This is a genomic window from Rhizobium sp. AN6A (genome assembly GCF_900215635.1).
Taxonomy (GTDB): domain Bacteria; phylum Pseudomonadota; class Alphaproteobacteria; order Rhizobiales; family Rhizobiaceae; genus Agrobacterium; species Agrobacterium tumefaciens.
On sequence record NZ_OCNC01000004.1, the window covers coordinates 56,263 to 111,562 of the forward strand.

The following is a 55,300-nucleotide window of genomic DNA, read 5'->3' on the forward strand; positions in this document are numbered from 1 at the left end:
CATAAATTTCTCCGAATGACCCTTGCCGGCCAGCGAAACCGGCCAATGCGGAAAGGTCTAAAAATACCGGTTCAAAAACGGGCTTCGGACGAACACGGCTTTGCGCCGCCATCATGCCTCACCCTGTTTTTTTATGTCCTATCCCCTCCCTCAAGGAAGTTCAAGAACTGTGAGGCTCTCCCTGCGGCACTTTATGCCGCATGTGGCGCGCATAACAGCTGCACCGCGAAGAGTTTGCCATAATGCCACAATAAATCGATTTAAATCGAGAGCATCATAAGCCAGGGAGCGCAAACGCCCGGAGCGACTATGCCCCGGGCGTCTGAAGTCTATATATTACTCGGAAGCTTCAGCTGCAACTGCGAGAAGCTTGATAGAGCTGCCAGCCTTCTCAATCTTTTCGAGTGCAGGCTTGGAAGCGCCGGCAACTTCAAAAGCAACCTTGCTCGTCAGTTCGCCGTCAGCGAGAATGCGAACGCCGTCCTTGGTGCGACGGATAACGCCAGCAGCCTTGAGAGCAGCAGCATCGATCGTTGCGGAAGCGTCGAGCTTCTTGGCATCGATGGCGGTCTGAATGCGGCCGAGCGATACAACAGCAAATTCGGAAGCGAAAATGTTATTAAAACCGCGCTTCGGAAGACGACGGTAGATTGGCATCTGACCGCCTTCAAAACCGTTGATGGCGACGCCCGAACGAGCCTTCTGACCCTTCACACCGCGACCACCGGTCTTGCCCTTGCCGGAACCGATACCGCGACCTACGCGGATACGGTCCTTGGTGGAGCCTTCGTTGTCTCTGATTTCATTGAGTTTCATGATAGGTTACTCCGTCTCACTTCTCGTCAACGACGCGAACGAGATGCTGGACCGCACGGATCATGCCGCGAACCGCAGGAGTATCTTCCAGGGTGCGCTGACGGTGCATCTTGTTGAGACCCAGACCGACCAGCGTCTGACGCTGGATTGCCGGGCGGCGGATAGGGCTGCCGATCTGTTCGACCGTAACAGTCTTTTTGGCTTCAGTAGTCTTCTTGGCCATGATCCAGCTCCTTATTCTTCAGAAGCGTTGCCGGAAGCGGCACGGCGAGACTGAAGGGTCGCATACTTGAGACCACGCTGTGCAGCGATGTCCTTAGGATGAACCTGATGCTTCAGAGCGTCGAACGTTGCGCGAACCATGTTGTACGGGTTCGAAGAACCGGTCGACTTGGCAACAACGTCATGAACGCCCAGCGTTTCGAAAACAGCGCGCATCGGACCACCGGCGATGATACCGGTACCGGCCTTGGCCGAACGCAGCAGAACCTTGCCTGCGCCGTGACGGCCATTGACGTCATGATGCAGCGTGCGGCCATCGCGCAGCGGAACGAAGATCAGATCGCGCTTTGCGCTCTCGGTTGCCTTACGGATGGCTTCCGGAACTTCGCGAGCCTTGCCGTGACCGAAGCCAACGCGGCCCTTCTGGTCGCCGACGACGACGAGAGCGGCGAAGCCAAAGCGACGGCCACCCTTAACAACCTTTGCAACGCGGTTAATCGCGACCAGCTTGTCGACGAATTCGCTATCGCGTTCTTCACGGTTCTGGCGGTCGTCGCGAGAACCTCTTTTTTCCTGTGCCATTGTCCTTGTCCTTTTTCTTTTACGGGTGGAACGGCAAACGAAAAGACCACCGGCCTCGATGAAGAGACCCGCATGGCCCGGTGAAATTCCGCCCGGATCGTTGTCAGGGCGGAAACTGCAGCGCCGCGTGTCGAAACCGACACGCAAAGGACGCTGCAGAATCTTAAGTGGTGCATGATCCTTTCTTTCGATTGCAAACAATCGAAAGGGTCAAGCACTCAGAAGTTCAGACCGCCTTCGCGGGCAGCTTCTGCCACAGCCTTGATACGGCCGTGATAGATGAATGCGCCACGGTCGAATACGACATCCTTGACGCCAGCCTTGACGCCACGCTCTGCAACCAGCTTGCCTACGACAGCTGCTGCTGCAACGTCGGCGCCGGTCTTGAGCGAGCCGCGCAGATCGGCTTCGAGCGTGGAGGCAGACGCAAGCGTCTTGCCAGCAACGTCATCGATGATCTGAGCGTAGATGTTCTTCGACGAGCGATGAACCGACAGGCGCGGGCGGCCATTGGCAACCGCCTTGATCTGGCGGCGCACACGGCTCGCGCGACGTGCAAGTGCTTCTTTCCTGCTAGCCATTTCGCGTGATCCTTACTTCTTCTTGCCTTCTTTGCGGACGATACGCTCTTCAGCGTACTTCACGCCCTTGCCCTTGTAGGGCTCGGGACCACGGTATTCGCGGATTTCCGCGGCAACCTGGCCAACCTGCTGCTTGTTGATGCCGGAAACGATGATTTCCGTCGGCTTCGGAACGGCAATGGTGATGCCGACCGGAGGCTCGTAAACAACATCGTGGCTGAAACCGAGAGCCAGCTGCAGGTTCTTGCCCTGCAGGGCGGCACGGTAACCGACGCCGTTGATTTCGAGCTTGCGTTCGTAGCCGTCCTTAACACCCTTGAAGATGTTCTCGATCATCGTGCGGGACATGCCCCACTTGGAACGAGCTTCCTTGGTGTTGTTGGCCGGCGTTACGGAAACGCCATTATCTTCGAGTTTCAGCTGGATGTCGTCATTAGCGACGAAAAACAGTTCACCCTTCGGGCCCTTAGCAGTGACCTTCTGGCCGTCGACATTGGCCGTAACACCTGCTGGAACCTGAACGGGCTTTTTACCGATACGAGACATTGTTCAATCCTGTCTGTTCGTTATGGAGATCCGTGCTCGGGTCTTAGAAGACCGAGCAAAGAACCTCGCCACCAACGTTCTGTTCGCGAGCTTGGTGATCGGCCATCACGCCCTTCGGGGTCGAAAGGATGGTGATGCCGAGGCCGTTCGCGACCTGCGGAATGGACTTAACCGAGACATAAACTCGGCGGCCCGGCTTGGAAACGCGGCCGATCTCACGGATCACGGACGCGCCTTCGTAGTACTTCAGTTCGATCGTGAATTCGGCCTTGCCGTTTTCGAAATCGACCTTGGAATAACCGCGAATGTAGCCTTCAGCCTGCAGCACGTCGAGAACGCGTGCGCGGAGGCTGGAAGCAGGCGTGCTTACCGAAGACTTACGGCGAGCAGCACCATTGCGGATGCGGGTGAGCATATCACCCAAAGGATCAGTCATGGTCATGTGCCCGTCTCCTTACCAGCTCGACTTGACAATGCCCGGCACCTTGCCGGAATTGCCCAGCTCACGAAGCGCGATACGCGACATCTTGAGTTTGCGATAGAACGCGCGCGGACGGCCCGTTACTTCGCAGCGGTTGCGGATACGCGTCTTCGAGCCGTCACGCGGCAGCGAAGCGAGCTTCAGAGTGGCCTTGAACCGGTCTTCGATCGGAAGGGACTGGTTCATCACGATCGCCTTCAGTGCAGCCCGCTTGGTGGCCTGCTGGGCGACCGACTTGCGGCGGCGCTTGTTCTTTTCAACTGCGCTTGTTTTCGCCATATCGGAGTTCCTTTTCTACGCTCGTCGTTACGGTTAGTGACGGAACGGGAAGTTGAACTCTGTAAGCAGAGCCCGTGCTTCGTCGTCCGACGTCGCCGTCGTGCAAACGATGATGTCCATGCCCCACATCTGATCAACCTTATCGTAGTTGATCTCAGGGAACACAATGTGTTCCTTGATGCCCATGGCGAAGTTGCCACGGCCGTCAAAGCTCTTCGGGTTCAGACCCCGGAAGTCGCGAACGCGCGGCAGCGCGATGTTGACCAGGCGATCAAGGAATTCATACATGCGGGCGCCACGAAGGGTAACCTTCGCACCGATCGGCATGCCTTCGCGAACCTTGAAACCAGCGATCGAGTTGCGAGCGCGGGTAACAACCGGCTTCTGGCCGGCAATCGCAGCCAGGTCACCGGCAGCAATGGTTGGCTTCTTGGAGTCGGCAGTTGCCTCGCCAACACCCATGTTGATCACGATCTTTTCAAGCTTCGGGATCATCATCACGTTGGCGTAGGAGAACTTCTCCTGCATGGCGCCACGGATACGGGAAACGTACTCCGTCTTGAGACGCGGCTCGTACTTATCAGCCATCGATCACTTCTCCCGAACGCTTGGCCACGCGGACCTTCTTGCCGTCTACAACAGTAAAGCCAACGCGGGTCGGCTTGCCATCCTTATCGACGATGGCAATGTTGGAGATGTGCAAGGACGCTTCCTTGTTGATGATGCCAGCTTCCTGAGCCTGGGTCTGGCGCTGGTGACGCTTCACCATGTTAACGCCACGCACAACGGCCCGATCTTCCTTCGGCAAAACCTGGATTACTTCGCCGGTACGGCCCTTGTCCTTACCGGTCAATACGACAACGTTGTCGCCTTTACGAATTTTCTGCATCGCATACGCTCCTTACAGTACTTCCGGAGCCAGCGAGATGATCTTCATGTGGTTCTTGGCGCGAAGTTCGCGCGGAACCGGTCCGAAGATACGGGTGCCGATGGGCTCTTTCTTGTTGTCGATAAGAACGGCTGCGTTGTTATCGAAACGGATGACGCTGCCGTCAGCGCGACGGATGTCCTTGGCGGTGCGAACGACAACCGCCTTCATCACATCGCCCTTCTTGACGCGGCCGCGCGGAATAGCTTCCTTGATGGAAACGACAATAATGTCGCCAACAGAAGCATATTTGCGCTTCGAGCCGCCCAGCACCTTGATGCACATGACACGACGTGCGCCGGAATTATCCGCCACGTCGAGGTTTGTTTGCATCTGAATCATGTCAGGTCGCCTTCTTGTTGTTACCGGAACGGTTGGGCAAACTCTCCCGAGTGAGCCCCCTGCCCCAGCTTATGAATGTCTCTTTTTTTGCGCGGAAATGTCGTGACAGGGTGGTTTCCCGAAGGACCTTCCGTGCGCATCAAAGCAAAAGACGCTCGATTCACGAGCGTCCTTGCGGTGCTTCATACAGTATTTCGCGCCAAGTACAAGAGACCTGGCGCGATTCTGATGAAATTAAGCCTGGGCGGAAACGACCGTCCAGCGCTTGTCCTTGGAGATCGGTGCGCATTCCTCGATGGAAACGACATCGCCGACCTTATACTGATTGTTTTCGTCGTGTGCCTTGTACTTCTTCGAACGGCGAACGGTCTTCTGGAGCAGCGGGTGAGCGAATCGGCGCTCAACCCGGACTACAACAGTCTTCTCGTTCTTGTCGGACACTACGACGCCCTGCAGAATGCGTTTCGGCATATTATTTTTCCTTAGGCCTTGGCTTCTGCCGCCTTCTGGCGGGCAATGGTTTTAACGCGGGCGATGTCCTTGCGGACTTCGTTGATGCGCGAGGACTTCTCCAGCTGGCCAGTCGCCTTCTGGAAGCGCAGGTTGAACTGCTCCTTCTTCAGATCGGCGAGCTTGTCCTTGAGCTGGTCGGCGCTGAGGCCGCGAACTTCATCGGCTTTCATGTGCCTTGCTCCTTACTCTGCGATGCGCTGTACGAAGCGCGTCTTGACCGAGAGCTTGGCAGCGCCGAGACGAAGCGCCTCGCGGGCGATCTCCTCGGACACACCGTCGATCTCGAACATCATACGACCGGGCTTGACCTTGCATGCCCAGTATTCGACCGAACCCTTGCCCTTACCCATACGAACTTCGGTCGGCTTTGCCGTTACCGGAACGTCTGGGAATACGCGGATCCACACACGACCTGCGCGCTTCATGTAACGCGTGATCGCGCGGCGGGCCGCTTCGATCTCGCGTGCGTTCACGCGGTTCGGTTCCTGCGACTTCAAGCCGAATTCACCGAATGCCAGGTCAAAGCCGCCCTTGGCGACGCCCTTGATGCGTCCCTTGAACTGCTTGCGGTACTTAGTACGCTTTGGCTGCAACATTTTCTTACTTCTCCGAGCTTATCTTTCGCCAGCGTCAATCAAGCGTTTTCGCGACGACGATCGGGACGATCGCCACGCTCACGGCTTGCAGGGCCCTGAGCATCGCCTTCGAGACCACGACGCTCAGAAGCCATCGGATCGTGCTCAAGGATTTCGCCCTTGAAGATCCAGACCTTGATGCCGCAGATGCCGAACGCGGTTTCCGCTTCAGCTGTGCCGTAGTCGATGTCCGCACGCAGCGTGTGCAGCGGAACGCGTCCTTCGCGGTACCATTCGGTACGAGCGATTTCGGCGCCACCGAGACGGCCACCGCAGGTGATCTTGATGCCTTCGGCGCCAAGACGCATTGCGGACTGAACCGAACGCTTCATCGCACGGCGGAAAGCCACGCGGCGCTCGAGCTGCTGGGCGATCGACTGAGCGACGAGAGTCGCGTCGATTTCCGGCTTGCGCACTTCAACGATGTTGAGGTGCGTTTCGGAGTTGGTCATCTCGGAAAGCTTCTTGCGAAGCTTCTCGATGTCCGCGCCCTTCTTGCCGATGATGAGACCCGGACGAGCCGAATGGATCGTAACGCGGCACTTCTTGTGCGGACGCTCGATGACCACCTTGGCGATACCGGCCTGCTTGAGTTCCTTGATCAGGTAAGCCCGGATCTTCAGGTCTTCGTGCAGCAGCTTGCCGTATTCAGCGGTGTCAGCGTACCAGCGGCTATCCCAGGTACGGTTGATGCCGAGGCGGAAGCCGATCGGATTGATTTTCTGACCCATTATGCGGCCTCCCCTTTTTCCTCAACTTCACGAACAACGATCGTGAGGTGAGAGAACGGCTTTTCAATGCGGGATGCACGACCACGGCCACGAGCGTGGAAACGCTTCATGGTGATGGACTTGCCAACATAGGCCTCGGCGACGACGAGAGCGTCGACGTCGAGGTCATGGTTGTTTTCCGCATTGGCAATCGCAGATTCGAGCGTCTTCTTGACGGTCCCTGCGATGCGCTTGCGGGAGAATTCGAGCTCGGCGAGAGCGCGATCAACCTTCTTGCCACGGATAAGAGCGGCAACCAGGTTCAGTTTCTGGGGGCTGACGCGGAGCGTACGGGCAATGGCCTGAGCCTCATTGTCCTTCAGCCGGCGTTCGGTCTTAGCCTTCGCCATGATTACTTCCTCTTTGCCTTCTTGTCCGCGCCGTGACCGTAATAGGTACGGGTCGGAGAGAATTCACCGAACTTGTGTCCGACCATGTCTTCATTGACAGAGACGGGCACATGCTTGCTGCCGTTGTAGACGCCAAACGTCAATCCGACGAACTGCGGCAGGATCGTGGAGCGACGGCTCCAGATCTTGATTACTTCATTGCGTCCGCTTTCGCGCACCTTCTCAGCCTTAGTGAGAAGATAGCCGTCAACAAACGGACCTTTCCAAACTGAACGAGCCACTTGAGACTTCTCCTCTTACTTCTTGCGCTGATGGCGCGAACGCATGATGAACTTGTCGGTCGACTTGTTCGAACGGGTGCGCTTGCCCTTCGTGGGTTTACCCCACGGAGTAACCGGGTGACGACCACCCGACGTGCGACCTTCACCACCACCGTGCGGGTGGTCGACCGGGTTCATGACGACGCCGCGAACGTGCGGACGCTTGCCACGCCAACGCGAACGACCGGCCTTGCCGTCGTTGGTGTTGCCGTGATCGGAGTTCGAAACTGCGCCGATCGATGCGAGGCAGGAGCCGTGCACCAGACGCTGTTCGCCCGAGTTGAGACGCAGGATAGCCATACCGGCATCGCGGCCGACGAGCTGGACGTACGTACCGGCGGAGCGGGCAATCTGACCGCCTTTACCTGGCTTCATCTCGACGTTGTGGATGATCGAACCGACCGGAATGTACTGAAGCGGCATGGTGTTGCCGGGCTTCACGTCCACTGCCTTGTCGGAGGCGATCACCTTGTCACCGGCAGCGAGACGCTGTGGCGCGAGAATGTAAGCCTGTTCGCCGTCGGTATACGTAACCAGCGCGATGAACGCGGTGCGGTTGGGGTCGTATTCCAAACGTTCAACGGTGCCTTCAACGTCGAACTTGCGACGCTTGAAGTCCACCAGACGATAGGTCCGCTTGTGACCACCACCCTGGAACCGGACGGTGATCCGGCCCTGGTTGTTGCGGCCACCCTTGGAGCTGAGGCCCTGGGTGAGAGCCTTTACCGGCTTGCCCTTGTAGAGCGAAGCGCGGTCCACGATAACCAGCTGACGCTGGCTTGGCGTGGTCGGATTGAAACTTTTCAATGCCATATTCTTGTTCCCTTTTGGGTCTTTGCCCGCTTGGGCCTAACCTTTAGAGTCCGGTGGACACGTCGATGGATTGACCTTCGGCGAGCGTAACGACGGCTTTCTTGACGTCTTTCAGCTTACCGGCGAACCCACGGAAACGACGGGTCTTACCCTTGCGGATAAGCGTGTTCACAGCCGTGACTTTGACGCCGAAGAGAGCTTCCACGGCAGCCTTGATTTCAGGCTTGGAAGCGCTTTTGGCGACGTTGAATACGACCTGGTTCTGTTCGGATACCAGCGTCGACTTTTCCGTGATCGAAGGAGATACGATCACATCGTAGTGGCGAAGATCCGTCATTTGAACCGCTCCTCCAGAGCCTCTACAGCAGCCTTGGAAAGCACGAGCTTGCCACGACGCAGGATGTCGTAAACATTGATGCCCTGAACCGGCAGAACGTCCACATTCGGGATGTTCTGAGCTGCGAGCTTGAAGTTGCCATCAAGTTCTGCGCCACCGATAACGAGAGCGTTGGTCAGGCCAAGCGAAGCGAAGCTGCCCAGCAGAGCCTTGGTCTTTGCTTCGGACGCGACGAGCTGATCGACGATGATCAGATCTTCAGCCTTCAGCTTTGCAGACAGGGCGTGACGCAGAGCAAGCGCGCGAACCTTCTTGGGAAGGTCGTGTGCGTGGCTGCGAACGACCGGGCCGTGGGCCTTGCCGCCGCCGCGGAACTGCGGTGCGCGAGCCGAATGGTGACGAGCGCGGCCCGTACCCTTCTGCTTGTACATCTTCGCACCAGTACGGGAAACTTCCGCACGGGTCTTGGTCTTGTGAGTTCCCTGCTGCTTCTTTGCAAGCTGCCAGCGAACCATACGGGCCAGGATATCCTGACGGGGATCGAGGCCGAAAATCTCGTCCGACAGAGAAACCTTGCCGGCGTCTTTTCCCTCGAGGGTCTTGACGTTCAATTCCATGATAAGGCTCCCTTACTTCGCGGCCGACTTGACGGCGTCGCGGACGATGATCCAGGCGCCCTTGGAACCGGGAACTGCACCCTTAACGAGGATCAGGCCACGGTCTTCATCGGTCGAAACGACTTCGAGGTTCTGGGTCGTAACGCGCGTCTGGCCCATATGACCAGCCATGCGCTTGCCCTTCCACACGCGGCCCGGATCCTGGTTGTTACCAGTCGAACCGTGCGCACGGTGCGATACGGAGTTACCGTGCGAAGCGCGACCACCACCGAAGTTGTGACGCTTCATAGCACCGGCAAAACCCTTACCGATCGTGGTTCCCGTTACGTCGACCAGCTGGCCGGCCTGAAAATGAGTTGCGGTCAGTGTTGCACCGATATCGATCAGGTTCTCGGGGGAAACCCGGAACTCGACGAGCTTTGCTTTCGGTTCGACATTGGCAGCGGCAAAATGACCGCGAAGCGCCTTCGTCGTGTTTTTGACCTTGGACTGGCCGGCACCGAGCTGAACTGCGGTGTAGCCATTCTTGTCTTCCGTGCGCTGGGAAACGACTTGTACGTTATCCATCCGCAATACTGTTACTGGAATATGTTCACCAGCGTCGTTGTAGACGCGGGTCATACCCACTTTCTGTGCAATCACACCTGAACGCATTGGTTCATCCTCTTGCGAGCCTTGAAGGGAAAACCCTTTTTGGCCTTTGTTAAGGAGTGCCCTTCGACATCTCACGATGTTTCCGGTCTCCGGATTGGAAGCCGTTGGATTTCTCCACGTACCTTCCTTGTTATATGGCCCTCACTTGGATGAGGTCAGGCCAGTCTTAGAGCTTGATTTCCACGTCAACGCCGGCAGCCAGATCGAGCTTCATCAGAGCATCGACGGTCTGCGGGGTGGGGTCAACGATATCGAGAAGACGCTTGTGCGTCCGCATTTCGAACTGTTCACGGCTCTTCTTATCAACGTGAGGAGAGCGGTTGACGGTAAACTTTTCGATGCGGGTGGGGAGCGGAACCGGGCCGCGAACGCTGGCGCCGGTGCGCTTTGCGGTCGACACGATTTCACGGGTAGAGGCATCGAGGATCCGGTGATCGAACGCCTTGAGGCGGATACGGATATTCTGGCCGTTCATTCGTCTTGTCCTTGTTCTTTGTTATTCGTTTCCGCACGCGGAAACACATGAACTTCTATTGATCGTGGCGCCGCAGATTTTCAAAAATCGAGAGGGATGCGCGTCGCACCCCAATCATTTCAGTAGTCTGTATTGCTAAAACACCGCGCTCCGCAATTGCTTGCGAATCCAGCGGGTGAGTGTGAATGCGCGTTTACGCGCTTTCACCGAATTTTTCAAGCACTAAAAATGCAACGCCGCCAGGCTTTTTTACTAAAAGCCCGGCGGCGGTGTGGGTAACACCGCCGCCGGTCTGAATTTCAACGTCGTGAAATTACTCGACGATAGAAGCGACGATGCCGGCGCCGACGGTACGGCCGCCTTCGCGGATAGCGAAGCGCAGCTTTTCTTCCATCGCGATCGGAACGATCAGCTCGACTTCAACAGTCACGTTGTCGCCAGGCATAACCATTTCCGTGCCTTCAGGAAGCGAAACGATACCGGTAACGTCAGTCGTACGGAAGTAGAACTGCGGACGGTAGTTCGTGAAGAACGGCGTATGACGGCCGCCTTCTTCCTTCGTCAGGATGTAGGCTTCTGCCATGAACTTCTTGTGCGGCTTGACCGAACCCGGCTTGCACAGGATCTGGCCACGCTCAACGCCGTCACGGGTAACGCCGCGAACGAGAGCACCGATGTTGTCGCCAGCCTGGCCCTGGTCGAGCAGCTTGCGGAACATTTCAACGCCGGTAACCGTCGTCTTCGACGTCGGACGAATGCCGACGATTTCGACTTCTTCACCAACCTTGACGATACCGCGCTCAACGCGACCCGTCACAACCGTGCCACGGCCAGAGATCGAGAACACGTCTTCGATCGGCATCAGGAACGGCTGGTCGATCGGACGCTCAGGCGTCGGGATGTAGGCGTCAACAGCGGCCATCAGCTCGCGGATTGCGTCTTCACCGATCTTCTTGTCGGAATCTTCAAGAGCAGCAAGTGCCGAACCCTTGACGATCGGAATATCGTCGCCCGGGAAGTCGTAGGACGACAGAAGTTCGCGAACTTCCAGTTCGACGAGCTCGAGAAGCTCGGCGTCGTCAACCTGGTCGACCTTGTTGAGGAACACGACGATCGCCGGAACGCCAACCTGGCGAGCAAGCAGGATGTGCTCGCGCGTCTGCGGCATCGGGCCGTCAGCTGCAGAGCAAACCAGGATCGCGCCGTCCATCTGGGCAGCACCGGTGATCATGTTCTTCACGTAGTCGGCGTGGCCGGGGCAGTCGACGTGCGCGTAGTGACGGTTCGGCGTTTCGTATTCGACGTGCGCCGTCGAGATCGTGATGCCGCGAGCCTTTTCTTCAGGAGCAGCGTCGATCTGGTCGTACGCCTTGAACTCGCCGAAATACTTCGTGATCGCAGCAGTCAACGACGTCTTGCCGTGGTCGACGTGACCGATCGTGCCAATGTTGACGTGCGGCTTATTGCGCTCAAACTTGCTCTTTGCCATTAGTGGCTCTCCATTCTTGTCCCTTGAGGGGAGTAATCTTCAAATCTCTGATGGGGCGTACCCCGATCACTTCTGACCGGAGTACTTTGCCTGGATTTCCTGCGCCACGTTCGACGGAACCGGCGAATAGTGATCGAACGTCATCGAGTACTGCGCGCGGCCCTGCGACATGGAGCGCAGGTTGTCGACGTACTTGAACATGTTCGCGAGCGGAACGTGTGCGCTGATCACGATGGTGATGCCACGCGATTCCTGACCCTGGATCTGACCGCGACGCGAGTTCAGATCGCCGATCACGTCACCGACGTAATCTTCAGGGGTGACGACTTCGACCTTCATCATCGGCTCGAGAAGCTGTGCACCAGCCTTCTTTGCTGCTTCACGGAAGCAGGCACGCGATGCGATTTCGAACGCCAGAACCGAGGAGTCGACATCGTGGTATGCGCCGTCGATCAGAGTAGCCTTGACGCCCAGCATCGGGAAGCCAGCGAGCGGACCGGAAGACAGAACGCTTTCGATACCCTTCTGAACGCCCGGGATGTATTCCTTCGGAACAGCACCGCCGACGATCTTGGATTCGAACTTGAATTCTTCGCCTTCAGGGTTCGGTTCGAAGATGATCTTCACGCGAGCAAACTGACCGGTACCACCGGACTGCTTCTTGTGCGTGTAGTCTTCTTCGTGCTGACGCGTAATGGTTTCGCGGTAGGCAACCTGCGGAGCACCGACGGTTGCTTCAACCTTGAACTCGCGACGCATACGGTCAACGAGGATGTCGAGGTGAAGTTCGCCCATGCCTGCGATGATCGTCTGACCGGATTCTTCATCCGTCTTGACGCGGAACGAAGGATCTTCAGCAGCCAGGCGGTTGAGCGCGAGGCCCATCTTTTCCTGGTCGCCCTTGGTCTTCGGCTCGATCGCGATCTGGATGACCGGCTCAGGGAATTCCATGCGCTCGAGGATAACCGGCTTCAGCGGATCGCAGAGCGTATCGCCAGTGGTGGTTTCCTTGAGGCCAGCCAGAGCAACGATGTCGCCGGCAAAGGCTTCTTCGATGTCTTCACGGCTGTTGGAATGCATCTGCAGCATACGGCCGACGCGCTCGCGCTTGTCCTTCACCGTGTTGATGACCGACGTGCCCTTTTCGAGCTTGCCGGAGTAGATGCGGGCGAAGGTCAGCGAACCGACGAAGGGGTCGTTCATGATCTTGAACGCGAGCATGGAAAGCGGCTCGCTGTCATCGGCATGACGCTCGATTTCGGCTTCGGTCTTGAAGTCGATGCCCTTGATCGCGGGAATGTCCAGCGGCGAAGGCAGGTAGTCGACGACGGCGTCGAGAAGCGGCTGAACGCCCTTGTTCTTGAACGCGGTACCGCAGAACATCGGGTGGAACTTCACGTCGATGGTGCCGCGGCGAACGAGCGAACGGATCTTCTCATTGTCGGGCATGATGCCGTTCAGGTAGTCTTCCATCGCTTCTTCGTCGATCTCGACAACGGTCTCGATCAGCTTTTCGCGATATTCTTCTGCCTTGGCCTTCATGTCTTCAGGAATTTCGACGACGTCCCACTGAGCGCCGAGCGATTCGTCGCGCCAGATGAGTGCGTTCATCTCGATCAGGTCGATAACGCCCTTGAACTCGGTCTCAGCGCCGATCGGCAGCTGCATGACAACGGCGGTAGCGCCGAGACGGGTCTTGATCATTTCTACCGAGCGGTAGAAGTCAGCACCGGTCTTGTCCATCTTGTTGCAGAAGATCATACGCGGAACGTTGTACTTCTCAGCCTGACGCCAGACGGTTTCCGTCTGCGGCTCTACACCGGCGTTGGCGTCGAGAAGAGCGATGGCACCGTCGAGAACGCGCAGCGAACGCTCGACTTCAATGGTGAAGTCAACGTGGCCGGGGGTGTCGATGATGTTGAAACGGCGCATCTTGCCATCGCGACCCTTCCAGAAGGTCGTGGTCGCAGCGGACGTGATGGTGATACCACGTTCCTGCTCCTGCTCCATCCAGTCCATCGTGGCAGCGCCATCATGAACTTCGCCGATCTTGTGCGACTTACCGGTGTAATAAAGAATACGCTCGGTGGTCGTCGTCTTACCGGCGTCGATATGCGCCATGATACCGAAATTGCGGTAGTCTTCGATTTTATATTCGCGAGCCATAATGGACTGCCTTTCGATATGCGACCGTTTAAGATTACCAGCGGTAATGCGAGAATGCGCGGTTTGCGTCGGCCATCTTGTGCGTGTCTTCACGCTTCTTGACGGCGGAACCGCGGTTGTTCGCAGCGTCCATGAGTTCGCCGGAAAGGCGATCGACCATGGTCGTTTCGTTACGCTTGCGAGCAGCAGTGATCAGCCAGCGGATGGCGAGAGCCTGACGGCGCTCCGGACGAACGTCGACCGGGACCTGATACGTAGCACCGCCAACGCGACGCGAACGCACTTCAACATGCGGAGCAACGTTGTCGAGGGCGGAGTGGAACACGCCGAGCGGCTCCTGCTTCGTCTTGCCCTGAACGACGTCGAACGCGCCGTAAACGATGCTTTCTGCGACGGACTTCTTGCCGTGAAGCATGATGGCATTCATGAACTTGGTGACGACGAGATCGCCGAACTTCGGGTCCGGGTTGATCTCACGCTTTTCTGCACTATGGCGACGGGACATATTCTTTGTCTCTCAATGTTATTGACGCTAAACCACGCGGAGAACCTCGCGCAGCGCCTGATTGTTGTTGCCGAAAATTACTTCGGACGCTTCGCACCGTACTTCGAACGGCGCTGCTTGCGGTTCTTGACGCCCTGGGTATCGAGAACACCGCGGATGATGTGGTAACGCACACCCGGCAAGTCCTTTACGCGGCCGCCGCGGATCATGACCACGGAGTGTTCCTGAAGGTTGTGACCTTCGCCGGGAATGTAGCCGATGACTTCGAAGCCGTTGGTGAGACGGATCTTGGCAACCTTACGCAGAGCCGAGTTCGGCTTCTTCGGGGTCGTCGTGTAAACGCGGGTGCAAACACCACGCTTCTGCGGGTTTTCCTGAAGTGCAGGAACCTTGTTGCGCTTTACCTGTGCCTGGCGGGGCTTACGGATCAGCTGGTTTACGGTAGGCATATAACCATCCCTTGCAAAAACTACTTTAGCCACCCTCACGGGTGGCGGCTATGCCGTTTCCGGCGACGAAGCACGCATATATCCTCATGCGCAAAACGTGGCCCGATCCGTTTTCACGGATGGACCACCAAGAGCAGAGGACGCCGGATGAGGCGTCTTGCGTGCAACATTCGTGTCTTCTACGTGCAATGAAGCTTCATTTGAGATGATGTTCGGGAAAAACGTTTCCGAACGGCCAGCACAGATAGAGGCTCCGATGGCGGGCGTACTACTGTTTTAGCCAGCTTTCGTCAAGGGCGAATCCGCATTTTGCGCTGGCACCCGAGGCCACAAAGCCTGCGCACAGGCCCTTTGCCCCCTCGTTTTAACATAACTCACAGCCGGCAACAGCGATTTTGACCTCCGGCCTTTGGCTTTTCACAAAATCCGTCTATTGATTCCCTCAAGCGGGCCGGAGCTGGCACCGCCGCGCGCAAGACCGATTCCGTCCGGCCCGCATACTCCACAACGACATATCAAGGAACCGCGTCATGACCAACCTCCCCGACAACGACAACGGACGCGACGAGCCGATGGTCTTCATCGTCATCGGCAAGGCTTACGAGCACGACAATTCCGAAGGCATCGACATCCACGTCATTCTGCGGGCGCCGGACGACGACACCGCCGTACGCGAAACGCTGAACGCGCTTTCGGAGGAAGGTTTCATCGAAGCCGACCTCGACCAGATCGGCATGCTGACCGAAGTTCCGGACGAAGAGCCGCACGCTTCCGCCTATCAGGGCGCCCTCGAGGGCGAAGTCGCCATCATCCGTTTCGCCTGAGGGACCGCCCTCACCGCGACAAATGCATCACCACCGATAAAGCGGCACCCGCCCACACCAGGGCGGTTGCCTTCCAGGACCTGATGCCAAAGCCGAAATCTTGCGTGCCAGCCACCTTTTCCTGCAAAATACCTTGGTAAATTTCAATATATTAAGTCACTGATAGATTATATACTTTACGTATAATAGTATTATTTGTATTTCCGTTGAACTATACGAAGATATAAGATTAAAGTAATCCCGACGCATGATTTCGGTGGCGGGTTGGATAATATATCTTCGGCAGACATTATAGATGACATTTACGAGGCAGCACTTTTTCCCGATCGCTGGGCGAACGTGATAGCCGCAATCGGCCACCGGCTCGATTTCTGGGGCGGCGCCCTCACCTGGGGCAAAGGCGAGGATGAAGCGTGGCTCTATCCGCCCAATTTCCAGGAGCTCATGCAAGCCTTCATGAAGGGCGGCTGGAACCACCGCAACGATCGCCTCACACGCGCTGTCCGCGAGGGCCAATTTTCCTTCGTGCATGATTTCGATATCTTTACCCCTGACGAATGGGCGGGGCTGCCAATCGTGCGCGATTTCCTGATGCCGCGTGGACTGGGATATGGGGTGGCAACACAGGTTGCGCCGCCGGATCATCCCGAAATGACACTGCTGTTCGAACGCAAGCTCGACAGAGGAACCATTGGTCCGGAAACCATGGCGGCACTTGGCCGGTTGAGGCCGCATATCGCCCGCAGCCTCACCCTGGCAACAGGGCTGCAACGCCAGAAAGCAGATGCCATCACGCTCGGCCTCAACGCAATCGGTGCGCCGGCGGCGGTGCTTCAGGCAAGCGGACGTGTTCTTTCCACCAATACTCTGTTCGAGGCGACCAAAAAGTGTATTTCCACCCGCGCCCGCGACAGGATCTTGATCTTGGACGAGAGAATAAACCGGCTGCTCTACAAGGCGCTCGCCGGCGGCAGTGTCAGTTCCCTACCCCTGCCGACAAGCGAAGACAGGGTATGCATCCTTCACGTCATACCGCTGCGCAAGGACGCGCTGGATTTATCCCCTAACGGCAGCGCCATCGTGCTGATATCGCAACCATCGGACACCGTTGCCGACGTCACGCCCCTTCTGAAAGGGTTATACGATCTCACCAAGGGCGAGGCCCGTGTCGCGCTGGAAATCCTGAAAGGCCTTTCGCTTCCCTCCGTGGCAAAGCAACTTCAAATCTCGCACGAAACGGTTCGCAGCAACGCCAAGTCTATCTATGCAAAGACCGGCAGTACGGGCCAGACCGATCTCGTTCGCCGGCTTTCCGTTTTGACGCGCTACACCATCGGTGAGCAGGAAAGAACCCAAGACGGGACTGGCCATGTGAAGGACCAGATCTGACCTTCGAACCCGACCAAAACAAAAAACGCCCGGATTGCTCCGGGCGTTTTTTTACTGAACTTTGGCGGGGCTTCGTAAAGCCCCTGCCCTTGAGCAGACCTTATTCGGCCGGAGCCGGATCCGTCATGTCCTGCAGCATCTGTGTTGCAGAGCCTGCACCCGTACCCTTGCGGCGTTCCTCGAGAATGAGGTCGTCGCGCGAGGTGGCGATGCGGCGGATCTGCGTCATGGTGCCGCCGGTACCGGCCGGGATGAGGCGGCCGACAATGACGTTTTCCTTGAGGCCCTGCAGCGTGTCCGTCTTGCCGGCGATCGCAGCTTCCGTGAGAACCTTGGTGGTTTCCTGGAACGATGCGGCCGAGATGAAGGACGGCGTCTGCAGCGACGCCTTGGTGATGCCGAGAAGAACCGGATCGCCATAAGCGGGCTTCTTGCCTTCTTCGATCAGGCGGTCGTTGTTGTCGTCAAGCTCGATACGATCGACATTGTCGCCAACGATGTAGTGGCTGTCGCCCGCATCGGTGATCTCGACCTTCTGCAGCATCTGGCGAACGATCACCTCGATGTGCTTGTCGTTGATCACAACGCCCTGCAGTCGGTAGACTTCCTGGATTTCGTTCACGAGGTAGGAAGCCAAAGCCTCTACGCCCTTGATCGCCAGAATGTCGTGCGGTGCCGGATTGCCGTCGAGAATGTATTCGCCCTTCTCGATGTAGTCGCCTTCCTGAAGATGGAAGGGCTTGCCCTTCGGAATCAGGTATTCGACCGGCTCGACGCCGTCTTCCGCAGGCTCGATCATCACGCGACGCTTGTTCTTGTAGTCGCGACCGAGGCGGATCGTACCATCGATTTCGGCGATGACAGCGTGATCCTTCGGACGACGTGCTTCGAACAGTTCGGCAACGCGCGGCAGACCACCGGTGATGTCCTTGGTCTTGGCGCTTTCCAGCGGCGAACGTGCAAGCACGTCACCCTGGAAGACCTTCGAACCAGGCTCAACCGACAGGATCGCGTCCACGGAGAGGTGGAAGCGGGCTTCGCCACCGCGGCTAAGCTTTGCGACAGCGCCGGAAGCATCCTTGATGATGATCGCGGGCTTGAGGTCCGAACCGCGCGGCGTCGAACGCCAGTCAATAACCTGACGCTTGGTGATGCCGGTGGATTCGTCGGTGGCTTCCAGAACGGAAAGACCGTCGACGAGGTCCTCGAAGTGAACGGTACCTTCCACTTCCGTCATCATCGGACGGGTGTAGGGGTCCCACTCTGCAAGACGCTGGCCGCGTTTTACCTTGTCGCCGTCATCAACGAAGATCTTCGAACCGTAAGCGACACGCTGCGAGGAACGTTCCACGCCGCGCTCATCGAGAATGGTGACCGACATGTTACGGCCCATTGCGATGAGAACGCCATCGGAGTTCCGCAGGATGTTGCGGTTCTTGATCTGGATCGTGCCTTCGTACGAAGCTTCCAGGAACGACTGGTCGACCACGTTTGCCGTACCGCCAAGGTGGAAGGTACGCATGGTGAGCTGCGTGCCGGGTTCACCGATCGACTGTGCGGCGATGACGCCAACGGCTTCGCCCATGTTGACCGGAGTACCGCGAGCAAGGTCACGACCGTAGCAGACGCCGCAAACGCCGACCTGCACTTCGCAGGTCAGTGCCGAGCGGATACGGACGGACTGGATGCCAGCCTTCTCGATGATGGCAACGTCGGCTTCGTCGATCAACGTTCTGGCCTTGACGATGTTCTCGCCAGTCACCGGATTGTCGATGTCATCAAGAGCCGTACGGCCGAGGATACGTGCGCCGAGCGAGGCAACGACCTGACCGGCATCGACGATGGCGGTCATGGTGAGGCCCTTGTCGGTGCCGCAATCCACGGAGTTGACGATGCAATCCTGTGCCACGTCGACGAGACGGCGGGTAAGGTAACCCGAGTTCGCCGTCTTCAAGGCGGTGTCTGCAAGACCCTTACGGGCACCGTGGGTCGAGTTGAAGTACTCGTTAACGGTCAGGCCTTCCTTGAAGTTCGAGATGATAGGCGTCTCGATGATTTCGCCCGAGGGCTTGGCCATCAGGCCGCGCATGCCGCCCAGCTGACGCATCTGGTTCGGTGAACCGCGGGCGCCCGAGTGGCTCATCATGTAGATGGAGTTCATCGGCTTCTGGCGGCCCGTTTCCGGGTCGAATTCCACAGCCTTGATGCGCGCCATCATTTCTTCGGCGACCTTTTCGGTTGCCTTACCCCAGGCGTCGACAACCTTGTTGTACTTTTCGCCCTGGGTGATGAGACCGTCGTTATACTGCTGTTCGTATTCCTTCACCAAGGCTTCGGTGTCACCGACGATCTTAACCTTGCTGTCCGGAATGACCATGTCGTCCTTGCCGAACGAAATACCGGCGCGGCAAGCGTGAGCAAAGCCGAGCTGCATGATCCGGTCGCAGAAGATGACCGTGTCTTTCTGGCCGCAATGACGGTAGACCGTGTCGATCATCTTGGAGATGTTCTTCTTGGTCATTTCCTGGTTGCAGACGTCGAACGGCACGTTGACGTTCTTCGGCAGAAGTTCGCCGATCAGCATACGGCCAGGCGTCGTTTCATGGATCTTGGAAACCGGCTTGCCGTCAGCATCCACGGTCTTGAAGCGACCACGGATCTTGGCATGCAGCGTCACGACCTTGTTTTCAAGCGCGTGATGCAATTCGCCGATGTCCGAGAAGGCCATGCCTTCGCCGGGCTCATTCTGGTTCATGATCGACAGGTAATACAGGCCGAGAACCATGTCCTGCGAAGGAACGATGATCGGATGGCCGTTTGCCGGATGCAGGATGTTGTTGGTCGACATCATCAGCACGCGGGCTTCAAGCTGGGCTTCGAGCGAGAGCGGCACGTGAACGGCCATCTGGTCGCCGTCGAAGTCGGCGTTGAAAGCCGTGCAGACGAGCGGATGCAGCTGGATGGCCTTGCCTTCGACCAGCATGGGTTCGAAAGCCTGGATACCCAGACGGTGCAGCGTCGGTGCGCGGTTCAGAAGGACCGGATGCTCGCGGATGACCTCGTCGAGGATATCCCAAACTTCAGGCTTTTCCTTTTCAACCAGCTTCTTGGCCTGCTTGACGGTCGAGGAGTAACCCTTGGCGTCGAGGCGGGCATAGATGAACGGCTTGAACAGCTCGAGCGCCATCTTCTTCGGCAGGCCGCACTGGTGCAGCTTCAGTTCCGGACCGGTCACGATGACCGAACGGCCGGAATAGTCGACGCGCTTGCCGAGAAGGTTCTGGCGGAAGCGGCCCTGCTTGCCCTTGAGCATGTCGGACAGCGACTTCAGCGGACGCTTGTTGGCACCCGTGATGACGCGACCGCGACGGCCGTTATCGAACAGCGCATCGACGGATTCCTGCAACATACGCTTTTCGTTGCGGATGATGATACCAGGCGCGCGAAGCTCGATCAGGCGCTTCAGACGGTTGTTACGGTTGATGACGCGGCGATAGAGATCGTTGAGGTCGGACGTCGCGAAACGGCCACCATCCAGCGGAACCAGCGGACGAAGGTCCGGCGGAATAACCGGAACGACCTTCATGATCATCCATTCCGGACGATTGCCGGATTCCATGAAGTTCTCAACGATCTTGAGACGCTTCATGAACTTCTTCTGCTTGAGATCCGAGGTGGTCTCGGCAAGCTCGGCACGCAGGTCGCCGGCGATCTTTTCGAGGTTCATCGAAGCCAGCATCTCGTAGATGGCTTCAGCGCCGATCATGGCGGTGAACTGGTCTTCGCCGAACTCGTCAACGGCGATCATGTACTCTTCCTCGGACAGAAGCTGGTTCTGCTTCATCGAGGTGAGGCCGGGTTCGGTGACGATGTAGTTCTCGAAATAGAGAACGCGCTCGACATCCTTCAGCGTCATGTCGAGCAAGGTCGAGATACGCGAGGGAAGCGACTTCAGGAACCAGATATGGGCAACGGGCGCTGCGAGCTCGATATGGCCCATGCGCTCACGGCGAACGCGCGACAGCGTGACTTCAACGCCGCACTTTTCGCAGATGATGCCCTTGTACTTCATGCGCTTGTACTTGCCGCACAGGCACTCGTAGTCCTTGATAGGTCCGAAAATGCGCGCGCAGAAGAGACCATCGCGTTCCGGCTTGAACGTACGATAGTTGATGGTTTCCGGCTTCTTGATCTCGCCGTAGGACCACGACAGGATTTTTTCCGGCGAAGCGATCGAAATCCGGATGGAATCGAAATGCTGCGCAGGCACCTGAGGATTGAAAAGATTCATGACCTCTTGGTTCATGCCTTGTCTCCTTGAGAGGCTAGCTGCTGCCCCTGTTTGCATCTGGACCGGCTTCTTCCCGGGTCACCGTCCAGAGCTTTAAATACGGATTAACCGCACAATGCGGCGAAAGTGTCCCGCGGCAACCATTGGTCGCCGGGGAACCGGCAGGCGCCAACACGGCGCCCGCCTCTCTCATCTTTATTCCGCTGCGTCGGGCAGCTGATCCTCGGGCTGGTTCTCGACCTTCGAGTTCTCCAGTTCGACCGAAAGACCGAGCGACCGCATTTCCTTGACGAGAACGTTGAAGCTCTCGGGGATACCGGCCTCGAAGGTATCGTCGCCACGGACGATAGCCTCGTAGACCTTGGTGCGGCCCGCCACGTCGTCCGACTTGACGGTGAGCATTTCCTGCAGCGTGTAAGCCGCGCCGTATGCTTCCAGAGCCCAGACTTCCATTTCCCCGAAGCGCTGTCCGCCGAACTGCGCCTTGCCGCCCAGCGGCTGCTGGGTAACGAGCGAGTAAGGACCGATCGAGCGAGCGTGGATCTTGTCGTCAACAAGGTGGTTCAGCTTGATCATGTACATGTAGCCGACGGTGACCTTGCGGTCGAACGGCTCGCCGGTACGACCGTCATAAAGAACGGACTGACCGGATTCATGCAGACCTGCCTTCTTCAGCATCGCGGCAACGTCGGGTTCATGCGCACCGTCGAAGACCGGGGTCGCGATGGAAACACCGCGCTTGGCTTCTTCGGCAAGCTTGACCAGCGATTCGTCGTCGAAGCGCTTTACCTCGTCATGCGATTCACTCGCATAAATTTCGGTAAGCTCCGTGCGAAGCTCGCTGATGTCCATCGTCTTGCGATACTCTTCGAGCATCTCGCCGATCTTCTTGCCCATACCTGCGCATGCCCATGCGAGGTGGGTTTCGAGGATCTGGCCGACGTTCATGCGCGAAGGCACGCCGAGCGGGTTCAAGCAGATGTCGACATGCGTGCCGTCTTCGAGGAACGGCATGTCCTCGACAGGAACGATACGCGAGACGACGCCCTTGTTACCGTGACGGCCGGCCATCTTGTCGCCCGGCTGGATCTTGCGCTTCACAGCAACGAAGACCTTGACCATCTTCATGACGCCAGGAGGCATTTCATCGCCGCGCTGGACCTTTTCGACCTTGTCCATGAAGCGCTGTTCAAGGCGCGACTTGGATTCGTCGTACTGGCCGCGAAGTGCTTCCAGTTCGGACTGGGCCTTCTCGTCTTCGACTGCAAACATCCACCACTGCGAGCGGGGATATTCGGAGACGACGGCGTTGGAAAGCTCGACGCCCTTCTTGAAGCCCTTCGGACCGGCGATGGAAACGTGACCACGCAGCATGTCGATCAGGCGGCCGTAGACGTTACGGTCGAGAATTGCCTGTTCGTCGTCGCGGTCCTTTGCCAGACGTTCGATCTCTTCGCGCTCGATTGCCATCGCGCGCTCGTCCTTCTCCACACCGTGACGGTTGAAGACGCGGACTTCCACAACGGTACCAAACGTGCCCGGAGGCATGCGCATGGAGGTGTCGCGAACGTCGGAAGCCTTTTCACCGAAGATGGCGCGCAGAAGCTTTTCTTCCGGCGTCATCGGGCTTTCGCCCTTCGGCGTGATCTTGCCGACGAGGATATCGCCAGGCTGAACTTCCGCACCGATGTAAACGATACCGGCTTCGTCGAGGTTCTTCAGCGCTTCTTCCGAAACGTTCGGAATGTCGCGCGTGATTTCTTCCGGACCAAGCTTCGTGTCACGCGCCATCACTTCGAATTCTTCGATGTGGATGGAGGTGAACACGTCGTCGGAAACGATACGTTCCGACATCAGGATCGAGTCTTCGTAGTTGTAGCCGTTCCAGGGCATGAACGCGACGAGCGCGTTACGGCCGAGCGCCAGATCGCCGAGGTCGGTCGACGGACCATCAGCGATGATGTCACCCTTGGAGATGATGTCACCGACAGCGACCAGCGGACGCTGGTTGACGCAGGTGTTCTGGTTCGAACGCTGGAACTTCTGCAGACGGTAGATATCGACGCCCGACTTGCCGGCATCGAGTTCTTCCGTAGCGCGGATAACGATACGGGTCGCATCCACCTGGTCGACGACACCGCCGCGGCGAGCCGCGATGGCAGCGCCGGAGTCACGGGCGACGATCGGTTCCATGCCTGTACCGACGAACGGCGCTTCCGCCCGCAGAAGCGGAACGGCCTGACGCTGCATGTTCGAGCCCATGAGAGCGCGGTTGGCGTCGTCGTTTTCCAGGAACGGAATGAGAGCCGCTGCGACCGAAACGAGCTGCTTCGGCGAAACGTCCATCAGGTTGATGTTGTCGCGCGGTGCGAGCATAACTTCGCCCGAGTGACGGCAAACAACGAACTCTTCAGTGAAGGCGCCTTCGCCATCGAGCTCGGCATTGGCCTGTGCGACGTAGTACTTGGCCTCTTCCATGGCGGAGAGGTAGATAACGTCGGTCGTCACCTTGCCGTCGATGATCTTGCGGTACGGGCTTTCGATGAAGCCGTACTTGTTGACGCGGGCAAAGGTGGCAAGCGAGTTGATCAGACCGATGTTCGGGCCTTCCGGCGTTTCGATCGGGCAAATACGGCCGTAGTGGGTCGGGTGAACGTCGCGGACTTCGAAGCCGGCACGCTCACGGGTCAGACCACCCGGTCCAAGAGCCGAAAGACGGCGCTTGTGGGTGATTTCCGAAAGCGGGTTCACCTGGTCCATGAACTGCGACAGCTGCGAGGAACCGAAGAATTCGCGAACGGCGGCAGCTGCCGGCTTCGCATTGATCAGGTCCTGCGGCATCACGGTGTCGATTTCGATCGAGGACATACGTTCCTTGATCGCACGTTCCATGCGCAGAAGGCCGAGGCGGTACTGGTTTTCCATCAGCTCACCGACCGAACGCACACGGCGGTTGCCGAGGTTGTCGATGTCGTCGATTTCGCCCTTGCCGTCGCGCAGTTCGACCAGCATCTTGACGACAGCGAGGATGTCTTCCTTGCGCAGCGTGCGCACGGTGTCTTCCGCGTCGAGGTCGAGACGCATGTTCATCTTCACGCGGCCAACAGCCGAGAGATCATAACGTTCTGCATCGAAGAACAGCGAGTTGAACATCGCTTCTGCCGAATCCATGGTCGGCGGCTCACCCGGACGCATGACGCGGTAGATGTCGAACAGCGCTTCCTGGCGGTTCTGGTTCTTGTCCGCATGCAGCGTGTTGCGGATATAGGCGCCAACATTGACGTGGTCGATGTTGAGGACCGGAATCTCGTCAAAGCCGGACTGAAGAATGAGGCCGAGCGTCTTTTCGTCGATTTCATCGCCGGCTTCGAGATAGATCTCACCCGTCGAGTAGTTGACGATGTCTTCGGCAAGGAAGTTGCCGTAGAGGTCTTCGTCAGTCGCCTTAAGTGCCTTCAGGCCCTTGTCGACGAGCTGGCGGATAAGACGCGGAGTCAGCTTCTTGCCACCTTCGACAACGACTTCGCCGGTGTCGGCGTCGATCATGTCGGTGATGACCTTGGCATTCTTCAGCGTTTCAGGCTGGAACGGAATGCGCCAGCCATCGCCGGAGCGCTCGTAGGAAGCCTTGCTGTAGAACGTCGACAGGATTTCTTCGCCATCCATGCCAAGCGCCATCAGGAGCGAGGTCACGGGCAGCTTGCGGCGACGGTCGATACGCGCATAGACGATGTCCTTGGCGTCGAACTCGATGTCGAGCCAGGAACCGCGATACGGGATGACGCGGGCAGCGAACAAAAGCTTGCCGGAAGAATGGCTCTTGCCCTTGTCGTGGTCGAAGAATACGCCCGGCGAACGGTGCATCTGCGAAACGATGACGCGCTCTGTACCGTTGACGATGAATGTGCCGTTATTGGTCATGAGCGGCATGTCGCCCATGTATACGGACTGTTCCTTGATGTCCTTGATGGACTTCGCGCCTGTATCCTCGTCGATATCGAACACGATGAGGCGCAGCGTCACTTTCAGCGGCGCTGCATAGGTCAGATCGCGCTGACGGCATTCCTCGACGTCGAACTTCGGCGCTTCGAATTCGTAAGATACGAATTCGAGCATGGATGCGCCGGAAAAATCGGTGATCGGGAATACGGATTTGAATACGGCATTCAATCCCTCGTCGGGACGGCCACCCTTGGGCTCGTCAACCATGAGAAACTGGTCATACGAAGCCTTCTGAACCTCGATGAGGTTCGGCATTTCCGCTACTTCTGGAATTTTGCCGAAAAACTTGCGTACGCGCCTGCGACCGTTAAACGAAAGGGTCTGAGCCATCGTCGCTCCTTTAAAATTGCATCCGGGCCTGCAACGGACGGGAACCGATGGCCAGTCGATCCCGTCAAGCAATGGGTGTCATCAATCTCGTTCCACATCCCGGATCGATCAGGCCGGATTGCCTAGATGAGCCGGTTCGGAACCATTCTCTTGAAGAACCCATTACCCAAAAGCCATTTTCACGCGGCTTTTGGGTAATAAGTTTTAAAACGATGACGACGGAAAGGGGCATGAAGCCCCTTCCCGCCAGCAATCGCAAGATTACTTAACGTCGACCTTGGCGCCAGCGTCTTCAAGCTTCTTCTTGAGGTCAGCAGCTTCAGCCTTGGAAACAGCTTCCTTGACAGCCTTCGGAGCGCCTTCAACGAGGTCCTTAGCTTCCTTCAGGCCGAGACCCGTGATAGCGCGGACTTCCTTGATGACGTTGATCTTGTTGGCGCCAGCGTCAACCAGGATCACGTCGAATTCGGTCTTTTCTTCTTCAACGACAGCAGCAGCGCCAGCACCGCCAGCAGCAGCAACAGCTACCGGAGCAGCAGCGGAAACGCCCCACTTTTCTTCGAGAAGCTTCGACAGTTCTGCAGCTTCCAGAACGGTCAGGGTGGAGAGGTCTTCAACGATCTTTGCGAGATCAGCCATTTTGATAGTTCCTTTTGTTCAGTTCGAACCAGTTTGAATAATTACAGCGAAAAACCGCCTTAAGCGGCTTCGTCCTTCTTGGCGTAAGCCGAGAACACCCGTGCAAGCTGGCTTGCAGGTGCTGCGACAACCGTGGCGACGCGAGTTGCCGGGGCGTTGAGTAGGCCCAGCAGCTTTGCGCGCAGCTCGTCCAGCGAAGGCAGGGTCGCAAGCGACTTGACTGCTTCGGCGTTGAGCGTGGTTGCGCCCATGGAACCGCCGAGAACAACGACTTTATCGTTGGTCTTTGCGAAATCCATGACGACTTTCGGAGCAATCATAGGGTCGACGCTGTATGCAATCAGCGTCTGGCCCTTGAAGAGATCTGTCATCCCTTCCGACTCCGTGCCCTGAAGAGCGATCTTGGCCAGGCGGTTCTTCGCGACCTTGACGGTGCCTCCGGCAGCGCGCATTTTCGAACGGAAGTCGTTCATTTGCGCAACGGTGACACCAGCATAGTGGGCCACGACAACCGAACCGGAAGCCTTGAAGACTTCGTTCAGCTCCGTGACGAATTCGCGTTTTTCCGCTCTTTCCACTGTCTGTCTCCAGTAGACGGGGCCACATAAGTGTGAACCCGTCGGGTTTGCCTTTGCCCCAAGGGACCTTTTTACAAAGATCCCGAGCGACGCTCGAGGATCCTGTCCCCCGCTCTGTCGCCGCAAACGGCTTCAGGCACAGGCACACCAGGTTCGAACCGGACAGTCAGGCATCTGCGATGCCTCAAATCCAGCCTCACCCGTCTCATGCAGGTTGAATTATTAAGGCCAAACCCCGAAGGACATGGCCACCCGCAATCTCGGACAGGAGTTCCGGGTTTCCCCGGAAATCTCCGGCTCCCTGAGAGCCGGAAATTCTTTTAATCACGCTTCCCGACAGGGAAGCACGAGAATTGATTAAGCCGTAACCGACGAAGGTTCGATCTTGACGCCCGGACCCATGGTCGAGGAGATGGCAACGCGCTTGACGTAGTTGCCCTTGGCACCCGTCGGCTTTGCCTTGATGACCGCATCGGCGAAAGCCTTGATGTTCTCTTCAAGAGCCTTGGCGTCGAACGAAGCCTTGCCAATACCAGCGTGTACGATACCGGCCTTTTCGACACGGAACTCGACAGCGCCGCCCTTGGACGCCTTGACGGCACCGGCAACATCCATCGTCACCGTACCGACCTTCGGGTTCGGCATCATGCCACGCGGGCCGAGTACCTTGCCGAGACGGCCGACGAGCGGCATCATGTCCGGGGTCGCGATGCAACGATCGAAGTCGATCTTGCCGCCCTGAACGATTTCAACCAGTTCTTCTGCGCCAACAACGTCAGCACCAGCAGCCGTGGCTTCATCAGCCTTGGCGCCACGTGCGAAAACGGCGACGCGAACGTCACGGCCCGTGCCGTTCGGCAGGTTGACAACGCCGCGAACCATCTGGTCCGCATGGCGCGGGTCAACGCCGAGGTTCATCGAAACTTCAACGGTTTCGTCGAACTTGGCAATCGCACGTTCCTTGACCATCGAAATGGCGTCGGTGAGAACGTAGAGCTTGTTGGGATCCACACCTTCGCGGATCTTCTGAATACGCTTTGCTACCTTGGCCATGATCAACCTACTACTTCCAGGCCCATGGCGCGGGCAGAGCCCTCAACCATTGCCATTGCGCCTTCGATATCGGCAGCATTCAGATCCTTCATCTTGGCTTCAGCGATCGTCTTGACCTGAGCCTTGGTGATGGAGCCAACCTTGGCGCCCTTGCCAGGCGTCTTGGAGCCGGAGGTGATCTTTGCTTCCTTCTTCAGCCAATAGGTCATCGGCGGCTGCTTCATGACGAAGGTGAAGGACTTGTCCTGGTAATAGGTGATGACGACCGGAATCGGCATACCCTTTTCCATTTCCTGCGTGGCGGCATTGAACGCCTTGCAGAATTCCATGATGTTGATGCCGCGCTGACCAAGTGCAGGACCGATCGGCGGGGACGGATTGGCCGACCCTGCCTTCACCTGCAGCTTGAGCTGGCCCATAACTTTCTTAGCCATATCTCTCTGCCTTTCAATTCAAACCGGTTTCCCGGCTTCTCTTCTAGCCGGATCGCTCCGGCGGCTGCGGTTGCGTGGTGCGGCGCCCTGCCCCGGCCATGGGAGCCCGTTTGCCTTCCACGCGATTGGGGCTTCACCCCTCCAGTCAGACCTTCTCGACCTGACTGTATTCCAGCTCGACCGGCGTAGCGCGGCCGAAAATCGAAACTTCCACCTTCAGGCGCGAACGCTCTTCGTCGACATCCTGAACAACGCCGTTGAACGACGCGAACGGACCATCGGAAACGCGAACCTGCTCGCCGACCTCGAACGAAACCGAAGACTTCGGACGCTCGACGCCTTCCTGAACCTGACCGAGGATACGATCGGCTTCATAATCCGGAATCGGAACAGGCTTATTGTCCGAACCGAGGAAACCGGTCACCTTCGGCGTGTTCTTGATGAGGTGATAGGCCTCATCCGTCAGGTTGGCGCGCACAAGCACGTAACCTGGAAAGAACTTGCGCTCGCTGTCGACCTTGCGGCCACGACGCACCTCGACAACCTTTTCGGTCGGAACGAGGATTTTCTCAAAAAGATGATCAAGACCCTTCTGACGAGCCTTCTCTTCGATCGACTCAGCGACCTTCTTTTCGAAATTCGAATATGCGTGAACGATATACCAGCGCGCTGCCATTTTTATTCTCCGTTCAATCCGTTACCGGCCGACGTTCAGCACGAGGCTAAGCACCCAGCCGATGAGCTGGTCAGCAGCAAAAAAGAACAGAGCCGCAAAAATGACCATCACAAGCACCATAGCCGTCGAAATCATGGTCTCGCGGCGCGACGGCCAAGTGATTTTAGACGCTTCGGCGCGAACCTGCTGCAGAAACGTAAACGGATTGGTTTTGGATGCCATTGACTGCCCACGCAATTACGGCGCGTAAAGCCGAACTAATCAGCCCCACGCACCGCGTGTCTGTTTTGACCTTACATAAACACCGATTCCAGTTTTAACAAGAGGAAATCGACATTCGGCGAAATTCGCCGGAAAACCGGCACCCATCTGCCATGCAGCGAAGACCGCGCTTGCGAATGGAAAGTGGCAGGGGCAGTAAGGCTCGAACTTACGACCTGCGGTTTTGGAGACCGCCGCTCTACCAACTGAGCTATACCCCTTTAACACCTTAGCCGACCACGAAAATCACTTGGCCGCTTCGGTATGCGTTCCCTTTAAGGCGCACGGAAAAGAATGGCAAGCGCTTTTTATTCGCTTTCGGAAGAAACTGTTGACGCCCTCCCCGCCACGTTTTTTCCTCGGCCGCTTAACCGGTTACCCCCAAGTCCGTCACCTCAACGAACCGCTTTGCGGCATCCAAATGCGCTGGTTTGATACCTTTCCCAACCGAACTAAATCTTTTACGGCTCAAGCGCACTGCGATCGGACGTGATCAACTGACGCTCCCGATACTTGCGCTTGAAATGCGCGACGTTGCGCGCCACCGAACGCCGCCATTTACGGACTGTCGCGAGCGAAAAGAATCGATCGAGTTCTTGTGCCACACCGCGCCAACCACGGCGTTTCTTAAGGCCATAATTGCTGCGGCCAAATCCCGAATGGCTGACGCCGGTTTCGGCCAACCACGCCATGATCGCGCCCTGATCCTTATAAAAGATACTAATCTCCGCCTCTGTCCGGAAACCCGCATAACCTTGCGGTAGTTTTTTATAGCAGGACAACCGCTTGACGGTCGGATTGAAGGTGAAGCTATGCCAGACACGATGCGCGGTCGGCGGTATCCGCCAATACCCTATATCTTCAACTGCCTGCGCGTTGCGCCGAATGTCACGGGGCATGTCGTCATCGGTTCTGAGTTGAACGAGCGCCACTCGCGGGTCCCGCTTCAGTATTTCGATGCCCCTGCCCACAACTTGCGAAACAGGAAACGCCCAGTCGTCTTCAAGATGCAGGATGTAAGGAGTTTGCACTTCCGAATATGCCCGGTCGATAGAGCGGTGCTGCCCAATGTTGACGCCATTCAAAATGACGCGGATCGGTTGCTCTGGATATCGCGCTGGAATCGCGCGCACCGATTCGTCGTCAGAGTCCTCGATAATGATAAATTCCCGTAGCGGGTAATCATTAGTAGAAAAGAAGCTATCGAGAGTTCCGATGAGAAGATCAGGACGGCGGCAGCTGGTCAGCACAACAGTTAAATCGGACATGAAGTCGTCTCGGAAGAAAACTGGCCGATGAAATCAAGCCAGCCAAGCCATGGTTGATGTCGCCTCGTCTACGCCAGACGCATTACAGGCGAATGATGATCGCCGGACCTCGGGGAAATTATTCAAAAGAAGAATACATTATAAATCCCTCAAATATAGCGCGTCCGATATGAGCATAAATCGAAATACAACATCCGACTACATCTTCACATTAGGAAAATATACGAATCTTTCAACTATATAAATTTACAAAATCGATTTTTACATAAAAAAACGGCGGTGCCGAAGACACCGCCGTTTTAGAACTAGATTTTTAAATCCGGCGAGACCGCCGTCTGTCGAAAATTACTCGACGATAGAAGCGACGATGCCGGCGCCGACGGTACGGCCGCCTTCGCGGATAGCGAAGCGCAGCTTTTCTTCCATCGCGATCGGAACGATCAGCTCGACTTCAACAGTGACGTTGTCGCCAGGCATAACCATTTCCGTGCCTTCAGGAAGCGAAACGATACCGGTAACGTCAGTCGTACGGAAGTAGAACTGCGGACGGTAGTTCGTGAAGAACGGCGTATGACGGCCGCCTTCTTCCTTCGTCAGAATGTAGGCTTCTGCCATGAACTTCTTGTGCGGCTTGACCGAACCCGGCTTGCACAGGATCTGGCCACGCTCAACGCCGTCACGGGTAACGCCGCGAACGAGAGCACCGATGTTGTCGCCAGCCTGGCCCTGGTCGAGCAGCTTGCGGAACATTTCAACGCCGGTAACCGTCGTCTTCGACGTCGGACGAATGCCGACGATTTCGACTTCTTCACCAACCTTGACGATACCGCGCTCAACGCGACCCGTCACAACCGTACCACGGCCAGAGATCGAGAACACGTCTTCGATCGGCATCAGGAACGGCTGGTCGATCGGACGCTCAGGCGTCGGGATGTAGGCGTCAACAGCAGCCATCAGCTCGCGGATTGCGTCTTCACCGATCTTCTTGTCGGAATCTTCAAGAGCAGCAAGTGCCGAACCCTTGACGATCGGAATATCGTCGCCCGGGAAGTCGTAGGACGACAGAAGTTCGCGAACTTCCAGTTCGACGAGCTCGAGAAGCTCGGCGTCGTCAACCTGGTCGACCTTGTTGAGGAACACGACGATCGCCGGAACGCCAACCTGGCGAGCAAGCAGGATGTGCTCGCGCGTCTGCGGCATCGGGCCGTCAGCTGCAGAGCAAACCAGGATCGCGCCGTCCATCTGGGCAGCACCGGTGATCATGTTCTTCACGTAGTCGGCGTGGCCGGGGCAGTCGACGTGTGCGTAGTGACGGTTCGGCGTTTCGTATTCGACGTGCGCCGTCGAGATCGTGATGCCGCGAGCCTTTTCTTCAGGAGCAGCGTCGATCTGGTCGTACGCCTTGAACTCGCCGAAATACTTCGTGATCGCAGCAGTCAACGACGTCTTGCCGTGGTCGACGTGACCGATCGTGCCAATGTTGACGTGCGGCTTATTGCGCTCAAACTTGCTCTTTGCCATGTGAATTGCTTCCTGTGAACGTGAAGTAGTTTTCCCGGCGAACCGGTTTGGTGTCGCCGTTTAAGGCTTTGTAAGCGAATGCGCAAGACTTAATTGTCAAAGCACCGTCGCGCACGCCCAAGGCGCGCCTCAAGGTGCATATATGGTGCGTTCCGCGCGATATTCAAAGCTGGCTCAGCCTTCCCGCGCGACGGCCAGATGGGAGGCACGGATGGGACCCCGCCTGTACCCCTCTTCGCACAATCGGATCGTTAAATAAGCTTTTTCTTTATCACAACTTCTTTACCTGGACCCGCATCATGGCTTAAGGAAATTTCATCTCCGGGGGGAGACGGGCGAGCGGGACGATGCGCCCAGGCGCAAAACCTCTATGCCACATATTGATCAGCCGCGCTCTCCGGCGCGAAATTACATCCGTTTCAGGACCGCTCAATGGAAATCTTCACAGCCGCCGGCTTCACGGCATTCATGCAAGTCATTGCGATCGATCTCGTTCTCGCAGGCGACAATGCCATCGTCATCGGCCTTGCCGCCGCCGGTCTTCCCGCCCATCTTCGCCGAAAGGCGATCCTGGTCGGCATCATCGCCGCCACCGTATTGCGCATCGGCTTTGCCGCCGTCACCGTGCAGCTTCTCTCCATTGTCGGGCTGCAACTCTTCGGCGGGCTTCTGCTTGCCTGGGTGTGCTGGAAGATGTGGTCCGAACTGCGCGAAGCCGCAGGCTCCATTGAAGACGAGGTGACGGACGAAGAGGCTGACCTGACCAAAGGTCACAAGACCTTCTTTCAGGCCGCAACCCAGATCGTCATCGCCGATGTGTCCATGTCGCTGGACAACGTGCTTGCCGTCGCCGGCGCCGCGCAGGATCATGTCACGGTGCTGATCATCGGTCTGGTCGTCTCGATCGCCCTCATGGGACTGGCTGCCAATTTCGTCGCCAAGTTGCTGCACCGTTACCGTTGGATTTCGTATCTTGGCCTGATGGTCATCATCTATGTGGCGCTCAACATGCTGTATCACGGCGTGATCGAAGTCCTGCCCTACATCAAGCCCTATTTCGGCTGAGACTGGCAGTCACATATTCGTCCCGAAAGGCCTGGAAACGAGAGTTTCCGGGCCTTTTCTTGTCATGCCCACACCAATGCACCCCTCGCCTACGCAGCATTGCAAGCGCGCGCGCAGGTGAAATCGGCGCACACGGGAATCGGTCGCCGCGTCCGCTGCAACATTCGGATAAGACAGGGAAATCGTGATTTTTTGCCTATGGATTTTGGCAATTGAGGTCAGCCACGGGCAAGCCTAGTGAGCTAGTTAATAAGTCATAAAAATAAAAAGAAAGGTAAAGCTGCCAATGGCTTATGACTGGACCGGCGGTCGTACCCGCCGCCTTCGCAGGATGAAGCTGGGCGCTGTTGCAAGCTCATTAATCCTGCTGGCGCTCTTAACAGCGCTCGTTCTAGGCTGAACGCGCTGCGCGCAATTCAACGCTGACCGGCGGCATGGTGAGGTTTCCTAAAACCGCCCTGCCGCCGCTCCTTCGGGGGCAACGTCCACCCCTTGTTGGCAAGATTTGCAGAATATCAGCCGCGAAGGCATCTCGCGGTTATGCCGCCTAACATATGCGTTAAAGCGGGTTCATTTTGGCGCGGAAGCTGCGGCAAGACCTATCGAAACAGCCAATAAATGACGCCAAGCACCAACGTCCACATCAGTAATGATATGGCGAGTACGGCGAGGTAGTTTCGAAATCGTCTGGTCATCCGCCCACATTGCCGGCCAGCCGCCACGGGACAGCCGTAACCGTTTGATTGCTGGATGCGGATCAAACCGCAAGATCAACTCTTTCTATCAAGATGCTGAATCGCAAACCATTCGCAGATTTTACCTACCCGAAACCGGGGTTGCCTGAACCCGTCGAACGTCAACACGTCGATGAGCGAGAAAATGCCAGCCGCTCCCTTGCCAGCAGGATTTGCAGGGCACAGGAAAACAATTCACGTCGTTCTGGACGTGGCTCAAACACACTCCGGTCAACCGAATCGACAAATTAAGTCCTCCGGTATGATGTCTGATGACGCGTCATTGCTGGGGCAACGGCGAAGCCGCCGCCCCAAAAAAAGCGCGTCAGCTCTTCAAAGCCGTGTTGCACAGGCTCCAGTAACCGCCACCCTTCTGAATCCACTTGAGATCGCCGAGCGTGCCGTCGTCCTTGTTCTTACGATAGGAATCGACGCAGGTCTTCAGGCGGGCCTTGCCAGGAGTCTCGCTTGAATATTTCTTATCGACAGCACCCGGAAATACGACGCTCTTCGGAGCCTTTATCGTCGCCTTTTCGGGTTCTTTGTCGGTGGTAGCCGCAACTTGCTTGTCGTCGGCAGCGCTTTCGGCAGCAGCATCGGTACCGCAGAACTTGGCGCGATAGTCGTTCCACTTGACGTCCTTCGCGGACCCGTCGGCTTTCGCCGCCTGGTATTTCACGCTGCACTCTTTCATGGTGAGCGCCGCTGCGGGGGAGACAAACGCCGCCGATGCGAGCAGCGCTAAGGATGAGAGAATTACAACCCTGTTGATCATCGAAGACTCCCGTGTGCATGATTGCCGGCAGACTATCCGACCGGACTTTCCGCTTGTCAACGAGCAGTGCAACAAGCACTGAAAGTCGAATTGGCGGGGAGTAGAATGTGCTCATCGGGTGTCGCGTCTTCGCGATGAAGACCGCATCACACAGTGACCATGGATATCCATAATCAGCCCGCCGGGGGCATCCCGGCCTTGCCACGCGACCGCCGGCAAACACCGCCCAACGAATCACGTATTCGTGTGACGTCAACCCTGCACCGGAACGAAATTCCTTAATTTTCGTTAGTATCTCGAACGAATAACGAGGATTTATCGATGTTGAGGATGCCGAAGACTATCTCCGCGCTCGCTCTTGGCGTCGCAATATCTACCGCTTTTACCGTGCCCGCCAGTGCGCTGAGCCTCATACAGCCGGCGTACGAACCACAGGAGCAGGCGCAGAATTCCGACGGTCGCGGCTATCCCGCATCCGCCTTTGCCGCGGGCAAGGGTGAAGAGGCGTCACCCAACGGTTACGCCCTCTCACAAGCGGAAATCAATCACGTAAAATGGTGTGCAGCGCTTTACGCATCATACCATCCAACCGACAACAGCTATATGGCAGCCGCCGGCATCCGGACGCAGTGTCGTTCTCCGGATTGATCCAGCCGTACCGCAGCGCACCGCGTCCTAGCCAATAAGATAAAATTTACTTTAAATTCTATTGACCTGAACCTTTATCCGGGTTGACCGTTTGAAGCGCGTGCCAGCGAGGAAACGCGATGATGTGGAATCTTGAAAAACTTGAGCAAGAGAGACTTGATCTGATCGAGGTCATTACTGCCCTGCGCCACACTGAACGCCTGTCGACAGCGGATCGCACCTCGATCTTTGAGAAAATTACGGCACATATGGTAAGGTTAAGCGAGCTCGACGCAGAGAAAATGCGGATTCAGTCGGCCTTGGAGGCGAGCTGAAAATAGCCAAAGCTGATTGGGCGCTGCAGATCGGCGCGAGGCAAAGACTATCGATCTTATTGAGAAGTTTTTGGAGCGGGTAGCGGGAATCGAACCCGCGTATTCAGCTTGGAAGGCTGCTGCTCTACCATTGAGCTATACCCGCGGTGGTGATTTTGATCCTGCGCAGAATGGTGGAGGGAGTTGGATTTGAACCAACGTAGGCGTAGCCAACGGATTTACAGTCCGTCCCCTTTAACCACTCGGGCATCCCTCCAGCTATCTGCTAGGATCGAGCAACCAAGCTCTTCAGATTTCTCTCCGGCGAAGCGCCGTTGCGTCGTCTGTGGCGCGTATATGACGGCCTCGTTCGCTTCTGTCAACACGCCGTTTCACGAATTTTCGGGAAAAAATTCAAACCTCTTTGCAGGCCTGTGGATTATCGCGGGGGCTGGTGTGCGTCGCGTCCCGGAGATATAAGGCGCCATGAGCAAAGACGATCCAAACGACAAATCCACCCGCGACACGCACTACGCCACCCTGCGCCGTGCCGTGCGCGATGCCAAACGCGAGAGGGGCGAAATTCCGACCCCGCAGCAGCCGAAGCGCCGGAATCGTGGCGCGGAAGACTGGAAGCCGCCGCAGCTTGCGCCGGATCAGGTCCATCTTTACGGCCTGCATACCGTGCGTGCGGCGCTTTCCAATCCCGAACGGCAACTCATCAAGCTGTCGATTACGCTGAATGCCTTTGCGCGTCTGGATATCGGCGAAGCGGATGCGCAGCCCTTCCCGGTAGAGATTGTCTCGCCGCAGGATATCGACAAGGTGCTCGGCCCCGAGGCGATCCATCAGGGCGTGATGCTGGAAACCAGGCCGCTTCCGGTCAAGAAACTCGACGCGCTGAAGAAAAGCCCGCTGATCCTCGTGCTCGATCAGGTTACCGACCCGCACAATGTCGGCGCCATCATGCGCTCGGCGGTCGCCTTCAATGCCGGCGCCGTCATCACCACCATTCGCCATAGCCCGACGGAGTCAGGCGTGCTTGCAAAGTCTGCGTCCGGTGCACTGGAACTCATTCCCTATATCCAGATCACCAATCTGGCCGATACATTGGGCGAGCTGCACAAGCTCGGCTTCTTCTCGGTCGGTCTGGATTCGGAAGGCCCCGCCCCCATCGAGCAAACCTTCACCGGCGCAAAGATCGCCCTGGTGCTGGGAGCCGAAGGCAAGGGTCTGCGCCAGAAGACCCGCGAAACCGTTTCGGCGCTCGCCCGTCTCGATATGCCGGGCGAGATCAAATCGCTCAACGTATCGAATGCGGCAGCCATCGCCCTTTATGCAACGCAGCAATTTCTGGGCAAAGCGTCGTCCTGACGCTTACCCTTCCTTGCGAAATCACAAAGCGCAACGCATGCTGCGCCTTTGACATTCGCAAGGAGCAAATATCGACATGACCGACCTGCCCATCAAACCGACCGGCGAGCTGACGCTGCGGACGCTCGCAATGCCGGCCGACGCCAATCCGGCCGGTGATATTTTCGGCGGCTGGGTCATGTCCCAGATGGACTTGGCCAGCGGCATCCGCGCCGCGGAGCGGTCCCGCTGTCGCGTGGTCACTGCGGCGGTCAAGGAAATGGCTTTCGAGCTGCCGGTGAAGATCGGCGACACGCTGTCCATCTACACCGATATCGCCCGGCTTGGCCGCACCTCCATCACGCTGACGGTTGAGGCCTGGGCGCAACGCTCCCGTTACGACAAGCTGGAAAAAGTCACCGCCGGAACCTTCATCATGGTGGCGATGGACGAAAACGGGCAGCCGACGCCCATCCCTCCGGCGGAGTAGGTGCGATAGAGGCCGCCGTCAACGCCGCGGAAGCCTATGCGCATATCCGCGCCGTCATGGGCATGGTGGTCGGCCTCAGCCTCGCCCGCTTGCTGACCGGCCTTGCCGGTTTCGTGCAGCATCCCAAGAAGGAGCGTATCTATCCCCTGCATATCGGCTGGGTGGCGTTCCTGTTTCTGATGCTGGTGCATTTCTGGTGGTGGGAACACCGGCTTTCCGCCACCAGCCACGTCCTTGGCTTCGGCGCGTTCCTGTTCCTGATCCTTTTCTGCTCGCTGTTCTATTTCCTGTGCGTGTTGCTGTTCCCCACGGACATGAAGGAATACAAGGGATACGAGGACTATTTCTTTTCCCGCAAAAGCTGGTTCTTCGCGTTTCTCGCCGCACTTTTCGTCACGGATATCGGCGATACGCTGCTGAAGGGGCAGGACTACCTCTCCTCGCTGGGCGCAGAATATCTCATCCGCACCGCTATTTACGTCGTTCTGTTCACACTGGCGGCTTTCATCGGCAACCGACGCTTTCACAGGTTTCTCGTCATTTTCGCCCTGATTTATCAGGTAGTCTGGATATTCCGGACCTACGACCTGCTGGCCTGAACATTCCCATCCCGACGCCGGGTGATAATTGAAAGCAGGCCTCGTCTTTCGCCATCGTGTCGCGGTGACACGGCCCGATAAATATGGCATTTCGCTGCAATGGGATTCATTCGCAGGATAATGCAGGACAGAAGTTCGGCTGGCGCCATCGCCACGCTGGCGATCCTGCTTTTTCTCCTGCAAGGGCTCGTGAATGGCCTGACCAGCGGCAATATGGCCTCAGCCGCGCTGGCGACCGGTGAGATCATCTGTTCCAGCCACATGCCCGAAGGCGGTTCGGGCAAACCGAACCCGGCCTCCAACCCTGCGGGCAAGCTCGCCGACAATTGCTGCGGCACGCTCTGCCGTCTCGCCTCCGTTACCATCGCCGCTCTTCCCGTCACTCCCGTCGAGCGTGCGGACAGGATCGTCCGGGTGGTCGAAGTCGACTTTCTCGACCACGACGCGGCATTGCCGCCGCCGCCACCCAATCTGGAATCGCGCCCACGCGCACCGCCTCCCTCTCTGCAAATGTAAAGAGCGATCCGGCCCTGCCGGAAAATCAACTTTTCTGCGGAGACATCCATGTCCGTTACGACCTCTTTCGAGGGCGAGCGCGCGCCTGCGCAATCCTCATCCGTCAACCTGTACCGCGCCGTATGGCGCTGGCACTTCTATGCTGGCCTTTTTGTACTGCCCTTTCTGATATCGCTGGCCGTCACCGGTGCGCTCTATCTCTTCCGGGACGAATTCGACAATCTCATTCATTCGGACCTGAAGCGCATCGAAGTGGCGCAGAACGTGCCGAAAGCACTCCCCTCCGATATTCTCGCCGCAGCCGTTGCGGCCGTTCCCGGCACTGCTGTGAAATACACCACGCCAGGCGATCCGGGCGCCTCGACGGAAATTACCGTCAGTACGGCCGAAGGGAAACGCGCCGTCTACGTCAACACCTATACCGGGCAGGTTGCCGGTTCACTGCCGGATCGCGGCACCATCATGTGGACGATCCGCTATATCCACAGCCTGAAATATTTCGGCACCTATACCCGCTATCTGATCGAGATCGCCGCCGGCTGGTCCATCCTGCTTGTCGCCACCGGCATCTATCTGTGGTGGCCGAGGAAGCAGAGCGGCGGTGTCTTGACGGTGCGCGGCACGCCGAAAAAACGCGTCTTCTGGCGCGATACCCATGCTGTCACCGGCATTTTCGTCGGCTTTTTCATCGTATTTCTCGCAGTCACCGGAATGCCCTGGTCGGGCGTGTGGGGCGCCAAGGTCAACGAATGGGCAAACGGCAGCAATTTCGGATATCCGGCAGGCGTGCGGACCGATGTTCCAATGTCCGGCGAACATCTCGATCACATGGCCAAGACCAGCTGGTCGCTGGAGCAGGCGAAAGTCCCGGAATCCTCCGCATCCGCCACCGGGCAACCAATCGGCATAGATGCGGCCATCGCGCGTTTCGACGGGCTCGGCCTTGCGGCTGGTTATACCGTCGTGCTGCCGAACAAATCGACAGGCGTCTATAGCGGCTCCGTCTATCCCGATGACCTTTCAAAGCAACGCGTCGTCCATCTCGATCAATATAGCGGCGAACCGTTGATCGACATGAGCTATTCCGACTACGGTCCGCTTGGAAAGGCGCTGGAATGGGGGATCAACGTGCATATGGGCCAGCAATTCGGCCTCGCCAACCAGATCGTGTTGCTGGCAGCCTGTGTCGGCATCGTCCTGCTTGCCGTTTCCGCCGGCATCATGTGGTGGAAACGACGCCCCAGAGGTTCGCTCGGCGTGCCACCATTGCCGCAGGATAAACGCGTCTTGCGCGGCCTGCTGGCGCTGCTCGCCATCGGCGGCATCCTGTTCCCGCTGGTTGGCGCAAGCCTGCTGGTGATGCTTGTTCTGGATCTGATCGTGCAGTCCCGCGAAAAGCAACGCGCTGCCTGACAAAAAACACGGCCGGGAGAATATCCCCCGGCCGTGTCCTTCTGAATTCCGGGCGGTTGGCAGAAGCCTGCCCTAGAGCACGTCCTATTTAAACAGAATCGTTTGACGTGCTCTAACTATTTGTTTCTACGCATTTTCCGGACGTAAAACCGCTACGCACTTTTACTGGAACTGCTCTAGAACATCGTATTATTGTTTGCAGCCTTTTCCGGAACCGGCTGGATCACGTCCCAATGTTCGGTGATCTTGCCGTCGGTGACCCTGAAAATATCGACGATGGCGGCTCCGCGAGCACCCTCTTTGTCCGTGGAATGGATGTGCAGATAAACCAGATCGCCATCCGTGGCGCTGCGCACGATCCGGGATTTCGCCTGCGGGTTTTCCTTGAAGAAGCCGGTGAAATAGTCGACGAACGGCTTCTTGCCATCAGGCACCATCGGATTGTGCTGCTTGTAGCTGTCGACGATGACGGCAGCGCCCTTCGCCACCTCGTGCTTGTTGAAGACGATGTCGTAAAAATCAATCACCAGCTTGCGGTTGGCTTCTTCCTGAACCAGATCGCGCTTGGCGGTTTCCGCCAAAACGGGCGCGGCCATCAGCGCGGGCGCGAGGGCAAAAGCAGCAATGGCAAGACGACGTGTCATGAAATTCATGGATGAGACCTCTCAGTAACCGACGGTGAAACGCTGGCGGGAATGCTGCGGCTTTTCGATTTCATCGACAAGCGCGATGGCGTAGTCTTCAAAGGAAATGCGGCTGCCAGCTTCGTTGCTCAAAAGGCTGTCATTGCCGATACGGAATTTGCCCGTTCTTTCCCCCGGCACGAATTCGGCCGATGGCGACAGGAAAGTCCAGTCGAGTTGCTTTTCCCCTTTCAGGCGGTCCAGAAACTCCGCTCCCTTGGTCGCCTCGGCCTTGTAGGCGGCCGGGAAGTCCGGCAGGTCAACCACGCGCTGGCCCGGCGCAATTTCAAGGCTGCCGGCGCCACCCACGACGAGATAACGGGAAACGCCCGAGGCACGGACGGCCTCGATCAGCGTCACCGGATCGCTCGCAGTGAAGTGCACGGCGCTGATCACGGCATCGTGACCCTTAAGCAGTTCCGAAAGCCCTGCCTGATCGAAGACATCGCCCTTTTTTGCCACTACGTTCGGCAGGCTGGCGATCTTTTCAGGGTTGCGGGCGATCGCCGTCACCTGGTGCCCCCGGTCGGAAAGTTCCTTCAGAATACGGGATCCGGCATTGCCGGAGGCTCCGATGAGCGCGATTTTAGCCATGGCTTTTTCCTTTGTGGCATCGTTATAGGTCTAGATAATAGACCGCTAGGGGAAGCTATGGTATCGCAGCCCCGGCTGCAAGAAGTCAGCCGACGCTGATCAGGTCACACGGCGATGACCTGAAAGAGCACGAAAATGGAAAGAGCGAGGAAGATGCCGGATACACAAACCAAGGAAATCTTCGCCTTCGACCAGCCCTGCCCCATCCGCGACGTGCTGGATCGCATCGGTGATCAATGGAGCCTGCTGGTTCTGGAAGCGCTTCAGGGCGGGGTGCTGCGTTTCAACGAACTGAACCGTAAGATCGACGATATTTCCAAGCAGATGTTGTCACGCACGCTGAAACGGCTGGAGGAGGACGGTTTCATTCGCCGCACGCTCTATGCGCAGGTGCCGCCGCGCGTGGAATACGAACTGACCAATCTCGGACGTTCGTTTCTGGTGCCGATGCAATTGCTGGTGCAGTGGGCCGACGAGAACCACGTCCGCATTTGTACGGCGCGGTTGGACTATGCCAATGGTGGAACGGGATCGTAACACCGTTCCTCGTGCCGTGGCGAAACCTGTCCGCCACGGCAATAGAAAGGCCCTGTGGCGATCAGGAGCGGAAGATGAAGGACGCGCCGAAAGCGATGAGCGCAAAACCGATCACGTGGTTGATCGTGATGCTTTCCTTCAGCCAGAAGACCGAGAACAGCGCAAAGACCGCAAGCGTGATAACTTCCTGAATGGTCTTGAGCTGCGCGGTCGAATAGACCTCCGATCCCATGCGGTTCGCGGGGACTGCGAGCATGTATTCGAAGAAAGCGATACCCCAGCTTGCGACAATCGCAAGGAAGAGTGCGCTGCCCTTGTGCTTGAGATGCCCATACCAGGCGAAAGTCATGAAAACATTGGAGACGATGAGCATCAGGACAGGCCAGATGTGGGCAGGGCTGATCGAGAACGGCATGATTGTTCCTGAATGAAGAAAGGAGGGATGTCACGAAAGGCAGTTTGAAAACGCAACCGTCATTTTTGTCTTTGCTTTAACTTACCGTCGTATGAAACGGAACCGGTTTCTATCAAAGCGTATTCGGCCGCTATGCAACGTATCCGGCCAAATTTTGTTCCCCGCACTTCGTTTCCTTTTTGTACTCATTTTTTCTTGGCCTCCCCTTCCCTTTGCGCGTGACTCCCTCCATATTTCGCGCATGGCCAGATCACCCAAAAATTCCAAACCCTCGAATTCCGGCTTCGAGGAAGCTCCGCAATCGTCGTTCGAAGGCGCGCCGCTCAGCGGCAGCGTTGCCGATTGGGTAAAGCAGCTCGAGGCGGAAGCCGAAGCCGGCTCGGTGGAAACCCAGCGCGAAGTCGCCTCGAAAGCTGGCAAGCACCGCAAGAAGATCGAGATCGAAGCGCGCAAGGAAGCCGAAAAAGCGGCCAACAAAACGGCTAAAAACACCACGGCTTCCAAGACTGCGCGCGGCGTTTCCATCGGCGCGTCGAGCGATCCAAAAACCCGCGCCGCCGCCGGTCTCAATCCCGTGGCTGGCATGGACGTCTCCCTGGAGGAGGCGGCCAATCTCGCACCGGGTGCCGTCACCGCCACCGTCGAGGCGCTATCGGCGCTTATCGAGAGCGGCAATCCGCTGTTCAAGGACGGCAAGATGTGGACGCCGCACCGGCCGGCCCGTCCGCCGAAATCCGAAGGCGGCGTTACAATCCGCATGGACTCGGAGTACCAACCGGCAGGCGACCAGCCAACGGCGATTGCCGATCTCGTGGAAGGCATCAATTCCGGCGAGCGCAGCCAGGTCCTGCTCGGCGTCACCGGCTCCGGCAAAACCTTCACCATGGCCAAGGTGATCGAGGCAACTCAGCGCCCGGCCGTCATCCTTGCGCCCAACAAGACGCTGGCCGCGCAGCTCTATTCCGAGTTCAAGAACTTCTTCCCCGACAATGCGGTAGAGTACTTCGTCTCATATTACGATTATTATCAGCCGGAAGCCTATGTGCCGCGCTCCGACACCTTCATCGAGAAGGAATCCTCGATCAACGAACAGATCGACCGGATGCGCCACTCCGCCACCCGCTCGCTGCTGGAACGCGACGACTGCATCATCGTCGCTTCGGTTTCCTGCATCTATGGTATCGGCTCGGTGGAAACCTATACCGCGATGACCTTCCAGATGCAGGTGGGCGACCGGCTGGACCAGCGCCAGCTTCTGGCCGACCTTGTGGCCCAGCAATACAAGCGCCGCGACATGGATTTCCAGCGCGGCTCCTTCCGCGTGCGCGGCGATACCATCGAAATCTTCCCCGCCCACCTTGAGGATGCCGCCTGGCGCATCTCGATGTTCGGCGACGAAATCGATTCCATTACCGAATTCGACCCACTGACCGGCCAGAAGACCGGCGATCTGCAATCCGTCAAGATCTACGCCAATTCGCACTATGTCACCCCGCGCCCGACGCTGAACGGTGCGATCAAGTCGATCAAGGAAGAGCTGAGGGTCCGCCTCGCCGAGCTGGAAAAGGCGGGACGTCTGCTGGAAGCCCAGCGGCTGGAACAGCGCACGCGCTACGACATCGAAATGCTGGAGGCGACCGGCTCCTGCGCAGGTATCGAAAACTATTCGCGTTATCTCACCGGCCGCAATCCCGGTGAGCCGCCACCGACGCTGTTCGAATATATCCCTGATAATGCGCTGCTTTTCATTGACGAAAGCCACGTCTCTGTCAGCCAGATCGGCGGCATGTATCGCGGCGACTTCAGGCGCAAGGCGACGCTGGCCGAATATGGCTTCCGCCTTCCCTCCTGCATGGATAACCGCCCGTTGCGCTTCGAGGAATGGGATGCGATGCGACCGCTGACGGTCGCGGTTTCGGCCACCCCCGGCTCGTGGGAAATGGAACAGGCCGGCGGCGTCTTCGCCGAACAGGTCATCCGCCCGACAGGACTCATCGATCCGCCGGTCGAGGTGCGCTCCGCCCGCAGCCAGGTGGACGATGTTCTCGGCGAAATTCGCGAGACCGCCGCCAAGGGTTACCGCACGCTCTGCACAGTGCTGACCAAGCGCATGGCTGAAGACCTGACCGAATATCTGCACGAACAGGGCGTTCGCGTGCGTTACATGCACTCGGATATCGACACGCTGGAACGCATCGAGATCATCCGCGACCTGCGCCTTGGTGCCTTCGACGTGCTTGTCGGTATCAACCTTCTGCGCGAAGGCCTCGATATTCCCGAATGCGGTTTCGTCGCGATCCTCGATGCCGACAAGGAAGGCTTCCTGCGTTCGGAAACTTCGCTGATCCAGACCATCGGCCGCGCCGCCCGTAACGTCGACGGCAAGGTCATCCTTTATGCCGACAATATCACCGGCTCGATGAAGCGGGCGATGGAGGAAACCTCCCGCCGCCGCGAAAAGCAGATGGCCTATAACGCCGAACACGGCATCACGCCGGAATCGGTCAAGGCGAAGATCTCCGATATTCTTGATTCAGTTTATGAGCGTGATCACGTAAGAGCCGATATTTCAGGCGTTTCCGGAAAGGGCTTCGCCGATGGCGGCCATCTGGTCGGCAACAATCTGCAGTCCCATCTCAACGCGCTGGAAAAATCCATGCGCGATGCCGCAGCCGATCTGGACTTCGAAAAAGCCGCCCGCCTGCGCGACGAAATCAAGCGCCTCAAGGCCACCGAACTCGCCGTCATGGACGACCCGATGGCGAAGGAAGAGGCGAAATCGCTTGAGGGTGGCGGCAGAGGCAAGAAAAAAGAAACGAGCGCCCGCAACGGGTCGATCTCCCCTCTTGCGGGAGAGATGTCCGGCGGGACAGAGGACGGTGCCGCTTCCGCAAACGAAAGTGGAAAATCTCTCTTCGCCAAACCTTCGCTGGACGAAATGGGTCCCGGCTCGGACACGGGCAAGCCGCTGTTCCGCAGGAACACGCTGGACGAGATGACCGTTGGCCGCACCGAGAAGCCGGTGCGTGGCAAAGTTCCCGGCAAACCCGAGACGGAAGCCGGCAAACGCTTCTCGCCGCTCATGGAAGGCCAGCCTGAGCGAACCACGGATGATCCCCGTCCCCTCGTGCGCGGCAAGATCGGAGCGGGTTCCTATGAGGATGCCGGCGAACAGAAGCGCAAAAGCCGGACGAAGGGGAAGACCGGCCGTCCCGGTCGCTGACGCGCAACGGCGCAAGCTGGATAAGCCCCGATAAGTTCGGGTGCTCCCTGCTTCAGCGTTATATGTAACAGGATAGTTCACAAAGAAAGCCAGAGCGCTGACGCGCTCCGGCAAAGCAATCAGCTTTCGCAACGGCTGATCCGCCCCTCAACCTGACCTGCTCCAAACACCTTCACCAGATCCGAATCTATGGACAGGGGAATGTAGTCGTCTTTTTCGGCAGGCTTGATATAGGTTGAGAAATAGATCGGCCCAGCCGGCAAAAGGCCCGCGATACAGGCCCGCAATATCTCTATTTCCGTGCTGCCCCGGATGCGCGGCCCTTTGATACGCGAGTTGCGCACCTTCTCCTGCAATAGGGCAAGCCTTGAAACATCATCGGGCTTTATTCTCCACACGCTTGTAGCCCACCCCTCCCGTTTCGCCACGTTGAACCGTGCACGGTCAGCATCGTCCATATTCTCCTGGATCAGCCCGAATGTATCGACAGTCTCGCCTTTTACGCCATCAGCCGTGCTGCGGATAATCATCACGGCATCACCCGTGCGCAGCGAAAGATAGGTGGGAAGCTGTAACGCGACCCGCACATGCTCAAAATTCATCGTCAGGAAATCGAGCCGCATCAATTTGGGAATACTGGAGATTGGTGTGGTCATGCAGCCGGTAAGCAGCAGAAGCAAAACAAGCGATCGTGCGAAACGCGATAATGTCGATGTCACCATGTCTTGATCCCGAATGCTGCGTGATCCGTGATGGCACGCTGTTGCGCAAACTTGCCCGAACGGCATTGCCGTAACATTGTGCATGCCGGAACTCGCAGTTCCCGTGGACGTTGATTGGCCTTGAGGACCGGCGGCAAGGAGACACCGCATGCATCTAAAAAATCTGGCGGCCTTATGCCTCTTCTTTTTCTCAAGCCCAGTCCTTGCCGGGCAGATTGAGGACGCCACCTTCCACAGCGCCGCCCTGAACGCACCGCTGCCCGTCAACATCTACCACCCGGATGGCTCGCCGCCGGAAAACGGCTGGCCGGTGCTTTATCTCCTGCACGGCCATGATGGTGGCCAGAACAGCTGGCGGGATCTCGGCAATATCGAAAAGACGCTGGACACGCTGATTGCGGCCGGCGCCATCCGCCCGCTGGTTGTCGTCATGCCAGGCGTTAAAAACAGTTGGTACGTGGATTCTTCCGCTGTCGGTGGTCCCGGCGATTACGAGACGGCCCTGACTGGCGATCTGCGCCATCAGGTGGAAAAAACGCTGCCGGTGCGGAAAGATCGCGAAGGGCGTGCCATCGCCGGTCTTTCCATGGGCGGTTTCGGCGCATTGCATCTGGCTTATGGCCACGAGGACCTCTATGGCGCAGTCGCCAGCCTGTCCGGCGCGATCTGGCAGAACGTGCCCGCCTCCGATCTCGACAAAACGCCCGCCGAACTCAAGCTCATTCAGGACAGCGCCTTCTTCCACCGCGTCGACCGCACCACCGTCACCAGCGGCATCGTGCTGCCCTCCACCGGCGATCACTTCTCCGGCGCCTTCGGCACGCCCTTCGATGCGAGACTTTTCAATGAGAAGAACGTCTTTACCCTCGTCGCACAGCACGTCGCCGAAAACCAGAACTTGCCCGCCACCTATCTGACCGTTGGCGACGACGACGGCTTCTTCCTCTGGCGCGGCGCCATCGCCCTGCACGAAACGCTTCAGGCCGACAATCGCAAATCCGAATTGCGGATCACCGATGGAGATCACGTCTGGTCAGTGTGGAAAGTGTCAATTATCGACGCGCTGAAATTCATCGATGGGGAGTTTGGATAAGACAGGGTCTACTTGAAATGGACGTCCAACGCTTTTTGAAGAGATTTTTCAATCATCAACTTAGTGTAATACCGGTACTTTTTTGTTTGCGCAGAAAAAATGGGATTAAATCCGACAAACGCCCTACTTGAGCGGCGAACGTACTTAACGAAGGTCCAGCTCTTATAACCCTCGTCCTGCTTATAAGTCACATCTCTCAAGATATGAGTTTCCATCTGCTTCGTAGGATAGTTCGCAATTATCCACACTTTTCCCTTCTCACGATACCTTTTTACGAAGCTAGCGGCATGTCCATATGCTTGTCGCTTCATTTTTCGCCAGGCGTTGGATAGTGTTGAGTTTCGAATTTTTACTCGTTCTCCATCGTATTCGAAGCCAAGATACTCCAACCCATTGCGTGATGCTGACCCAAATACATGAGAGAACTTCATCTCCTCGCCGCATCGCTCAAACCGCACCACACTAACCTTTTTATCTTGAATACGAAGCCTATCCCCATAGTGCTGTATCCGCTCCTGCAGAAAAATCTTTGTTTCAAGTGGCGTCTTCGAGGAGGCTGTAGGAAGAACAACTATGATGTCGTCGGAGTAGCGCCTGTAGAGTCCTCCGAGCTCACTTACCAGACTATGAATTTCATGATCAAAATCAATAAGATAGAAATTTGCGACAAGATCAGAAATCGGCGTTCCCTGCGGAATACCAAAGTCAAATCCATTCTTTTGTATCAAGCTAGGAGTGGCTGGGTCAGAGCCAGCTATGAGTTTCCGGAACTCAGCAGGACTGCACAGTTGTTTATGACGGTTTGACTTGAGTTCATCTATACCGCGTCGGCGCCTGCTAAGCCGGCTTCCTACTACCGGCTTTTCATAAAGTTTAAGTCTACCAAGTACTTTGTCATAGTCTACGACCGAATAGCGAGTCAGATTCCGATAAACAGCGATATGATCATCAGGCATAGGAAATCCTAAGAGCATCTCCCAAGTTTCTTTGATACCCTTGTGACCGAGACTTTCAAAATATGACTTGATGTCCACTACTGTTACAAAACAGTCTCCCGTGCGTTTGATAAAAGAAAAAACGTCACGTGATATTTCGATGTTAGATTTGTTGCCCCCACCCTTCTTTGGCAGCTTTCTGTAAGCTACTGGCACCTCTGAAAGCGATCGGCGTGTAAGCTCTTGTTCGTAAGCCCTAGAAAGAATTGATCGATACCTAGCATAAATGGCTGCGTCTATTCGAGCTGCATACCGCAAAGGTCGTACTTTCTTTGTACGCTTCCCGTTCTTCCTAAATTTTGTCCACGTTTCATGGAATCTGATTAGAGGGAAGAATGCATGTCTCGCGACTGCGATAGGATCGTTAGCAAGTGTGGAAATTTCTTCTTTGCTAATATTTCGATCAAAATGAAGGTAAGACTTTAAATCTTTTTCTCTCGGCTCCCAGTTATTGTCTGAGAGCGGATGAGTGGAGGTAGCAACAACGCTGGGCACGTACTATTACCACCTCCGCCAATTCATCATGGCATTTTCGCCACTAAAGTCCCTATCCAACTGTATAGTATATACTGTCATCAAGTTGATGTCGTTTATCGGCATCGTGTTGAAGAGTAAGTCGTCGATACAAATCGCAGGAATCATCCATATGATATTGCTCGAAACCGTCTTCCCTATTGACAGTGTAAACACTTGACTCACGCGTTACCGTGATCCGGGATCGGATTGCTCCTTTCTTCCGTCTGGGAACCCCCATAAACCCTATATGCCATTCCACTAACTCTCTTTCAAGTGGTGAAACGTTCATCCACAACTTTTACCAGATTTATCAATTACGTTTCGATGCGGAACCAAATCCGCCCCTCACCGTTTCTTCCCCGAACGAAACGTTCAGCATACAAAGGGAAGAAACATCATGAAAATCAACGTCATCGCTCTCGCTGCCGCAGCAGCCCTCTCCTCTTCCGTGGCTTTTGCCCAGACGGCTGCGACTGCGCCTGCTGTTGGCGCCGACGCGACTTTGTCCGGTCCCGGCATCACCATGGGCACCAAGGCTAACGGCCCGCTGAAGTTCGTCAATGTCCAGAAAACCGATCTCACCGCCTCCCAGCTCGACGGTCTGGATATCTATAACGCCCAGAACGAAAACATCGGCGAAATCGAGGATGTCGTCATCGGCGATGGCAAATCGGTGATCGGCCTTGTTGCCAGCGTCGGCGGTTTCCTCGGCATCGACAAGAGCTATGTGGTGCTCGACCCGGCCTCGGTTGCGGTCCACAACGACAACGGCACCTGGAAGGCCTATGTCGATACCACCAAGGAAGCACTGCAGAACGCACCGAAGCTCGACTACGACAAGCTGGACGACTGATTCCCCTGCAGTCGCAAGCTTGACCCCCGCGATCCGTCGCGGGGGTTTTTCGTGCGTGGAATTTCGGCGCGGTATCCGACAATCCCTCTCTCACGACGCTTGCCTAGCAGCCCGGCTCTCGCCTATCTTCGGCGCGCAAGACACCAAGGATCGATGCGTGCCCGCCAAAACTCTCTCTTCCCTCACCATCAGCGCTGTGACGATATTGCTGAGCACCCTTCCGCTGTCAGCACAGTCAGCGGGCTGGAAACCAGCCGAGCAGATAAAAACCTATGCGATCAGCGGTGATACGGGTGGAGCGCTTTACCAGTCCATAGGCGAACGCGGCCCGACCGCCGGTGTGCAGGCCATCGCCCACACCACCTTCAAGCTGACATGGCGGCGCGATTATCGCCCGCAACCGGACGGTGCCTGCGTACTGGCCACCGCCAAGCCCAATCTCACAATCATCTATACCTGGCCGAAAGCGCCGGCCAGATTGCCGCCCGCGGTCGCCGCCAGCTGGAAAACCTTCATTTCCGGTGTGGAAACCCATGAGCGCGTTCATGGCGAGCACATTCTCGACATGGTGCAGAAGATCGAGGCCTTCAGCACCGGTCTGAGAGCGGAAAACGATCCGAAATGCCAGAAAGTGCGCGTTGTCCTGCAACAGCGGCTTGGCGAGCTATCCAACGAGCAGCGCCAGCGCGGACGCGATTTCGACCGGGACGAGCTTTCCCCCGGCGGCCGCGTGCATCAACTGATTCTGGCGCTCGTCAACGGTCCCTGAGAACTCCAGAGAAAAACGGCTATTCCGCCGCCTCGCCTTTCAGCAGCGGTTCGGCGAGCGATATGCTCTCCAGCTCGTAGGAATATCCTTCCAGCATCGTATAGGCCTGCTCGATCGCCTCGATCTGCGCTTCCGCATTGCGGATGGCTTCGGCGATGGACTGGCTGCGCGCACGCAACATGGAACTCAAAACATCGGTCTCCGGCTTCCTGCCCAGCCGGTCCATATGTTTGCGCACCCGCGTGCGGTGCCGCTCCAGTTCCAGAATGTGAAAGCGGCTTTTCAGGATATCATCCGTCAGCTTGCGGCGCATGGCGGCCACCGGGTCGAAGCTGCCGGGCTCGCGCTCGTCCAGAATGAATTCGTTGACCAGAGTTTCCAGCATCAGCAGGCCTTTGAGGTCCTTGGCATCGGCAAGCTGCGGATCGTAACCGGTATCGTCGAACACCTTGCGGCGCACCGGATCCTTCAAAAGCTCGTAAGCGGTTTGCAGGCGTGCGAATTGGTCGGTATCGCCCCCGCTGTCGGGATGGGCGGCTTTCGCCACCTTCCGGTAGGCAGACTTGATCGCCGCCTCGTCGGCATCACGCTCCACGCCAAGCAAAACATAGGGATCGATCACTAAAACACCTTCAAACGCAAACTGTTACCGCATGCCATACGCCACCCCCGTGCGGCTCGCGCACGGATCATAAGCGAATTCCGCCCGCGCGGCACCCCCGCGCCGGCGCAAAAGCCCTTGATCCTCAAATTTGTCGGACCCATGGCGACTATAATCACGGGCGGGACAAAATTGTGGAAAGTCATGGCAAAACACGCCGGGCCAAGCTGTCTACCCATGCGGACAACCCTGCAACCCGCAGGTTTTACGGTGCTTATGGTGGAACGGCTCCAACGGGTGTAAGCTTGGCTTTTGGATCTGAAGGGAGGGACGATCCGATGCCGCAAACCATTACCCAGACAGTGACGGATTATGTGCACGCCATGGCCTATGCAGATGAGGGCCTGATGCGTGATGTTTTCGATCCGCGCGCCAGCATCGTCGGGACGTTTCAGGGTGAAACGGAATGGCTCTCACTGGAGGACTTCGCCGAGCAGATACGGAAAAGCGAACGCGGCCTGCCCGATCACGACCCCATCTTCGAAATCCTCGGCATCGACAAGGAAGGCGACAGCGCGTCGGTGAAGCTGACGACCCGTTTCGACGGCATGGATTTTAGCGAATACCTGTCATTGCTGGAGCGCGACGGCAACTGGGCAATCGTGCACAAGCTTTATCACGTCAAGCCGTAGGCGTGGTGCGAATGCAGGAATAATATTGGTGGGAATGGCCAAGCCATTGAAAATACTGGTGCCCCCGACAAGGTTCGAACTCGTGACCCCCTGATTACAAATCAGGTGCTCTACCAACTGAGCTACAAGGGCAATCCAGTGCCCTGCCAACTATCAGATTCTCACTTCGTGTAAAGCAAAAATTGATTGCGCGCCGTTGGGAGACCTCTTTTCCACACCGTACCTGTGGGTTTCAATCACCAGGTCGCGGCAAAAGCCCTGCAAAATAAGCGAAGTATTTACGCGATGCAGCTAAAATGGCGATAAATCATAACCATCCCACCGGGAATAACGCATCGAATGCGCGCAAGCATACAGAAAATCCAACTAACCGGTACGATCGTCATAGCGGTAAGTTCCATCTTGTTGGCAACCCTTGCCGCCCTTCCGAGCGTTTCCAGTTACTTACGCTACCGGACCAATGCGCAGCAACTCAGCCGCTTCGAAACGGCCCTCCAGTCCGCATGGCTGGTGTCGGCCGAGCGTGGTCCCGCCAATAATTTGATGGGCGCGTCTTCCCCCGATGCAAAACTGGTCCAGGAGCTGGCCGCAGCGCGCAAGGCGACGGACGACAAGCTGGTGGAACTCGAAAACTCTTTTGCCGCGGAAATCAGGGCGCAGCCAGAACTGGCAAAATCGCTGGTAGATACACGCCGAAAACTGGCGCAATCCCGAGAAGCGGTCGATCAGGTTGCTGGACTTCCGGAATCCGCGCGCAGCTACACGGCAATGTCCAACGCAATTTTTACGATGTTCAAGGCAGCGGACAGCGTCAACATGCTGCGTGGCAAGACCGCCCGCGCGATCATCAAGGTAACGCCCAATGTAGCGATCGACATCGCCATGACCGGCACTGCCGGAGTGATGCGGGACCGGATCGGTCGCCTCGGTTCTTACGTGGTCATGAGCCTGCGGGCGAACAGGCAGGACAAGCTGAGCCTACGCGCTAAATTCGACACGGAAATACAGAGCCTTACACTGCTGAAATCGTCGCTGACGAACTACACCGCCGCTTACCTGTCCACACCACGCGTCGATGCAGCGTTTCGCGATATTGAAATCTTCTATTTCGGCCAGGCACTTCCCTATGCGCAGAATACGATTGCGATGGTGGTGCCGTCCGCGCAGCCAAGCGTTCGCGAATTCTCCGAAAACTACATCAAGGGCATGCGGTCCTCGAGCACATTGCGCGACCTTATTCTCGCCGAAACACGGGCAAGGATAGAAAGGAACAAGGACCAGGCGCTGATCTATGGTGGAACGTCTCTCCTCCTCGCTCTCATCGCGGTTCTGGTATTGCTGCGGCTTGCATCGGTTTACAGAACGGCATTGTTCCGCCCCATGCAATCCGTCCAGACGCAGATCGCCGCAATCGCCGCTGGCGATCTTTCAGGAGCCCTGTATCAGGACAAGGCTGCTCCGGAAGTGAAGAAAATGTTCGAGGAACTGGATTTCCTGCGCGAGCAGCTTCGCCAGAAGGAAGAAATGGAAAAGCAGCAGTCTGCGCTGGCCGAACAATTACGCACCCTTTCAGAAACAGATGCCTTGACCGGTGTGTCCAATCGCCGTGCGCTGGAAAAGACCGTTCGTGCCATATTGAGCGGCGAGGAGCAGTTGCAGGCGCTTGGCGTGATGATTGTCGACATCGACCACTTCAAATCCATCAACGACCGTTATGGCCATGCCATGGGCGACCTCGCGCTACAGAAGACAGCGACTCTTTTAAGAGGCGCCCTCCGCAAAAACGATATTCTGGCGCGCTATGGCGGCGAGGAATTCGTGGTCGTGTTGCAGGATGTCAGCCACGCGACGGCGACCGCCACCGCCGACCGCCTGCGCCGGCTGATTGAAGCCCAGATCATTGATGAACAAAGCGGGCTGTCACTGACGGCAAGTTTCGGCGTGGTCTGGCAGGAGGCACGGGCGATCAACAGTTGGGACGAGCTGATCGCAATTGCCGACGACCGGCTTTATGAGGCCAAGCGTGCGGGCCGCAACCGGGTGTGGGCGACCTATTTCCCCAAGGTCGCCAACGGCTAGGCGGCCCGGAGCAGCAGGTCAGATCAGATCGAGCGTCATAACGACAGGGCAATGGTCAGAAGCCTTCGGGCGGTCCCAGCCGGTGCGCGGATAACGATCCACCTCCTGCCCCGGCGGAAAGACCGTCCTGTAAGGCTGGCCAGCGCGGATGATTTCGGGAACCCTTGTCGCATTGATCTGTGCAAGATGCGGGGAAAGCCAGATATAATCGAGCTGGCAGAGATGCTGTTCCTGCGGCCCGCGCGAATGATAGAGCGTCCAGCGGTCCATGACGTCGCGGCGCGACATCGGATTGGTCACAAAGTCATCCGCCGTGAAGATATCGAGCGCGCTCCGCTCCTCTTCGACCGGCGTAAAGCTGTAGCCGCTGCGCCGGTCGCCGGAAATCGAAATGCGTTCCTGATAATCATTCATGTCGCCGCAGATGGCAAAATTCTTGTTGCGGGTATTGTTTGCGCCCCAGCGGTTTTCGATGATGCGGCGAACGGCCATGGCTTCCGCCTCGCGAATCGGCATGGTGGCGAGCCGGGCATCTATGGCGTCACGGGCATTGGTCATGGATTTGAAATGCGTGACGTAAAGCGTCAGCGGTTTTCCGCCGATCCTCAGATCGATTTCCAGACAATCGCGTTTGAAAATCTTGTCGTCTATCTGGTTGGTCGCGGCAAGTGCGGGATGGAAGAGATCGAGATTGCGGTAGGTTAGCGCGGCGTGGCTCTTGATGTCGATGACCTCGATCTTGTCGCCGTCTCGGGTCTGCTCGCGCATGACGACGGCGACATCGATGCCGCGGCTGTCATTGCCCTCGACCAGATATTTCTGCAGATAGCCGTTACCGACCATGCGGTAGAGATAGCCATATTCGAAAGCCTGCAGGGCTGCCATGTTGTCGACTTCCTGCAGGCAGAGAATATCGGCATCCGCATCCGCAATGGCCAGCGCTGAAAGTTGCCGCGTATCGTCTGTGGAAGAGACTGCCCGCGCACTTTCCAGCGCCTGATAGGTTGCCTCGTCCCTGATATCGAAAAGCTGGATCGCCCTGTCGCGCCGCGTCTGGTTGCGAAAACCGGTAAAGTCGAAACGAGTGAGAAGATTTTCGATATTGAAGGTGGCGAGCCGAAGCGACATGTTTCATTCCTGTTGCTGGAATGGGAGCTTAGCCGCTCCTGTCCGGTCTCGCCAGTGGCCTGTCGCGTTGATCAGATTTCCCGATTCACGATGTCGGATTTTATGTGCCGGGACATTCCCCACCCTCATTCCTGTGCCTGTCACAGGAATCCAGCCGACGCGCGTCTGCGCGGCGAGAGGTACTTTCAGCCCAAGGACTTTGGCTGGCTGGATCCCTGTGACGAGCACAGGGATGAGGGCGCGAGCAAATGCTAAAGACACCACGCCGCACGAATCGCAACCGGCAGCCGGTCACCGACCGCAGCCGATTCTCGAGAATAAGCCCGAAGCGCCTGCCCGTCCGGCAGGTCGAGACGCAGGGCATAACGCTCGCCCTCG

The 55,300-nt window shown here is 57.2% G+C and carries 63 protein-coding genes and 4 tRNA genes (2 of these 67 running past the window's edge); 17 read left to right on the top strand and 50 right to left on the bottom strand.

Going from position 1 to position 55,300, the window contains the following annotated elements; all coding sequences use genetic code 11:
• From secY to rpsL, 26 genes are all read right to left on the bottom strand, one after another.
• A protein-coding gene (gene secY / locus CRO62_RS12845) for a preprotein translocase subunit SecY (protein WP_003516124.1) crosses the window boundary here: on the bottom strand, positions 1–3 show its 5' end (the start). 1,338 nt of this gene lie to the left of the window's left edge; 3 of the gene's 1,341 nt are visible here — the first part of the coding sequence; it begins with the start codon at positions 1–3; the stop codon falls past the left edge of the window.
• A 333-nt stretch (positions 4–336) separates the two neighbouring features.
• Positions 337–816 (bottom strand): 50S ribosomal protein L15, encoded by a 480-nt coding sequence (gene rplO, locus CRO62_RS12850; RefSeq protein ID WP_003516125.1) that lies wholly within the window; start codon positions 814–816, stop codon positions 337–339.
• 16 nt (positions 817–832) lie between these two features.
• Positions 833–1,039 carry a 50S ribosomal protein L30 gene (rpmD, locus tag CRO62_RS12855; protein WP_003495212.1) on the bottom strand — a complete coding sequence of 69 codons (207 nt, stop codon included), beginning with the start codon at positions 1,037–1,039 and terminating at the stop codon, positions 833–835.
• An 11-nt stretch (positions 1,040–1,050) separates the two neighbouring features.
• The gene (gene rpsE / locus CRO62_RS12860; protein ID WP_003516126.1) at positions 1,051–1,620 is read right to left on the bottom strand and encodes a 30S ribosomal protein S5; all 570 of its coding nucleotides are present in this window, start codon (positions 1,618–1,620) and stop codon (positions 1,051–1,053) included.
• Between the two features lie 218 nt (positions 1,621–1,838).
• Positions 1,839–2,201, bottom strand: coding sequence for a 50S ribosomal protein L18 (rplR, locus tag CRO62_RS12865; protein ID WP_003516127.1), 363 nt, complete (start codon positions 2,199–2,201; stop codon positions 1,839–1,841).
• 12 nt (positions 2,202–2,213) lie between these two features.
• Complete coding sequence (gene rplF, locus CRO62_RS12870; protein WP_003516129.1) at positions 2,214–2,747, bottom strand: 50S ribosomal protein L6; 534 nt, start codon at positions 2,745–2,747, stop codon at positions 2,214–2,216.
• A 43-nt stretch (positions 2,748–2,790) separates the two neighbouring features.
• Entirely contained in the window at positions 2,791–3,189 is a 399-nt protein-coding gene (gene rpsH / locus CRO62_RS12875; protein WP_003516131.1) for a 30S ribosomal protein S8, read from the bottom strand.
• 12 nt (positions 3,190–3,201) lie between these two features.
• Positions 3,202–3,507: a 30S ribosomal protein S14 gene (gene rpsN, locus CRO62_RS12880; protein ID WP_003495202.1), complete on the bottom strand. Its 306-nt coding sequence runs from the start codon at positions 3,505–3,507 to the stop codon at positions 3,202–3,204.
• Between the two features lie 33 nt (positions 3,508–3,540).
• Complete coding sequence (rplE, locus tag CRO62_RS12885; protein WP_003495201.1) at positions 3,541–4,095, bottom strand: 50S ribosomal protein L5; 555 nt, start codon at positions 4,093–4,095, stop codon at positions 3,541–3,543.
• On the bottom strand, positions 4,088–4,396 hold the full coding sequence (gene rplX, locus CRO62_RS12890; protein ID WP_003516133.1) for a 50S ribosomal protein L24: 309 nt from the start codon (positions 4,394–4,396) through the stop codon (positions 4,088–4,090). The genes rplE and rplX overlap by 8 nt, the downstream gene beginning before the upstream one ends.
• A 12-nt stretch (positions 4,397–4,408) precedes the next feature.
• On the bottom strand, positions 4,409–4,777 hold the full coding sequence (gene rplN, locus CRO62_RS12895; protein WP_003495199.1) for a 50S ribosomal protein L14: 369 nt from the start codon (positions 4,775–4,777) through the stop codon (positions 4,409–4,411).
• 234 nt (positions 4,778–5,011) lie between these two features.
• Entirely contained in the window at positions 5,012–5,248 is a 237-nt protein-coding gene (gene rpsQ / locus CRO62_RS12900; RefSeq protein WP_003495195.1) for a 30S ribosomal protein S17, read from the bottom strand.
• 11 nt (positions 5,249–5,259) lie between these two features.
• The gene (gene rpmC / locus CRO62_RS12905) at positions 5,260–5,460 is read right to left on the bottom strand and encodes a 50S ribosomal protein L29 (RefSeq protein WP_003495193.1); all 201 of its coding nucleotides are present in this window, start codon (positions 5,458–5,460) and stop codon (positions 5,260–5,262) included.
• A gap of 12 nt (positions 5,461–5,472) precedes the next feature.
• On the bottom strand, positions 5,473–5,886 hold the full coding sequence (gene rplP / locus CRO62_RS12910) for a 50S ribosomal protein L16 (RefSeq protein ID WP_003516136.1): 414 nt from the start codon (positions 5,884–5,886) through the stop codon (positions 5,473–5,475).
• Positions 5,887–5,924: 38 nt separating this feature from the next.
• Positions 5,925–6,656, bottom strand: coding sequence for a 30S ribosomal protein S3 (gene rpsC / locus CRO62_RS12915; protein WP_003516138.1), 732 nt, complete (start codon positions 6,654–6,656; stop codon positions 5,925–5,927).
• Positions 6,656–7,045: a 50S ribosomal protein L22 gene (rplV, locus tag CRO62_RS12920; RefSeq protein ID WP_003495184.1), complete on the bottom strand. Its 390-nt coding sequence runs from the start codon at positions 7,043–7,045 to the stop codon at positions 6,656–6,658. The genes rpsC and rplV overlap by 1 nt, the downstream gene beginning before the upstream one ends.
• Before the next feature lie 2 nt (positions 7,046–7,047).
• The gene (gene rpsS, locus CRO62_RS12925) at positions 7,048–7,326 is read right to left on the bottom strand and encodes a 30S ribosomal protein S19 (protein ID WP_003507772.1); all 279 of its coding nucleotides are present in this window, start codon (positions 7,324–7,326) and stop codon (positions 7,048–7,050) included.
• 15 nt (positions 7,327–7,341) lie between these two features.
• Positions 7,342–8,178 (bottom strand): 50S ribosomal protein L2, encoded by an 837-nt coding sequence (rplB, locus tag CRO62_RS12930; protein ID WP_003516146.1) that lies wholly within the window; start codon positions 8,176–8,178, stop codon positions 7,342–7,344.
• A gap of 43 nt (positions 8,179–8,221) precedes the next feature.
• On the bottom strand, positions 8,222–8,515 hold the full coding sequence (locus CRO62_RS12935; protein ID WP_003495178.1) for a 50S ribosomal protein L23: 294 nt from the start codon (positions 8,513–8,515) through the stop codon (positions 8,222–8,224).
• On the bottom strand, positions 8,512–9,132 hold the full coding sequence (gene rplD / locus CRO62_RS12940) for a 50S ribosomal protein L4 (RefSeq protein ID WP_003516147.1): 621 nt from the start codon (positions 9,130–9,132) through the stop codon (positions 8,512–8,514). Before rplD ends, CRO62_RS12935 begins: the two co-directional genes overlap by 4 nt.
• A 12-nt stretch (positions 9,133–9,144) precedes the next feature.
• Positions 9,145–9,786, bottom strand: a complete 642-nt coding sequence (gene rplC / locus CRO62_RS12945; RefSeq protein ID WP_003516149.1) for a 50S ribosomal protein L3 — start codon at positions 9,784–9,786, stop codon at positions 9,145–9,147.
• Positions 9,787–9,952: 166 nt separating this feature from the next.
• Positions 9,953–10,261, bottom strand: coding sequence for a 30S ribosomal protein S10 (gene rpsJ, locus CRO62_RS12950; protein WP_003507767.1), 309 nt, complete (start codon positions 10,259–10,261; stop codon positions 9,953–9,955).
• A gap of 313 nt (positions 10,262–10,574) precedes the next feature.
• Complete coding sequence (tuf, locus tag CRO62_RS12955) at positions 10,575–11,750, bottom strand: elongation factor Tu (RefSeq protein WP_013636434.1); 1,176 nt, start codon at positions 11,748–11,750, stop codon at positions 10,575–10,577.
• A 66-nt stretch (positions 11,751–11,816) separates the two neighbouring features.
• Positions 11,817–13,916: an elongation factor G gene (gene fusA, locus CRO62_RS12960; RefSeq protein ID WP_003519335.1), complete on the bottom strand. Its 2,100-nt coding sequence runs from the start codon at positions 13,914–13,916 to the stop codon at positions 11,817–11,819.
• A gap of 34 nt (positions 13,917–13,950) precedes the next feature.
• The gene (gene rpsG / locus CRO62_RS12965; RefSeq protein WP_003507761.1) at positions 13,951–14,421 is read right to left on the bottom strand and encodes a 30S ribosomal protein S7; all 471 of its coding nucleotides are present in this window, start codon (positions 14,419–14,421) and stop codon (positions 13,951–13,953) included.
• Positions 14,422–14,498: 77 nt separating this feature from the next.
• Positions 14,499–14,870 (bottom strand): 30S ribosomal protein S12, encoded by a 372-nt coding sequence (gene rpsL / locus CRO62_RS12970; RefSeq protein WP_003507760.1) that lies wholly within the window; start codon positions 14,868–14,870, stop codon positions 14,499–14,501.
• Positions 14,871–15,400: 530 nt separating this feature from the next.
• On the opposite strand from rpsL, the gene CRO62_RS12975 reads away from it, so the two are divergent.
• The gene (locus tag CRO62_RS12975) at positions 15,401–15,694 is read left to right on the top strand and encodes a hypothetical protein (RefSeq protein WP_003519341.1); all 294 of its coding nucleotides are present in this window, start codon (positions 15,401–15,403) and stop codon (positions 15,692–15,694) included.
• A 264-nt stretch (positions 15,695–15,958) separates the two neighbouring features.
• Positions 15,959–17,083, top strand: a complete 1,125-nt coding sequence (locus CRO62_RS12980; protein WP_097100523.1) for a helix-turn-helix transcriptional regulator — start codon at positions 15,959–15,961, stop codon at positions 17,081–17,083.
• Between the two features lie 100 nt (positions 17,084–17,183).
• On the opposite strand, the gene rpoC is transcribed toward CRO62_RS12980, so the two are convergent.
• The 12 genes from rpoC to tuf (CRO62_RS13035) all read right to left on the bottom strand — a co-directional run bounded on the left by rpoC (position 17,184) and on the right by tuf (CRO62_RS13035) (position 32,136).
• A complete protein-coding gene (gene rpoC, locus CRO62_RS12985; RefSeq protein WP_003519344.1) occupies positions 17,184–21,389 on the bottom strand; it encodes a DNA-directed RNA polymerase subunit beta' in 4,206 nt (1,401 codons plus the stop codon).
• A 180-nt stretch (positions 21,390–21,569) separates the two neighbouring features.
• Positions 21,570–25,706, bottom strand: a complete 4,137-nt coding sequence (gene rpoB / locus CRO62_RS12990) for a DNA-directed RNA polymerase subunit beta (protein WP_097100524.1) — start codon at positions 25,704–25,706, stop codon at positions 21,570–21,572.
• Between the two features lie 64 nt (positions 25,707–25,770).
• A complete protein-coding gene (locus CRO62_RS27210; protein WP_153793990.1) occupies positions 25,771–25,938 on the bottom strand; it encodes a hypothetical protein in 168 nt (55 codons plus the stop codon).
• A gap of 29 nt (positions 25,939–25,967) precedes the next feature.
• Positions 25,968–26,345 (bottom strand): 50S ribosomal protein L7/L12, encoded by a 378-nt coding sequence (rplL, locus tag CRO62_RS12995; protein ID WP_003519347.1) that lies wholly within the window; start codon positions 26,343–26,345, stop codon positions 25,968–25,970.
• Between the two features lie 59 nt (positions 26,346–26,404).
• Positions 26,405–26,923: a 50S ribosomal protein L10 gene (rplJ, locus tag CRO62_RS13000; RefSeq protein ID WP_003519348.1), complete on the bottom strand. Its 519-nt coding sequence runs from the start codon at positions 26,921–26,923 to the stop codon at positions 26,405–26,407.
• 357 nt (positions 26,924–27,280) lie between these two features.
• Positions 27,281–27,976: a 50S ribosomal protein L1 gene (gene rplA / locus CRO62_RS13005; RefSeq protein WP_025593957.1), complete on the bottom strand. Its 696-nt coding sequence runs from the start codon at positions 27,974–27,976 to the stop codon at positions 27,281–27,283.
• Positions 27,977–27,978: 2 nt separating this feature from the next.
• Entirely contained in the window at positions 27,979–28,410 is a 432-nt protein-coding gene (rplK, locus tag CRO62_RS13010; RefSeq protein WP_003519352.1) for a 50S ribosomal protein L11, read from the bottom strand.
• Positions 28,411–28,555: 145 nt separating this feature from the next.
• Complete coding sequence (gene nusG / locus CRO62_RS13015; protein ID WP_003519353.1) at positions 28,556–29,086, bottom strand: transcription termination/antitermination protein NusG; 531 nt, start codon at positions 29,084–29,086, stop codon at positions 28,556–28,558.
• Between the two features lie 21 nt (positions 29,087–29,107).
• The gene (gene secE / locus CRO62_RS13020) at positions 29,108–29,308 is read right to left on the bottom strand and encodes a preprotein translocase subunit SecE (RefSeq protein ID WP_003507689.1); all 201 of its coding nucleotides are present in this window, start codon (positions 29,306–29,308) and stop codon (positions 29,108–29,110) included.
• Positions 29,309–29,492: 184 nt separating this feature from the next.
• A tRNA-Trp gene (locus CRO62_RS13025) sits at positions 29,493–29,568 on the bottom strand.
• A 240-nt stretch (positions 29,569–29,808) separates the two neighbouring features.
• Positions 29,809–30,615 (bottom strand): glycosyltransferase family 2 protein, encoded by an 807-nt coding sequence (locus CRO62_RS13030; RefSeq protein ID WP_097100525.1) that lies wholly within the window; start codon positions 30,613–30,615, stop codon positions 29,809–29,811.
• A gap of 345 nt (positions 30,616–30,960) precedes the next feature.
• Positions 30,961–32,136 (bottom strand): elongation factor Tu, encoded by a 1,176-nt coding sequence (tuf, locus tag CRO62_RS13035; RefSeq protein WP_013636434.1) that lies wholly within the window; start codon positions 32,134–32,136, stop codon positions 30,961–30,963.
• A 432-nt stretch (positions 32,137–32,568) separates the two neighbouring features.
• Here tuf (CRO62_RS13035) and CRO62_RS13040 point away from each other — a divergent pair, with 432 nt between their 5' ends.
• Positions 32,569–33,201 (top strand): TerC family protein, encoded by a 633-nt coding sequence (locus CRO62_RS13040; RefSeq protein WP_003513029.1) that lies wholly within the window; start codon positions 32,569–32,571, stop codon positions 33,199–33,201.
• Between the two features lie 1,059 nt (positions 33,202–34,260).
• On the opposite strand, the gene CRO62_RS13055 is transcribed toward CRO62_RS13040, so the two are convergent.
• Positions 34,261–34,710, bottom strand: coding sequence for a hypothetical protein (locus CRO62_RS13055; RefSeq protein ID WP_097100526.1), 450 nt, complete (start codon positions 34,708–34,710; stop codon positions 34,261–34,263).
• A 321-nt stretch (positions 34,711–35,031) separates the two neighbouring features.
• Between CRO62_RS13055 and CRO62_RS13060 the strand changes: the two genes are divergently transcribed.
• Together CRO62_RS13060 and CRO62_RS13065 are read left to right on the top strand one after the other, a co-directional pair.
• Positions 35,032–35,358 carry a BA14K family protein gene (locus CRO62_RS13060; RefSeq protein ID WP_097100527.1) on the top strand — a complete coding sequence of 109 codons (327 nt, stop codon included), beginning with the start codon at positions 35,032–35,034 and terminating at the stop codon, positions 35,356–35,358.
• A gap of 119 nt (positions 35,359–35,477) precedes the next feature.
• Positions 35,478–35,672, top strand: a complete 195-nt coding sequence (locus CRO62_RS13065) for a hypothetical protein (RefSeq protein WP_013636443.1) — start codon at positions 35,478–35,480, stop codon at positions 35,670–35,672.
• A gap of 71 nt (positions 35,673–35,743) precedes the next feature.
• Here the strand turns inward: CRO62_RS13065 and CRO62_RS13070 are convergent.
• Positions 35,744–35,817 (bottom strand) — tRNA-Gly (locus CRO62_RS13070).
• 26 nt (positions 35,818–35,843) lie between these two features.
• Positions 35,844–35,928: transfer RNA gene (locus CRO62_RS13075), tRNA-Tyr, on the bottom strand.
• A gap of 209 nt (positions 35,929–36,137) precedes the next feature.
• On the opposite strand from CRO62_RS13075, the gene rlmB reads away from it, so the two are divergent.
• The 5 genes from rlmB (at position 36,138) to CRO62_RS13100 (ending at position 40,022) form a co-directional block, all read left to right on the top strand.
• Positions 36,138–37,025, top strand: coding sequence for a 23S rRNA (guanosine(2251)-2'-O)-methyltransferase RlmB (gene rlmB / locus CRO62_RS13080; protein WP_097100528.1), 888 nt, complete (start codon positions 36,138–36,140; stop codon positions 37,023–37,025).
• Between the two features lie 76 nt (positions 37,026–37,101).
• Positions 37,102–37,494: an acyl-CoA thioesterase gene (locus CRO62_RS13085; RefSeq protein ID WP_038491466.1), complete on the top strand. Its 393-nt coding sequence runs from the start codon at positions 37,102–37,104 to the stop codon at positions 37,492–37,494.
• Between the two features lie 5 nt (positions 37,495–37,499).
• Positions 37,500–38,093: a hypothetical protein gene (locus CRO62_RS13090; protein ID WP_097100529.1), complete on the top strand. Its 594-nt coding sequence runs from the start codon at positions 37,500–37,502 to the stop codon at positions 38,091–38,093.
• 99 nt (positions 38,094–38,192) lie between these two features.
• Positions 38,193–38,609, top strand: coding sequence for a DUF2946 family protein (locus CRO62_RS13095; protein WP_097100530.1), 417 nt, complete (start codon positions 38,193–38,195; stop codon positions 38,607–38,609).
• Between the two features lie 48 nt (positions 38,610–38,657).
• A complete protein-coding gene (locus CRO62_RS13100; protein WP_097100531.1) occupies positions 38,658–40,022 on the top strand; it encodes a PepSY-associated TM helix domain-containing protein in 1,365 nt (454 codons plus the stop codon).
• A gap of 176 nt (positions 40,023–40,198) precedes the next feature.
• Here CRO62_RS13100 and CRO62_RS13105 read toward each other — a convergent pair whose 3' ends face one another.
• Positions 40,199–40,675 (bottom strand): nuclear transport factor 2 family protein, encoded by a 477-nt coding sequence (locus CRO62_RS13105; protein WP_097100532.1) that lies wholly within the window; start codon positions 40,673–40,675, stop codon positions 40,199–40,201.
• A gap of 12 nt (positions 40,676–40,687) precedes the next feature.
• A complete protein-coding gene (locus CRO62_RS13110) occupies positions 40,688–41,299 on the bottom strand; it encodes an NAD(P)-dependent oxidoreductase (protein ID WP_097100533.1) in 612 nt (203 codons plus the stop codon).
• Between the two features lie 153 nt (positions 41,300–41,452).
• Between CRO62_RS13110 and CRO62_RS13115 the strand changes: the two genes are divergently transcribed.
• Positions 41,453–41,836, top strand: a complete 384-nt coding sequence (locus CRO62_RS13115) for a winged helix-turn-helix transcriptional regulator (protein ID WP_003513040.1) — start codon at positions 41,453–41,455, stop codon at positions 41,834–41,836.
• 61 nt (positions 41,837–41,897) lie between these two features.
• Here the strand turns inward: CRO62_RS13115 and CRO62_RS13120 are convergent, their stop codons facing one another.
• Complete coding sequence (locus tag CRO62_RS13120; protein ID WP_003513041.1) at positions 41,898–42,251, bottom strand: DMT family protein; 354 nt, start codon at positions 42,249–42,251, stop codon at positions 41,898–41,900.
• Between the two features lie 241 nt (positions 42,252–42,492).
• On the opposite strand from CRO62_RS13120, the gene uvrB reads away from it, so the two are divergent.
• Entirely contained in the window at positions 42,493–45,474 is a 2,982-nt protein-coding gene (gene uvrB, locus CRO62_RS13125; RefSeq protein WP_097100534.1) for an excinuclease ABC subunit UvrB, read from the top strand.
• Between the two features lie 119 nt (positions 45,475–45,593).
• Here the strand turns inward: uvrB and CRO62_RS13130 are convergent, their stop codons facing one another.
• Positions 45,594–46,196 carry a hypothetical protein gene (locus CRO62_RS13130; RefSeq protein WP_097100535.1) on the bottom strand — a complete coding sequence of 201 codons (603 nt, stop codon included), beginning with the start codon at positions 46,194–46,196 and terminating at the stop codon, positions 45,594–45,596.
• A 148-nt stretch (positions 46,197–46,344) separates the two neighbouring features.
• Between CRO62_RS13130 and CRO62_RS13135 the strand changes: the two genes are divergently transcribed.
• The gene (locus tag CRO62_RS13135) at positions 46,345–47,289 is read left to right on the top strand and encodes an alpha/beta hydrolase (RefSeq protein WP_097100536.1); all 945 of its coding nucleotides are present in this window, start codon (positions 46,345–46,347) and stop codon (positions 47,287–47,289) included.
• An 8-nt stretch (positions 47,290–47,297) separates the two neighbouring features.
• Here CRO62_RS13135 and CRO62_RS13140 read toward each other — a convergent pair whose 3' ends face one another.
• Positions 47,298–48,779 (bottom strand): hypothetical protein, encoded by a 1,482-nt coding sequence (locus tag CRO62_RS13140; RefSeq protein WP_143539390.1) that lies wholly within the window; start codon positions 48,777–48,779, stop codon positions 47,298–47,300.
• 418 nt (positions 48,780–49,197) lie between these two features.
• Here CRO62_RS13140 and CRO62_RS13145 point away from each other — a divergent pair, with 418 nt between their 5' ends.
• Positions 49,198–49,653: a PRC-barrel domain-containing protein gene (locus tag CRO62_RS13145; RefSeq protein WP_003513045.1), complete on the top strand. Its 456-nt coding sequence runs from the start codon at positions 49,198–49,200 to the stop codon at positions 49,651–49,653.
• Between the two features lie 157 nt (positions 49,654–49,810).
• A complete protein-coding gene (locus tag CRO62_RS13150; RefSeq protein WP_097100538.1) occupies positions 49,811–50,422 on the top strand; it encodes a DUF922 domain-containing Zn-dependent protease in 612 nt (203 codons plus the stop codon).
• A gap of 19 nt (positions 50,423–50,441) precedes the next feature.
• On the opposite strand, the gene CRO62_RS13155 is transcribed toward CRO62_RS13150, so the two are convergent.
• Complete coding sequence (locus tag CRO62_RS13155) at positions 50,442–51,044, bottom strand: J domain-containing protein (RefSeq protein WP_097100539.1); 603 nt, start codon at positions 51,042–51,044, stop codon at positions 50,442–50,444.
• Between the two features lie 317 nt (positions 51,045–51,361).
• Between CRO62_RS13155 and CRO62_RS13160 the strand changes: the two genes are divergently transcribed.
• Positions 51,362–51,715: a nuclear transport factor 2 family protein gene (locus CRO62_RS13160; protein WP_097100540.1), complete on the top strand. Its 354-nt coding sequence runs from the start codon at positions 51,362–51,364 to the stop codon at positions 51,713–51,715.
• Positions 51,716–51,771: 56 nt separating this feature from the next.
• Here CRO62_RS13160 and CRO62_RS13165 read toward each other — a convergent pair.
• Positions 51,772–51,847 (bottom strand) — tRNA-Thr (locus CRO62_RS13165).
• Between the two features lie 207 nt (positions 51,848–52,054).
• On the opposite strand from CRO62_RS13165, the gene CRO62_RS13170 reads away from it, so the two are divergent.
• On the top strand, positions 52,055–53,794 hold the full coding sequence (locus CRO62_RS13170; protein ID WP_097100541.1) for a sensor domain-containing diguanylate cyclase: 1,740 nt from the start codon (positions 52,055–52,057) through the stop codon (positions 53,792–53,794).
• Between the two features lie 18 nt (positions 53,795–53,812).
• Here CRO62_RS13170 and CRO62_RS13175 read toward each other — a convergent pair whose 3' ends face one another.
• Together CRO62_RS13175 and CRO62_RS13185 are read right to left on the bottom strand one after the other, a co-directional pair.
• Positions 53,813–54,922 (bottom strand): endonuclease/exonuclease/phosphatase family protein, encoded by a 1,110-nt coding sequence (locus CRO62_RS13175; protein ID WP_097100542.1) that lies wholly within the window; start codon positions 54,920–54,922, stop codon positions 53,813–53,815.
• A 251-nt stretch (positions 54,923–55,173) separates the two neighbouring features.
• Positions 55,174–55,300, bottom strand: the 3' portion of a protein-coding gene (locus tag CRO62_RS13185) for an ABC transporter ATP-binding protein (protein ID WP_097100543.1). The gene runs 902 nt beyond the window's last position; 127 of the gene's 1,029 nt are visible here — the last part of the coding sequence; its start codon lies off the right edge, out of view; it ends in the stop codon at positions 55,174–55,176.

Bases quoted from the DNA above. Each gene is read 5' to 3' on its own strand.
- rplO (WP_003516125.1), bottom strand. From the start codon at position 816: ATGAAACTCAATGAAATCAGAGACAACGAAGGCTCCACCAAGGACCGT.
- rpmD (WP_003495212.1), bottom strand. From the start codon at position 1,039: ATGGCCAAGAAGACTACTGAAGCCAAAAAGACTGTTACGGTCGAACAG.
- rpsE (WP_003516126.1), bottom strand. From the start codon at position 1,620: ATGGCACAGGAAAAAAGAGGTTCTCGCGACGACCGCCAGAACCGTGAA.
- rplR (WP_003516127.1), bottom strand. From the start codon at position 2,201: ATGGCTAGCAGGAAAGAAGCACTTGCACGTCGCGCGAGCCGTGTGCGC.
- rplF (WP_003516129.1), bottom strand. From the start codon at position 2,747: ATGTCTCGTATCGGTAAAAAGCCCGTTCAGGTTCCAGCAGGTGTTACG.
- rpsH (WP_003516131.1), bottom strand. From the start codon at position 3,189: ATGACCATGACTGATCCTTTGGGTGATATGCTCACCCGCATCCGCAAT.
- rpsN (WP_003495202.1), bottom strand. From the start codon at position 3,507: ATGGCGAAAACAAGCGCAGTTGAAAAGAACAAGCGCCGCCGCAAGTCG.
- rplE (WP_003495201.1), bottom strand. From the start codon at position 4,095: ATGGCTGATAAGTACGAGCCGCGTCTCAAGACGGAGTACGTTTCCCGT.
- rplX (WP_003516133.1), bottom strand. From the start codon at position 4,396: ATGCAGAAAATTCGTAAAGGCGACAACGTTGTCGTATTGACCGGTAAG.
- rplN (WP_003495199.1), bottom strand. From the start codon at position 4,777: ATGATTCAGATGCAAACAAACCTCGACGTGGCGGATAATTCCGGCGCA.
- rpsQ (WP_003495195.1), bottom strand. From the start codon at position 5,248: ATGCCGAAACGCATTCTGCAGGGCGTCGTAGTGTCCGACAAGAACGAG.
- rpmC (WP_003495193.1), bottom strand. From the start codon at position 5,460: ATGAAAGCCGATGAAGTTCGCGGCCTCAGCGCCGACCAGCTCAAGGAC.
- rplP (WP_003516136.1), bottom strand. From the start codon at position 5,886: ATGTTGCAGCCAAAGCGTACTAAGTACCGCAAGCAGTTCAAGGGACGC.
- rpsC (WP_003516138.1), bottom strand. From the start codon at position 6,656: ATGGGTCAGAAAATCAATCCGATCGGCTTCCGCCTCGGCATCAACCGT.
- rplV (WP_003495184.1), bottom strand. From the start codon at position 7,045: ATGGCGAAGGCTAAGACCGAACGCCGGCTGAAGGACAATGAGGCTCAG.
- rplB (WP_003516146.1), bottom strand. From the start codon at position 8,178: ATGGCATTGAAAAGTTTCAATCCGACCACGCCAAGCCAGCGTCAGCTG.
- CRO62_RS12935 (WP_003495178.1), bottom strand. From the start codon at position 8,515: ATGACGGATCTTCGCCACTACGATGTGATCGTATCTCCTTCGATCACG.
- rplD (WP_003516147.1), bottom strand. From the start codon at position 9,132: ATGGAATTGAACGTCAAGACCCTCGAGGGAAAAGACGCCGGCAAGGTT.
- rplC (WP_003516149.1), bottom strand. From the start codon at position 9,786: ATGCGTTCAGGTGTGATTGCACAGAAAGTGGGTATGACCCGCGTCTAC.
- rpsJ (WP_003507767.1), bottom strand. From the start codon at position 10,261: ATGAACGGCCAGAATATCCGTATCCGCCTCAAGGCGTTCGATCACCGG.
- tuf (WP_013636434.1), bottom strand. From the start codon at position 11,750: ATGGCAAAGAGCAAGTTTGAGCGCAATAAGCCGCACGTCAACATTGGC.
- fusA (WP_003519335.1), bottom strand. From the start codon at position 13,916: ATGGCTCGCGAATATAAAATCGAAGACTACCGCAATTTCGGTATCATG.
- rpsG (WP_003507761.1), bottom strand. From the start codon at position 14,421: ATGTCCCGTCGCCATAGTGCAGAAAAGCGTGAGATCAACCCGGACCCG.
- rpsL (WP_003507760.1), bottom strand. From the start codon at position 14,870: ATGCCTACCGTAAACCAGCTGATCCGTAAGCCCCGCCAGGCACAGGTA.
- CRO62_RS12975 (WP_003519341.1), top strand. From the start codon at position 15,401: ATGACCAACCTCCCCGACAACGACAACGGACGCGACGAGCCGATGGTC.
- rpoC (WP_003519344.1), bottom strand. From the start codon at position 21,389: ATGAACCAAGAGGTCATGAATCTTTTCAATCCTCAGGTGCCTGCGCAG.
- rpoB (WP_097100524.1), bottom strand. From the start codon at position 25,706: ATGGCTCAGACCCTTTCGTTTAACGGTCGCAGGCGCGTACGCAAGTTT.
- CRO62_RS27210 (WP_153793990.1), bottom strand. From the start codon at position 25,938: ATGCCCCTTTCCGTCGTCATCGTTTTAAAACTTATTACCCAAAAGCCG.
- rplL (WP_003519347.1), bottom strand. From the start codon at position 26,345: ATGGCTGATCTCGCAAAGATCGTTGAAGACCTCTCCACCCTGACCGTT.
- rplA (WP_025593957.1), bottom strand. From the start codon at position 27,976: ATGGCCAAGGTAGCAAAGCGTATTCAGAAGATCCGCGAAGGTGTGGAT.
- rplK (WP_003519352.1), bottom strand. From the start codon at position 28,410: ATGGCTAAGAAAGTTATGGGCCAGCTCAAGCTGCAGGTGAAGGCAGGG.
- nusG (WP_003519353.1), bottom strand. From the start codon at position 29,086: ATGGCAGCGCGCTGGTATATCGTTCACGCATATTCGAATTTCGAAAAG.
- secE (WP_003507689.1), bottom strand. From the start codon at position 29,308: ATGGCATCCAAAACCAATCCGTTTACGTTTCTGCAGCAGGTTCGCGCC.
- CRO62_RS13030 (WP_097100525.1), bottom strand. From the start codon at position 30,615: ATGTCCGATTTAACTGTTGTGCTGACCAGCTGCCGCCGTCCTGATCTT.
- tuf (WP_013636434.1), bottom strand. From the start codon at position 32,136: ATGGCAAAGAGCAAGTTTGAGCGCAATAAGCCGCACGTCAACATTGGC.
- CRO62_RS13040 (WP_003513029.1), top strand. From the start codon at position 32,569: ATGGAAATCTTCACAGCCGCCGGCTTCACGGCATTCATGCAAGTCATT.
- CRO62_RS13055 (WP_097100526.1), bottom strand. From the start codon at position 34,710: ATGATCAACAGGGTTGTAATTCTCTCATCCTTAGCGCTGCTCGCATCG.
- CRO62_RS13060 (WP_097100527.1), top strand. From the start codon at position 35,032: ATGTTGAGGATGCCGAAGACTATCTCCGCGCTCGCTCTTGGCGTCGCA.
- CRO62_RS13065 (WP_013636443.1), top strand. From the start codon at position 35,478: ATGATGTGGAATCTTGAAAAACTTGAGCAAGAGAGACTTGATCTGATC.
- rlmB (WP_097100528.1), top strand. From the start codon at position 36,138: ATGAGCAAAGACGATCCAAACGACAAATCCACCCGCGACACGCACTAC.
- CRO62_RS13085 (WP_038491466.1), top strand. From the start codon at position 37,102: ATGACCGACCTGCCCATCAAACCGACCGGCGAGCTGACGCTGCGGACG.
- CRO62_RS13095 (WP_097100530.1), top strand. From the start codon at position 38,193: ATGGGATTCATTCGCAGGATAATGCAGGACAGAAGTTCGGCTGGCGCC.
- CRO62_RS13100 (WP_097100531.1), top strand. From the start codon at position 38,658: ATGTCCGTTACGACCTCTTTCGAGGGCGAGCGCGCGCCTGCGCAATCC.
- CRO62_RS13105 (WP_097100532.1), bottom strand. From the start codon at position 40,675: ATGAATTTCATGACACGTCGTCTTGCCATTGCTGCTTTTGCCCTCGCG.
- CRO62_RS13110 (WP_097100533.1), bottom strand. From the start codon at position 41,299: ATGGCTAAAATCGCGCTCATCGGAGCCTCCGGCAATGCCGGATCCCGT.
- CRO62_RS13115 (WP_003513040.1), top strand. From the start codon at position 41,453: ATGCCGGATACACAAACCAAGGAAATCTTCGCCTTCGACCAGCCCTGC.
- CRO62_RS13120 (WP_003513041.1), bottom strand. From the start codon at position 42,251: ATGCCGTTCTCGATCAGCCCTGCCCACATCTGGCCTGTCCTGATGCTC.
- uvrB (WP_097100534.1), top strand. From the start codon at position 42,493: ATGGCCAGATCACCCAAAAATTCCAAACCCTCGAATTCCGGCTTCGAG.
- CRO62_RS13130 (WP_097100535.1), bottom strand. From the start codon at position 46,196: ATGGTGACATCGACATTATCGCGTTTCGCACGATCGCTTGTTTTGCTT.
- CRO62_RS13135 (WP_097100536.1), top strand. From the start codon at position 46,345: ATGCATCTAAAAAATCTGGCGGCCTTATGCCTCTTCTTTTTCTCAAGC.
- CRO62_RS13145 (WP_003513045.1), top strand. From the start codon at position 49,198: ATGAAAATCAACGTCATCGCTCTCGCTGCCGCAGCAGCCCTCTCCTCT.
- CRO62_RS13160 (WP_097100540.1), top strand. From the start codon at position 51,362: ATGCCGCAAACCATTACCCAGACAGTGACGGATTATGTGCACGCCATG.
- CRO62_RS13170 (WP_097100541.1), top strand. From the start codon at position 52,055: ATGCGCGCAAGCATACAGAAAATCCAACTAACCGGTACGATCGTCATA.
- CRO62_RS13175 (WP_097100542.1), bottom strand. From the start codon at position 54,922: ATGTCGCTTCGGCTCGCCACCTTCAATATCGAAAATCTTCTCACTCGT.